Origin of the sequence: Saccharopolyspora flava (assembly GCF_900116135.1) — a bacterium.
GTDB classification, from domain to species: Bacteria; Actinomycetota; Actinomycetes; order Mycobacteriales; family Pseudonocardiaceae; genus Saccharopolyspora; species Saccharopolyspora flava.
The window spans coordinates 230,687-286,705 of sequence record NZ_FOZX01000006.1; the positions used below are offsets into that span (position 1 = coordinate 230,687).

At 69.4% G+C, this 56,019-nt stretch carries 57 protein-coding genes and 1 tRNA gene (2 of these 58 only partly in view); 38 read left to right on the forward strand and 20 right to left on the reverse strand.

The window, feature by feature from the left end; genetic code table 11:
- Window positions 1–1,599 carry the 3' portion of an acyl-CoA dehydrogenase gene (locus tag BM424_RS18955; protein ID WP_093419796.1) on the forward strand. The gene continues 243 nt to the left of window position 1, outside the view, so only the last 1,599 of its 1,842 coding nucleotides appear in the window; its start codon lies off the left edge, out of view; the stop codon is at window positions 1,597–1,599.
- Window positions 1,600–1,672: 73 nt separating this feature from the next.
- On the opposite strand, the gene BM424_RS18960 is transcribed toward BM424_RS18955, so the two are convergent.
- Window positions 1,673–2,944 carry a glycosyltransferase family 87 protein gene (locus tag BM424_RS18960; protein ID WP_342742635.1) on the reverse strand — a complete coding sequence of 424 codons (1,272 nt, stop codon included), beginning with the start codon at window positions 2,942–2,944 and terminating at the stop codon, window positions 1,673–1,675.
- An 80-nt stretch (window positions 2,945–3,024) separates the two neighbouring features.
- Window positions 3,025–3,792 (reverse strand): deoxyribonuclease IV, encoded by a 768-nt coding sequence (locus tag BM424_RS18965; RefSeq protein ID WP_093419801.1) that lies wholly within the window; start codon window positions 3,790–3,792, stop codon window positions 3,025–3,027.
- 177 nt (window positions 3,793–3,969) lie between these two features.
- Here BM424_RS18965 and BM424_RS18970 point away from each other — a divergent pair, with 177 nt between their 5' ends.
- The 8 genes from BM424_RS18970 (at window position 3,970) to BM424_RS19005 (ending at window position 11,358) form a co-directional block, all read left to right on the forward strand.
- Window positions 3,970–4,893 carry a hypothetical protein gene (locus BM424_RS18970; RefSeq protein WP_093419803.1) on the forward strand — a complete coding sequence of 308 codons (924 nt, stop codon included), beginning with the start codon at window positions 3,970–3,972 and terminating at the stop codon, window positions 4,891–4,893.
- 152 nt (window positions 4,894–5,045) lie between these two features.
- Window positions 5,046–5,396 carry a 30S ribosomal protein S6 gene (gene rpsF, locus BM424_RS18975; RefSeq protein WP_217649758.1) on the forward strand — a complete coding sequence of 117 codons (351 nt, stop codon included), beginning with the start codon at window positions 5,046–5,048 and terminating at the stop codon, window positions 5,394–5,396.
- Between the two features lie 44 nt (window positions 5,397–5,440).
- A complete protein-coding gene (locus BM424_RS18980; protein ID WP_093419806.1) occupies window positions 5,441–5,926 on the forward strand; it encodes a single-stranded DNA-binding protein in 486 nt (161 codons plus the stop codon).
- A 52-nt stretch (window positions 5,927–5,978) separates the two neighbouring features.
- On the forward strand, window positions 5,979–6,215 hold the full coding sequence (rpsR, locus tag BM424_RS18985) for a 30S ribosomal protein S18 (RefSeq protein WP_093419808.1): 237 nt from the start codon (window positions 5,979–5,981) through the stop codon (window positions 6,213–6,215).
- Between the two features lie 20 nt (window positions 6,216–6,235).
- The gene (gene rplI, locus BM424_RS18990; RefSeq protein WP_093419811.1) at window positions 6,236–6,688 is read left to right on the forward strand and encodes a 50S ribosomal protein L9; all 453 of its coding nucleotides are present in this window, start codon (window positions 6,236–6,238) and stop codon (window positions 6,686–6,688) included.
- Window positions 6,689–7,173: 485 nt separating this feature from the next.
- Window positions 7,174–10,239: a replicative DNA helicase gene (locus tag BM424_RS18995; protein WP_245775963.1), complete on the forward strand. Its 3,066-nt coding sequence runs from the start codon at window positions 7,174–7,176 to the stop codon at window positions 10,237–10,239.
- A gap of 39 nt (window positions 10,240–10,278) precedes the next feature.
- Entirely contained in the window at window positions 10,279–10,758 is a 480-nt protein-coding gene (locus tag BM424_RS19000; RefSeq protein WP_093419812.1) for a DinB family protein, read from the forward strand.
- Between the two features lie 195 nt (window positions 10,759–10,953).
- Entirely contained in the window at window positions 10,954–11,358 is a 405-nt protein-coding gene (locus tag BM424_RS19005) for a GNAT family N-acetyltransferase (protein WP_245775964.1), read from the forward strand.
- A gap of 6 nt (window positions 11,359–11,364) precedes the next feature.
- Here BM424_RS19005 and BM424_RS19010 read toward each other — a convergent pair whose 3' ends face one another.
- Together BM424_RS19010 and BM424_RS19015 are read right to left on the reverse strand one after the other, a co-directional pair.
- On the reverse strand, window positions 11,365–11,982 hold the full coding sequence (locus BM424_RS19010) for a class I SAM-dependent DNA methyltransferase (RefSeq protein ID WP_139274100.1): 618 nt from the start codon (window positions 11,980–11,982) through the stop codon (window positions 11,365–11,367).
- Between the two features lie 10 nt (window positions 11,983–11,992).
- Entirely contained in the window at window positions 11,993–12,808 is an 816-nt protein-coding gene (locus BM424_RS19015; RefSeq protein WP_093420147.1) for a methyltransferase domain-containing protein, read from the reverse strand.
- 382 nt (window positions 12,809–13,190) lie between these two features.
- Between BM424_RS19015 and BM424_RS19020 the strand changes: the two genes are divergently transcribed.
- Window positions 13,191–13,589 carry an SSI family serine proteinase inhibitor gene (locus BM424_RS19020; RefSeq protein ID WP_139274101.1) on the forward strand — a complete coding sequence of 133 codons (399 nt, stop codon included), beginning with the start codon at window positions 13,191–13,193 and terminating at the stop codon, window positions 13,587–13,589.
- Between the two features lie 230 nt (window positions 13,590–13,819).
- Here BM424_RS19020 and BM424_RS19025 read toward each other — a convergent pair whose 3' ends face one another.
- Complete coding sequence (locus BM424_RS19025; RefSeq protein WP_093419820.1) at window positions 13,820–14,476, reverse strand: class I SAM-dependent methyltransferase; 657 nt, start codon at window positions 14,474–14,476, stop codon at window positions 13,820–13,822.
- A gap of 99 nt (window positions 14,477–14,575) precedes the next feature.
- Here BM424_RS19025 and BM424_RS19030 point away from each other — a divergent pair, with 99 nt between their 5' ends.
- On the forward strand, window positions 14,576–15,031 hold the full coding sequence (locus BM424_RS19030) for a nitroreductase family deazaflavin-dependent oxidoreductase (RefSeq protein WP_093419822.1): 456 nt from the start codon (window positions 14,576–14,578) through the stop codon (window positions 15,029–15,031).
- Window positions 15,028–15,765 carry an MBL fold metallo-hydrolase gene (locus BM424_RS19035; RefSeq protein ID WP_093419825.1) on the forward strand — a complete coding sequence of 246 codons (738 nt, stop codon included), beginning with the start codon at window positions 15,028–15,030 and terminating at the stop codon, window positions 15,763–15,765. The genes BM424_RS19030 and BM424_RS19035 overlap by 4 nt, the downstream gene beginning before the upstream one ends.
- Window positions 15,766–15,772: 7 nt before the next feature.
- Here BM424_RS19035 and BM424_RS19040 read toward each other — a convergent pair whose 3' ends face one another.
- Window positions 15,773–16,246, reverse strand: a complete 474-nt coding sequence (locus BM424_RS19040; protein WP_093419827.1) for an OsmC family protein — start codon at window positions 16,244–16,246, stop codon at window positions 15,773–15,775.
- 78 nt (window positions 16,247–16,324) lie between these two features.
- Window positions 16,325–16,398 (reverse strand) — tRNA-Gly (locus tag BM424_RS19045).
- Window positions 16,399–16,488: 90 nt separating this feature from the next.
- Here BM424_RS19045 and dcd point away from each other — a divergent pair.
- Window positions 16,489–17,070, forward strand: a complete 582-nt coding sequence (dcd, locus tag BM424_RS19050; protein WP_093419830.1) for a dCTP deaminase — start codon at window positions 16,489–16,491, stop codon at window positions 17,068–17,070.
- Between the two features lie 485 nt (window positions 17,071–17,555).
- The gene (locus tag BM424_RS19055; protein WP_093419833.1) at window positions 17,556–18,959 is read left to right on the forward strand and encodes a sugar porter family MFS transporter; all 1,404 of its coding nucleotides are present in this window, start codon (window positions 17,556–17,558) and stop codon (window positions 18,957–18,959) included.
- Window positions 18,960–19,020: 61 nt separating this feature from the next.
- Here the strand turns inward: BM424_RS19055 and BM424_RS19060 are convergent, their stop codons facing one another.
- Window positions 19,021–19,230, reverse strand: a complete 210-nt coding sequence (locus tag BM424_RS19060; RefSeq protein WP_093419836.1) for a hypothetical protein — start codon at window positions 19,228–19,230, stop codon at window positions 19,021–19,023.
- 79 nt (window positions 19,231–19,309) lie between these two features.
- Between BM424_RS19060 and BM424_RS19065 the strand changes: the two genes are divergently transcribed.
- Window positions 19,310–20,155 carry a helix-turn-helix domain-containing protein gene (locus BM424_RS19065; RefSeq protein ID WP_093419839.1) on the forward strand — a complete coding sequence of 282 codons (846 nt, stop codon included), beginning with the start codon at window positions 19,310–19,312 and terminating at the stop codon, window positions 20,153–20,155.
- A 53-nt stretch (window positions 20,156–20,208) separates the two neighbouring features.
- Here BM424_RS19065 and BM424_RS19070 read toward each other — a convergent pair whose 3' ends face one another.
- On the reverse strand, window positions 20,209–22,437 hold the full coding sequence (locus tag BM424_RS19070; RefSeq protein WP_093419842.1) for a (Fe-S)-binding protein: 2,229 nt from the start codon (window positions 22,435–22,437) through the stop codon (window positions 20,209–20,211).
- A gap of 376 nt (window positions 22,438–22,813) precedes the next feature.
- Between BM424_RS19070 and BM424_RS19075 the strand changes: the two genes are divergently transcribed.
- The 7 genes from BM424_RS19075 to BM424_RS19105 all read left to right on the forward strand — a co-directional run bounded on the left by BM424_RS19075 (window position 22,814) and on the right by BM424_RS19105 (window position 28,795).
- On the forward strand, window positions 22,814–23,227 hold the full coding sequence (locus tag BM424_RS19075; RefSeq protein WP_217649759.1) for a DUF1707 SHOCT-like domain-containing protein: 414 nt from the start codon (window positions 22,814–22,816) through the stop codon (window positions 23,225–23,227).
- 79 nt (window positions 23,228–23,306) lie between these two features.
- Complete coding sequence (locus BM424_RS19080) at window positions 23,307–23,630, forward strand: DMT family transporter (RefSeq protein ID WP_093419845.1); 324 nt, start codon at window positions 23,307–23,309, stop codon at window positions 23,628–23,630.
- A 5-nt stretch (window positions 23,631–23,635) separates the two neighbouring features.
- Window positions 23,636–24,217, forward strand: a complete 582-nt coding sequence (locus tag BM424_RS19085) for a TetR/AcrR family transcriptional regulator (RefSeq protein WP_245775982.1) — start codon at window positions 23,636–23,638, stop codon at window positions 24,215–24,217.
- A gap of 307 nt (window positions 24,218–24,524) precedes the next feature.
- Window positions 24,525–26,399 carry a molecular chaperone DnaK gene (dnaK, locus tag BM424_RS19090; RefSeq protein WP_093419850.1) on the forward strand — a complete coding sequence of 625 codons (1,875 nt, stop codon included), beginning with the start codon at window positions 24,525–24,527 and terminating at the stop codon, window positions 26,397–26,399.
- A gap of 17 nt (window positions 26,400–26,416) precedes the next feature.
- Complete coding sequence (grpE, locus tag BM424_RS19095) at window positions 26,417–27,100, forward strand: nucleotide exchange factor GrpE (protein WP_093420152.1); 684 nt, start codon at window positions 26,417–26,419, stop codon at window positions 27,098–27,100.
- 25 nt (window positions 27,101–27,125) lie between these two features.
- Window positions 27,126–28,322: a molecular chaperone DnaJ gene (gene dnaJ, locus BM424_RS19100; RefSeq protein ID WP_093419854.1), complete on the forward strand. Its 1,197-nt coding sequence runs from the start codon at window positions 27,126–27,128 to the stop codon at window positions 28,320–28,322.
- A gap of 44 nt (window positions 28,323–28,366) precedes the next feature.
- Window positions 28,367–28,795 (forward strand): heat shock protein transcriptional repressor HspR, encoded by a 429-nt coding sequence (locus BM424_RS19105; RefSeq protein ID WP_175548176.1) that lies wholly within the window; start codon window positions 28,367–28,369, stop codon window positions 28,793–28,795.
- Window positions 28,796–28,939: 144 nt separating this feature from the next.
- Here BM424_RS19105 and BM424_RS19110 read toward each other — a convergent pair whose 3' ends face one another.
- Window positions 28,940–30,043, reverse strand: coding sequence for an FAD-binding oxidoreductase (locus BM424_RS19110; protein WP_093419856.1), 1,104 nt, complete (start codon window positions 30,041–30,043; stop codon window positions 28,940–28,942).
- A 306-nt stretch (window positions 30,044–30,349) separates the two neighbouring features.
- Between BM424_RS19110 and BM424_RS19115 the strand changes: the two genes are divergently transcribed.
- The 5 genes from BM424_RS19115 (at window position 30,350) to BM424_RS19135 (ending at window position 35,831) form a co-directional block, all read left to right on the forward strand.
- Window positions 30,350–31,108 (forward strand): pyridoxamine 5'-phosphate oxidase family protein, encoded by a 759-nt coding sequence (locus tag BM424_RS19115; RefSeq protein WP_425442034.1) that lies wholly within the window; start codon window positions 30,350–30,352, stop codon window positions 31,106–31,108.
- A 107-nt stretch (window positions 31,109–31,215) separates the two neighbouring features.
- On the forward strand, window positions 31,216–31,680 hold the full coding sequence (locus BM424_RS19120) for a MarR family winged helix-turn-helix transcriptional regulator (RefSeq protein ID WP_093419859.1): 465 nt from the start codon (window positions 31,216–31,218) through the stop codon (window positions 31,678–31,680).
- Window positions 31,681–31,803: 123 nt separating this feature from the next.
- Window positions 31,804–32,331, forward strand: a complete 528-nt coding sequence (locus BM424_RS19125) for a MarR family winged helix-turn-helix transcriptional regulator (RefSeq protein ID WP_093419861.1) — start codon at window positions 31,804–31,806, stop codon at window positions 32,329–32,331.
- A gap of 74 nt (window positions 32,332–32,405) precedes the next feature.
- On the forward strand, window positions 32,406–34,844 hold the full coding sequence (locus tag BM424_RS19130; protein ID WP_245775983.1) for an MFS transporter: 2,439 nt from the start codon (window positions 32,406–32,408) through the stop codon (window positions 34,842–34,844).
- A 120-nt stretch (window positions 34,845–34,964) separates the two neighbouring features.
- Complete coding sequence (locus tag BM424_RS19135) at window positions 34,965–35,831, forward strand: YceI family protein (RefSeq protein WP_093419867.1); 867 nt, start codon at window positions 34,965–34,967, stop codon at window positions 35,829–35,831.
- Between the two features lie 263 nt (window positions 35,832–36,094).
- Here BM424_RS19135 and BM424_RS19140 read toward each other — a convergent pair whose 3' ends face one another.
- Window positions 36,095–37,687, reverse strand: coding sequence for an alanine/glycine:cation symporter family protein (locus BM424_RS19140; protein WP_175548161.1), 1,593 nt, complete (start codon window positions 37,685–37,687; stop codon window positions 36,095–36,097).
- Between the two features lie 262 nt (window positions 37,688–37,949).
- Between BM424_RS19140 and clpB the strand changes: the two genes are divergently transcribed.
- A complete protein-coding gene (gene clpB / locus BM424_RS19145; RefSeq protein ID WP_093419872.1) occupies window positions 37,950–40,535 on the forward strand; it encodes an ATP-dependent chaperone ClpB in 2,586 nt (861 codons plus the stop codon).
- A 138-nt stretch (window positions 40,536–40,673) separates the two neighbouring features.
- Here the strand turns inward: clpB and BM424_RS19150 are convergent, their stop codons facing one another.
- Window positions 40,674–41,885, reverse strand: coding sequence for an MFS transporter (locus tag BM424_RS19150; protein WP_093419875.1), 1,212 nt, complete (start codon window positions 41,883–41,885; stop codon window positions 40,674–40,676).
- A gap of 88 nt (window positions 41,886–41,973) precedes the next feature.
- On the opposite strand from BM424_RS19150, the gene BM424_RS19155 reads away from it, so the two are divergent.
- The 5 genes from BM424_RS19155 (at window position 41,974) to BM424_RS19175 (ending at window position 45,616) form a co-directional block, all read left to right on the forward strand.
- Window positions 41,974–42,597 (forward strand): TetR/AcrR family transcriptional regulator, encoded by a 624-nt coding sequence (locus BM424_RS19155; protein ID WP_093419877.1) that lies wholly within the window; start codon window positions 41,974–41,976, stop codon window positions 42,595–42,597.
- Window positions 42,598–42,718: 121 nt separating this feature from the next.
- Entirely contained in the window at window positions 42,719–43,423 is a 705-nt protein-coding gene (locus BM424_RS19160) for a type III secretion system chaperone family protein (protein ID WP_217649760.1), read from the forward strand.
- A gap of 217 nt (window positions 43,424–43,640) precedes the next feature.
- Window positions 43,641–44,414: an SDR family NAD(P)-dependent oxidoreductase gene (locus BM424_RS19165; protein ID WP_093419880.1), complete on the forward strand. Its 774-nt coding sequence runs from the start codon at window positions 43,641–43,643 to the stop codon at window positions 44,412–44,414.
- A gap of 18 nt (window positions 44,415–44,432) precedes the next feature.
- A complete protein-coding gene (gene pyrE, locus BM424_RS19170) occupies window positions 44,433–44,975 on the forward strand; it encodes an orotate phosphoribosyltransferase (RefSeq protein ID WP_093419882.1) in 543 nt (180 codons plus the stop codon).
- Entirely contained in the window at window positions 44,972–45,616 is a 645-nt protein-coding gene (locus tag BM424_RS19175) for a TrmH family RNA methyltransferase (RefSeq protein WP_093419885.1), read from the forward strand. Before pyrE ends, BM424_RS19175 begins: the two co-directional genes overlap by 4 nt.
- A 134-nt stretch (window positions 45,617–45,750) precedes the next feature.
- Here the strand turns inward: BM424_RS19175 and BM424_RS19180 are convergent, their stop codons facing one another.
- The 4 genes from BM424_RS19180 to BM424_RS19195 form a co-directional block, all read right to left on the reverse strand.
- Window positions 45,751–46,422, reverse strand: coding sequence for a DedA family protein (locus tag BM424_RS19180; protein WP_093419887.1), 672 nt, complete (start codon window positions 46,420–46,422; stop codon window positions 45,751–45,753).
- Window positions 46,423–46,501: 79 nt separating this feature from the next.
- The gene (locus BM424_RS19185) at window positions 46,502–46,687 is read right to left on the reverse strand and encodes a hypothetical protein (RefSeq protein WP_093419890.1); all 186 of its coding nucleotides are present in this window, start codon (window positions 46,685–46,687) and stop codon (window positions 46,502–46,504) included.
- 56 nt (window positions 46,688–46,743) lie between these two features.
- Window positions 46,744–47,919 (reverse strand): N-acetylglucosamine-6-phosphate deacetylase, encoded by a 1,176-nt coding sequence (gene nagA / locus BM424_RS19190; protein ID WP_093419892.1) that lies wholly within the window; start codon window positions 47,917–47,919, stop codon window positions 46,744–46,746.
- Between the two features lie 122 nt (window positions 47,920–48,041).
- Window positions 48,042–48,611 (reverse strand): SigE family RNA polymerase sigma factor, encoded by a 570-nt coding sequence (locus tag BM424_RS19195; RefSeq protein ID WP_093419895.1) that lies wholly within the window; start codon window positions 48,609–48,611, stop codon window positions 48,042–48,044.
- 92 nt (window positions 48,612–48,703) lie between these two features.
- Here BM424_RS19195 and BM424_RS19200 point away from each other — a divergent pair, with 92 nt between their 5' ends.
- The 4 genes from BM424_RS19200 (at window position 48,704) to BM424_RS19215 (ending at window position 51,978) form a co-directional block, all read left to right on the forward strand.
- Window positions 48,704–48,982 (forward strand): YciI family protein, encoded by a 279-nt coding sequence (locus BM424_RS19200; protein ID WP_093420162.1) that lies wholly within the window; start codon window positions 48,704–48,706, stop codon window positions 48,980–48,982.
- A gap of 209 nt (window positions 48,983–49,191) precedes the next feature.
- Window positions 49,192–50,226, forward strand: a complete 1,035-nt coding sequence (gene fbaA, locus BM424_RS19205) for a class II fructose-bisphosphate aldolase (protein WP_093419897.1) — start codon at window positions 49,192–49,194, stop codon at window positions 50,224–50,226.
- Window positions 50,227–50,307: 81 nt separating this feature from the next.
- On the forward strand, window positions 50,308–50,718 hold the full coding sequence (locus BM424_RS19210) for a DUF3151 domain-containing protein (RefSeq protein ID WP_093419900.1): 411 nt from the start codon (window positions 50,308–50,310) through the stop codon (window positions 50,716–50,718).
- 171 nt (window positions 50,719–50,889) lie between these two features.
- The gene (locus BM424_RS19215; RefSeq protein ID WP_175548162.1) at window positions 50,890–51,978 is read left to right on the forward strand and encodes an FUSC family protein; all 1,089 of its coding nucleotides are present in this window, start codon (window positions 50,890–50,892) and stop codon (window positions 51,976–51,978) included.
- Here BM424_RS19215 and BM424_RS19220 read toward each other — a convergent pair.
- From BM424_RS19220 to BM424_RS19230, 3 genes are all read right to left on the reverse strand, one after another.
- Window positions 51,975–52,217: a hypothetical protein gene (locus tag BM424_RS19220; protein WP_093419905.1), complete on the reverse strand. Its 243-nt coding sequence runs from the start codon at window positions 52,215–52,217 to the stop codon at window positions 51,975–51,977. The two genes, BM424_RS19215 and BM424_RS19220, sit on opposite strands and share 4 nt — an antisense overlap.
- A 78-nt stretch (window positions 52,218–52,295) precedes the next feature.
- On the reverse strand, window positions 52,296–52,928 hold the full coding sequence (locus BM424_RS19225; RefSeq protein ID WP_093419907.1) for an HNH endonuclease family protein: 633 nt from the start codon (window positions 52,926–52,928) through the stop codon (window positions 52,296–52,298).
- Between the two features lie 153 nt (window positions 52,929–53,081).
- Window positions 53,082–53,720, reverse strand: coding sequence for a hypothetical protein (locus BM424_RS19230; RefSeq protein WP_093419910.1), 639 nt, complete (start codon window positions 53,718–53,720; stop codon window positions 53,082–53,084).
- Between the two features lie 166 nt (window positions 53,721–53,886).
- On the opposite strand from BM424_RS19230, the gene BM424_RS19235 reads away from it, so the two are divergent.
- Window positions 53,887–55,173, forward strand: coding sequence for an adenylosuccinate synthase (locus tag BM424_RS19235; RefSeq protein ID WP_093419912.1), 1,287 nt, complete (start codon window positions 53,887–53,889; stop codon window positions 55,171–55,173).
- 124 nt (window positions 55,174–55,297) lie between these two features.
- Here BM424_RS19235 and BM424_RS19240 read toward each other — a convergent pair whose 3' ends face one another.
- Window positions 55,298–56,019, reverse strand: the 3' end of a protein-coding gene (locus tag BM424_RS19240) for a Na+/H+ antiporter (RefSeq protein WP_093419915.1). Its footprint extends 892 nt past the window's final position; only the last 722 of its 1,614 coding nucleotides appear in the window; its start codon lies beyond the right edge, outside the window — the gene reads right to left on this strand; its stop codon occupies window positions 55,298–55,300.

The window sequence follows — 56,019 nt, forward strand, 5'->3', positions numbered from 1 at the left end:
AAGTCCTACCAGGCCGTCATGGACGGTGAGTGGTGGCGACTGGGCCTCCCGGACGAGCTGGGCGGCTACGGCATCCCGCCGACCGTCACCTGGTCGGCCGCCGAGCTGATCCTGGGCGCCAACCCGCCGATCTACATGTACATGGCCGGCCCCAACTTCGCGACGATCCTCTGGAAGAACGGCACCGAGGAGCAGAAGAAGTGGGCCGAGCTCATGATCGAGCGCGGCTGGGGCGCCACCATGGTCCTCACCGAGCCCGACGCCGGCTCCGACGTCGGCTCCGGCCGCACCAAGGCCGTCCTGCAGGAGGACGGCACCTGGCACCTCGACGGCGTGAAGCGGTTCATCACCTCCGCCGACCAGGACATGACCGAGAACATCATGCACCTGGTGCTCGCCCGCCCCGAGGGACCCGGCATCGAGAGCAAGCCCGGCACCAAGGGCCTGAGCCTGTTCCTGCTGCCGAAGTACCACTTCGACGGCGAGACCGGTGAGCCCGGCGAGCGCAACGGCGTCTACGTCACCAACGTCGAGCACAAGATGGGCATCAACGCCTCCGCCACCTGCGAGGTCACCTTCGGCCAGCACGGCACCCCCGCCAAGGGCTGGCTGCTCGGCGACGTCCACGACGGCATCGCGCAGATGTTCCAGGTCATCGAGTACGCGCGGATGATGGTCGGCACCAAGGCCATCGCCACGCTGTCCACCGGTTACCTCAACGCGCTGGACTACGCCAAGGAGCGCGTGCAGGGCGCCGACCTCACCCGCAGCACCGACAAGACCGCCCCGCGCGTCACCATCACCCACCACCCCGACGTGCGCCGCGCCCTGATGCTGCAGAAGGCCTACGCCGAAGGCCTGCGCGCCATCTACCTCTACACGGCGGACTTCCAGGACCAGATCGCCCAGGGCCAGCACGACGGCAGCGACGTCAGCCTCGCCGAGGCCGTCAACGACCTGCTGCTGCCCATCGTCAAGGGCGTCGGCTCCGAGCGGGCCTACGAGATGCTCACGCACTCGCTGCAGACCCTCGGCGGCTCCGGCTTCCTGCAGGACTACCCGATTGAGCAGTACATCCGGGACGCCAAGATCGACAGCCTCTACGAGGGCACCACCGCGATCCAGGCCCAGGACTTCTTCTTCCGCAAGATCGTCCGCAACAAGGGCCAGGCCATCGGCCACGTCGCCGCCGAGATCCAGAAGACCCTGGAGAACTCCGACGCCGACGAGCGCCTCAAGGAGGAGCGCGAGCTGCTCACCCGCGCCCTCGGCGACGTCCAGGGCCAGCTCGGCACGCTGTTCGAGTTCCTGACCTCCGCCCAGGAGGAGATCAAGAACATCTACAAGGTCGGCCAGCACGCCGTCTCGTTCCTGATGTCCGTCGGTGACCTGCTCATCGGCTGGAAGCTGCTGCAGCAGGCCGAGATCGCGCTCGCCGCCCTCGACGCCGGTGCCGGCAAGGACGAGTCGTTCTACCAGGGCAAGGTCGCGGTCGCCCGCTTCTTCGCCAAGAACGTCCTGCCCGAGCTCACCGGCCGCCGCAAGATCATCGAGGCCGCCGACAACTCCCTCATGGAGCTCGACGAGTCCGTCTTCTGATCCGGCCCCCGCAACGAGAAGGGACCCGCGACCACCCGGTCGCGGGTCCCTTCTCCTTTCCCCGACCGACGTGTCAGCCGAAACGCCGGGAACCCGCGGTCTCCACCGCGCGCGACTCGATGGTCGTGCGCGCGGCCAGGAACGCCACGAACAACCCGATCAGCAGCGCCGCCCGCCCCCAGACACCGATCATCAGCGCCTGCGCCGTGAAACCGTCGTGAATCCCGCTCGGCTCACCCGCGTTGCCCAGGTACAGCCACCGGAAGATGCCCACGCACATCGCGAAATCCGCCACCAGGTACGCCACGATCCAGCCCCAGCGCACCTGCACCAGCACGAAGAACGGCAACAACCACAACGTGTACTGCGGCGAGTGCACCTTGTGCAGCAGCAGGAACCCGCACAGCATCGCCGCCGACACCTGCACCCACGGGTACGTCCCGGTCCTCTCGTAGCGCAACCAGCCGATCCAGCACGCCAGCGCGAACGACACCAGCATCAGACCCGGCGAGACGATCCCCATCGCGTCCTGGAAACCCTCATCGCCGGTCCAGTGCCGGAAACCCCAGTACCAGATGGAATTCGTGCTCAGATCCACCTGACGCCGCGACTGGAACTCGAACGACGCCGCCCAGCCCTGAAAACCCGCCAGCGCGAACGGCACGTTCACCAGCACACCCGTCGCCGCCGCCGAACCGGCCACCCGCAACGCGCCCCGCCAGTCCCGGCCGCCCTCGGTGAACACGTACAGCATCAGCGGCAGCACGAAGATCGCCGGGTACAGCTTCAACGCGAAACCCAGCCCCAGCAGCACCGCGGCCACCGTCGACCGCCGCGCCAACGACGCCCGCCACCGGTGCATCACGAACACCGCCGCCACCGCGCTCGCCACCACCGGCAGGTCCCAGTTGTGGTCCGCGTACAGCACCAGCGGCGGCCCCAACGCCCACAGCAGCGCCCGCCACCGGCTCAACCGGCCCAGCCACCACGCCACCGCCAACCCGAACGGGGCCATCAGCAGCGCCGACGACAGCAGGAACCCCGCGTCGGTGTCCACGAAGAACGCGCCCGCCCAGATCAGCACCCCGGTCAGCACCGGGTACTCCACGACCCCGCCCCACAACGACCCGTCCGGATCGATGCCGCCGTGCACGTACGGGAACACGTGCCGATCGATGTCCCGGCCCAGCCACAGGTTCTGGATGTCCGAGTAGCAGACGTCCCGGTAGGAGCGCATCTGGTAATCCGGCCCGGACCGCCCCCACTCGTTGAACTCCGGCCCGGTGCACCGCGCCTTGTTCGCGTACCCCAACGCCAAGGTCACGGCCGTCAGCAGGCACAACACCGCCAACGCCGACACCGTCAAGCCGCGCGCGACCCTGATACCGGGCTCCTCTCACCCGGCAGCGCCGGGACCACCGACGTTCAGCTCGACTTCGACCGGAGGAACTCGATGTCGGCCGCCTGACCCTCGTCCGGGGTCTCCACCACCACCGGCGCGCCCGCCTTCGACACCACGCCCACCAGCAGCTCCGGGTCGATCAGACCCGAGCCGATGTTGGCGTGCCGGTCCCGCGACGACCCGAACTCGTCCCGCGAGTCGTTGAGGTGCACCAGATCGATCCGGCCCGTGATCGCCTTGACCCGGTCGACCACGTCCAGCAGCTCCTCGCCCGCCGCGTGCGCGTGGCAGGTGTCCAGGCAGAACCCCGCGCCGAACTCGCCCACCGCGTCCCACAACCGCGCCAGCACGTCGAACCGCCGGGCCATCGCGTTCGCGCCGCCCGCCGTGTTCTCGATCAGGATCGGCACCTCGAAACCGCCCTCGTCGGCCTGCCGCTCGAACAGCTTGCGCCAGTTCGCGATGCCCTCCGCCGGGTCGTCGTCCTTGGTGACGTGCCCGCCGTGCACGATCAGGCCCTGCGCGCCCACCTCGGCGGCGGCCTTCGCCTGCTGCGCCACCGACTTCCGCGACGGGATGCGGATCCTGTTGTTCAACGACGCCACGTTGATCACATAAGGTGCGTGGATGAAAACGGCGACGTCGCCGTCCCGCAGCCGCTCGGCCTGCGGGTGCGGCTTCGGCGCCTTCCAGCCCTGCGGGTCGGACAGGAAGAACTGCACCACCTCCGCGCCGCGCTCGGCGGCTGCGGCCAGCGGATCGTCATCGCGAACATGAGCGCCGATACGCATGGCACGCAGTCTATTCGTCCCGCGCGACCGGATCCGGGAACCGGGGCCGTCCGGAGTGTTCCACGATGTGGGACATCAACGGATTTGCCGGAATCCCGCAACCAACGGCGGTACTCACGCGTTAGGAGCTTTGAGACAGTGTCTGTCGTTCCGGAGCCGTTCGCGGGGAGGCGAGCCATGGGTACCTGGGGAAACCCCAACCCGCTGATCAAACCGAACGCGCTCCGACGCACCGTAGCCGCGGGCGCGGCCGGTGTGGCGATCTTGGCGGGAACCTGCCTCGGAGCGGGAACGGCGAGCGCCGCCGAGCCGCTGGTCGTCGACCACTCGATCGCCATCGTCTCCGGTGAACCCGGTCAGCAGATCTCCGTGCTGCCCAAGACGCTGGACTTCAAGCTCAACCAGGCCGTGCTGCTGGCGATGCCGCTGGCCTTCGGGGCCGCCAACGACGCCTCCTCGACCTTCGCCGCAGGCAGCCCCATCGAGCTGGGCGTCGCCGAGCCGGGCACCAACTCCTTCTCCGGCCGCGAGATCGCCCAGGCCGCGACCCCGCGCCTGAGCTCCCTCGGCCTGCCCGAGGACAAGCTGGAAGCCGTCCGCTTCCACTTCACGAACCTGGTCAGCCTCGGCAACTCGGTCACGGTCAACACCCCGGAGCCGGAGGAGGAGCCGCCGCCGTCCTCCGAGCAGCCGGCCCCGCCGCCGCCCGAGTCGACCCCGGCTCCGGCCCCGGCCGAGCCGCCGCCGTCGGCCCCCTCGACGAGCCCGGTGCCGACCGTGCCCAGCGCCAACGGCGCCCCGGCCGCGGTCAGCATGCTGCCGCCGAGCCTGCGCGGCGCCGCCCTGCCGTGGGCGCAGGCCCGCTACGGCTCCATCCCGAACGTCCCGGGCATGGCTCCCGACGTCGGTGACCTGGCGCGCCAGGCCCAGGAGCGGCAGCGCGTCCAGGACGAGCAGGAGGAGATCCGCGCGGCCGGGCAGGCCGAGGCGCTGCCGACCGAGGTCTCCGAGCGCGTCGCTCTGCCGGTGCTCATCGCCGCGATCTCGCTCGCGGTGGTCACCGCCGGGCTCGTCCGCGCCTGGGTCCTGCGCCGTCACTGACGCGGGCTTCCTGACCAGGGACGGGGTCCCAACACACCGAGGCGAGGCCGATGTCCTCGCTGTCGGTGCCCCTTGCTAGCCTTGACCGGTTCGTTGACGCGAACGACCCTCCTGCCACGGAAAGTCCGTGGCCGTGAGTCCACAGGAGGTGAATGGTCTTCATGCGTCACTATGAGCTCATGGTCATCCTGGACCCGAGCCTGGACGAGCGCACCGTCGCTCCGTCCCTGGAGAACTTCCTCAACGTCGTCCGCAACGACGGTGGCACCGTCGAGAAGGTCGACGTCTGGGGCCGGCGCCGGCTGTCCTTCGAGATCAAGAAGAACTCCGAGGGCATCTACGTCGTCCTGGACCTCAACGCTGAGCCGGCCACCGTCAAGGAGCTGGACCGTCAGCTGAACCTCAACGAGTCGATCCTGCGGACCAAGGTCCAGCGGAAGATCGTTGAGCCCCGCAAGGCCGCGCGTGCCGCCAAGGCCCGTGCCGCCAAGGCGACTGCCTGATCAACGCCCGTACCCGCTGACGACCAGACTGGAGTCCCCAGGTCATGGCTGGTGAAACGGTAATCACGGTGGTCGGCAACCTGACCGCCGACCCGGAGCTGCGCTTCACCCCGTCCGGTGCCGCCGTCGCGAACTTCACGATCGCGTCCACGCCCCGGACCTTCGACCGCCAGAGCGGTGAGTGGAAGGACGGCGAGGCGCTGTTCCTGCGCTGCAACATCTGGCGGCAGGCCGCGGAGAACGTGGCGGAGTCGCTGACCCGGGGCATGCGGGTGATCGCGCAGGGTCGTCTGCGCCAGCGGTCCTTCGAGACCAAGGAAGGCGAGAAGCGCACGGTCGTCGAGCTCGAGGTCGACGACATCGGGCCCGCCCTGCGCTACGCCACCGCCAAGGTCAACAAGGTCAGCCGCGGCGGCGGCGGTTTCGGTGGCGGCAGCAGCGCCCCGGCCGGTCCGCCGGCCGACGACCCGTGGGGTTCGGCCCCGCCGGCGGGGTCCGGCGGCGGCTTCAGCGACGAGCCGCCGTTCTGACGGTCGCCGCAGCTAACGCTTGAGGTAAGTTTTTCGTTCGGGAGGAAGACCCATGGCCAAGGCGCCTGTGCGCAAGCCGAAGAAGAAGGTCTGCGTGTTCTGCAAGGACAAGGCCACGCTGATCGACTACAAGGACACGACGCTGCTGCGGAAGTACATCTCCGACCGCGGCAAGATCCGTGCCCGCCGGGTGACCGGCAACTGCAGCCAGCACCAGCGCGACGTCGCCATCGCGGTGAAGAACGCGCGTGAGATGGCCCTGCTGCCCTACACCTCGACCGCTCGCTGATCTGAGAAAGGAGTCACGTCATGAAGATCATCCTCACCGCTGACGTGTCCGGCCTCGGCGAGTCCGGCGACATCGTCGAGGTCAAGGACGGTTACGCGCGGAACTACCTGCTGCCCCGCAACCTGGCCATCGTGGCCACCAAGGGTGCGCAGAAGCAGGTCGAGACGATCCGCCGCGTCCAGGAGAACCGCCGGGTGCGGAACCTGGAGCACGCCCACGAGCTCAAGCAGCAGCTGCAGAACCTGGACGCGGTCACGCTGACCGCCAAGGTCTCGCCGCAGGGCAAGCTGTTCGGCTCGATCACCAGCGGCGACGTCGTCGCCGCGGTCCGCAAGGCCGGTGGCCCGAACCTCGACAAGCGTTCGGTCTCGCTGCGCGGCCACATCAAGTCGCTGGGCAAGCACGTCGTCGACGTGCAGCTGCACCCGGACGTGACGGCCAACGTCAGCGTCCAGGTCACCGGCGAGCAGTGACCCGGTAGTACCGGATTCTTCAAGCGGCATCGTCCACTCCGGCATTCGTGTGACGGGGTGGACGATGCCGTCTCCCGGCCGTGCACCGGCGGTGACGATGATCTTCGGCTGATCACCCACCGCTGTTGAGTGCGACACGCCGATGGTGGCGACACGCCGGGAGTTTTCCACGGATTTCTTCCACAGCCTTCGTCAACGCTGTGAACTGGGGTTTTCGTTTCTTCCACGTCACTTGTCCCCAAGTTGTCCCCAGCTGCGGGGAAGGCTGTCCGGAGTTGTCCCCAGCTCGGTTCAACCTATCCACAGGTTGTCCCGAGGTTTGTCCACAACTTGAGTTGCCTGCTCTATGCGGGCGATCTAGCTTCGCGCGCGTACGCCCCTGCCTACGGACCGTCCTCGGTACCGTGGCCGGAACGCGCGCAGGAAACGGTCGCCGTGGCGAGCACGGACGACAGGCTGCTGGCCGGAGGAGGTGACGGGTTCCGGTGACGGTTCCCGACGAGCGGGAGGACGACCCGTACTTCACTGACGACGGTGGAGGTGCACCCGGCGGCGCCAGCACGTTCGAGCGCCAGCCCCCGCAGGACCTGGCGGCCGAGCAGTCGGTGCTCGGCGGCATGATGCTGAGCAAGGACGCGATCGCCGACGTCGTCGAGGCGCTGAGCCCGAACGACTTCTACCGGCCCGCGCACCAGGCGATCTACGACTGCATCCTGGACCTCTACGGCCGCGGCGAACCGGCGGACGCGATCACGGTCTCGGCGGAGCTGGAGCGACGCCAGGAGCTGACCAAGGTCGGCGGCGCCCCGTACCTGCACACCCTCATCGCCACGGTCCCCACGGCCGCCAACGCCGGCTACTACGCGGAGATCGTCTCGGAGAAGGCGATCCTGCGCCGCCTCGTGGAGGCGGGCACCCGCATCGTGCAGCTGGGCTACCACGGCTCGGAGGGCGCGGCGATCGAGGAGGTCGTGGACCGCGCCCAGGCGTCGATCTACGACGTCACCGAGCGCAAGGCCAGCGAGGACTACCACGCCCTGGAGGAGCTCCTCCAGCCCACGATGGACGAGATCGACGCGATCGCGTCCCGCGGCGGCGAGTCCCAGGGCATCCCCACCGGCTTCGCCGACCTCGACGCCCTCACCAACGGCCTCCACGCAGGCCAGATGATCATCGTCGCAGCCCGACCGGGTGTCGGTAAGGCACTGGCTCTGGACACCCCGCTGCCCACGCCGGACGGCTGGACGACGATGGGCGAGGTCCAGGTCGGCGACCACCTGATCGGAGCCGACGGCAAGCCGACCGAGGTCGTGGCCGCGACCGAGGTCATGCACGACCGCCCCTGCTACGAGATCGAGTTCTCCGACGGCACCACGGTCACCGCCGACGCCCAGCACCAGTGGCGGCTGGACGACGGAACGGTCCTCACCACCGAGGAGCTGGCGTCGATCGGTCCTGCGGTGGTGGCGCACCGCCCGGACCTGAAGTTCACCGACGTCCAGCCGGTGGAGAGCGTGCCGGTCAGGTGCGTCGAAGTGGATTCGCCGGATCACCTCTACCTGGCGACGCGGTCGATGATCCCGACGCACAACTCCACGCTGGGACTGGACTTCGCCAGGTCGGCGTCGGTGAAGCACGGGATGGCGAGCGTCATCTTCTCGCTGGAGATGGGGCGCACCGAGATCGTGATGCGCTTGCTCTCCGCCGAGGCGCGCATCCGGCTGGGCGACATGCGCGGTGGTCGCATGACCGACGACGACTGGACGCGGCTGGCCCGGCGGATGAGCGAGATCAGCGAGGCGCCGATCTTCGTGGACGACTCGCCGAACCTGACGATGATGGAGATCCGGGCCAAGGCGCGGCGGCTCAAGCAGCGCCACGACATCCAGCTCATCGTCGTCGACTACATGCAGCTGATGACCTCGGGCAAGCGCGTCGAGTCCCGTCAGCAGGAGGTCTCGGAGTTCTCCCGAAACCTCAAGCTGCTGGCCAAGGAGCTGGAAGTCCCGCTGGTCGCGATCTCGCAGCTCAACCGAGGCCCGGAACAGCGCACGGACAAGAAGCCGCAGCTCTCCGACCTGCGCGAATCGGGTTGCCTCACGGCCAACACCCGGCTGATGCGTGCTGACACCGGCGCGGAGGTGTCCTTCGGGGAACTCATGCGCACCGGTGAGCGTCCGGTCGTGTGGTCGCTGGACGAGCGGATGCGTCTGGTCGCGAAGCCCGTCACGAACGTCTTCTCCAGCGGTACGAAGGAAGTGTTCAAGGTCCGGCTCGCTTCCGGGCTGGAGGTCGAAGCGACGGCCAACCACCCGATGCTCACGCTGGACGGCTGGATGCCGCTGGGCGAGCTCGTCGAGGGCTCCCGGGTGGCGGTGCCGCGTCAGCTGCCGGAACCGCTGGAGACCAAGCCGCTCCCGGAAGCCGAGATCGTGTTGTTGGCGCACCTGATCGGTGATGGCTCGGTGGTCAAGCGCCAGCCGATTCGCTACGCCAGCGTCGACGAGGAGAACCTGGCCGCCGTCACCGAGGCTGCTGAGCACTTCGGCATCACGGCGGTTCGCGACGAGTACGCCGCCGCGAAGGTGACGACGCTCCGCCTGCCGGCCCCCTACCGGCTGACGCACGGCAAGCGGAACCCCATCGCGGCGTGGCTCGACGGGATGGGCCTGTTCGGCTTGCGCAGCCATGAGAAGTTCATCCCGAAGCAGGTCTTCGAGCTGCCGAAGGAGCAGATCGGGCTCTTCATCCGTCATCTCTGGGCGACCGACGGTTCGGTCCGCTGGGACGACGTCGCCGGGCAGGGCCGGATCTACTACGCGACGACGAGCCGTCGACTCGCTGACGACTTGAGCCGCCTGCTCCTGCGGATCGGCGTGCTGGCGCGGATCAAGCCGACGACGAAGGGCAGCTACCGCACCTGCTACCACGTGGTGATCTACGGGGTGGAGAACCAGCTCGCGTTCCTCGATGGTGCGGGCGTGCACGGTGCTCGCGGCCTGCGCGCCATCGAGGTTGCCGCGCACCTCCGCGAGATCGTGGCCAACACCAACCGCGACACGGTGCCGAAGGAGGTGTGGGGCCGGGTTCGCGAACTGCTGGCCACCCGCTCCATGACGCACCGGGACTTCGCCGAGCGGATGGACACGCAGTTCTGCGGCTCGGCGATGTGGAAGCGCGCCCCCAGCCGAACTCGCCTGGCCCGCGCCGCGACCGTGCTCGAGGACGCCGACCTGGAGATGCTCGCCACCAACGACGTCTACTGGGACGAGATCGCCGAGATCACCAGCATCGGCGAACAACCCGTCTACGACGCCACGGTCGACGGCACGCACAACTTCATCGCGGACGGCGTCGCCATGCACAACTCGCTGGAGCAGGACGCGGACATGGTCATCCTGATTCACCGGCCGGACGCGTTCGAGCGGGATGACCCGCGGATGGGTGAGGCGGACCTGATGGTCGCCAAGCACCGCGCCGGTCCCACGGCCACGATCACCGTGGCCCACCAGCTCCACTACAGCCGCTTCGTCGACATGGCCCAGGAGTAGGGCGGGCAGTCCGAACCGATGTCGTGATGGGAGAGGCCGATGGGTGCTTCCGACGTGCTGATGGACGACGAGCGCACCCAGCTCGACGCGTTCGTCGAGGACTACCGCGCCGCTGTTGAGGCGACGCTCGACGGTCTCACCGAGGAGCAGGCTCGTCGTCGGCTCGTCCCGTCGGCGACGACGTTGCTGGGGTTGCTCAAGCACGTCACGTGGATGCAGCGGGTGTGGTTCGAGGAGTGCGTCGGCGGCGCGTCCCGCCGGGAGCTGGGGCTGGTGCGGAGTCCGGACGAGTCCTTCCGGCTCTCCGATGACGACACCATCGCGTCGGTCACGGCCGCTCACCGGGAAGCCTGCGCGACGGCGCGTTCGGCGGTCGCGGACCTGCCGCTGGACACCGTCGTGACCGGCCACCGGGGTGGGCCGCGCACGCTCCACTGGGTGTACCTGCAGGTTCTCCGCGAGCTCGCCCACCACTGCGGGCACGCCGACATCCTCCGCGAGCAGCTCCTCGCCGACTGAGTCGTCGCCGCTGGTGATCAGCGATGCGGGTCTTTCACGGCGTTTTCGGGCTGAGATGCTCGGGGTATGGGTGCGTGGGTGTTTTCGCAGGGTGTTGTGCCTGGGGACGTGAGTTCCGCGCGGCGGGCGGAGTTGGTGCGGTGCTGGGTCGACGTGTCGAACGCCGGTGGGGCGGTGGGGTTTCCGTTCGCCCCGGTGGATGAGGACGAGGTCGCTGCGGCGGTCGACGCGATCGTGGGTGCGCTGGACCCGGCGACCTGTCGCGTGGTGATGGCCTCGGACGGCGAGGAGTTGGTGGGGTGGCTCGTCATCCGGCGGGACACCTTCGCGCTGATCTCGCACTGGGGGATGCTGCACCGGGTGCAGAGCCGTCCGGAGCGGCGTGGCGAGGGCGTCGGGAGTGCGTTGATGACCGAGGCGCGGCGGATCGCGCGCGACGAGATGGGCTTGGAGCAGCTGCGTCTCGCCGCGCGCGCCGGCATCGGTCTGGAGACGTTCTACGGGCGGCTCGGCTGGAAGGAGATCGGCCGGTGGCCGGGTGCGCTCCGGCTCGGTCCCGGTGACGACCGGGACGAGGTGCTCATGTTCCTCCAGCTCTGATGCCGGTCAGCCGCGGGCCAGCAGGAACGCGTGGGGTGAGCGTTCGCCTTCGGGCTGGCGGACGAGGGTGGCGTGCGGGGTGAGTCCCGCGTCGGTGAGCCGGTCGGCGACGTCCTCGGGGGTGTGGCGGAGGAAGGTCAGGTCGATGGCGCGGTCGTAGGCCTCGGTGAGGTGGAGGGTGTCGGCGCCGGTCTGGAACGCCAGCAGGATCAGGCCGCCGGGCGCCAGCGCTCGCCGGAACTCGGCGAAGACCGCGGGCAGGTCCTCGGGTGCGGTGTGGATGATCGAGTACCAGGCGACGATGCCGCCGAGCGAGGCGTCCGCGGTGTTCAGGTCGGTCATCGAGCCCTGGGTGAAGTGCACGTCGGGGAGCTGTCGGCGGGCGTGGGCGAGCATCTCGGCGGAGAGGTCGATGCCGAACACGTCGACGCCCAGGCGGTGCAGGACGGCGGTGCCGTTGCCGGTGCCGCAGCCGACGTCGGCGACGCGTCCGGAGACGAGCTCGGCGAACGCGGTGAGCATCGACCGGTCGAGGGGTTTGGAGTCGACCTCGTGGAGGGCGTGGTCGGCGTAGTCGGCGGCGATGAGGTCGTAGGAGGCCGCGGTGCGGGCGTAGTCGGTCACCCGGGACACGTTATGCGCCGGGGACGACGCTCCAGGCGCTGATCAGCGGGGGCAGCACGACGACGGCGTCGGGGTCGGCGGAGGCGCGGAGGCGTTCGGGCAGGTCGTCGAGGTCGCTGACGTCGTCGACGTCGAGTCCGAGCTGGTCGGCGACGGGTTTGAGGGAGCGCCACACGCCGACGAGGTACTGGACGACCTCGGGGTCGGTGGCGGCGCTGACGCAGCCGCCCATCGTCATCTCGGGTGCGGGGAGTCCGGCGGCGCGGAAGGTGCGGTGCAGCGAGGTGCCCATCTCGGTGTTGGCGCCGGCGGCGTGGAAGCAGTGGACGATGAGCTCGACGAGGCGTTGGAACAGCGGGGGTTCGGGGACGGTGGCGACGGCGCTGATCTCGAAGTCCTGGAAGGTCACGATGCCGCCTGGTCTGACCAGTGTGGACAGATGGCGGACGGCGGCGGCCGGGTCGGGCAGGTGCATGAGGATGAGGCGGCCGGTGACGGCGTCGAAGGGTTCCTCGGTGTCGAGCGCGAAGATGTCGCCGCGGAAGAAGGTCGCGTTGACGCCCTTGTCGGCGGCGCGTGCGGTGGCGATGTCGAGGATGGACTGCTGGGCGTCGACGCCGACGACGGATCCGGTGGGGCCGACGATGCGCGCGGCGGAGATCGAGACGTCGCCGGGTCCGCAGCCGACGTCGAGCACCCGCATGCCGGGTGCGAGTCCGGCGAGGCGCAGGGCGTGGGCGGTGTGACCTGCGTAGAGGCGTCCTTGCAGCAGGAGGCGCTGGATCTCGGGGTCGTCGTGGCCGAGCGAGTAGTTCGCCTCGTTCATGGTGCTCTCCGCAGCGTTGGAGTGCAGCAGGTCCCACACCTTAACCACGTGAACGGGCGGGATCCGCTTGAGTTGCGGGTGGTGGGGTGTCCGATTTCAATGGAAATCCGGGTCCTGATTTCCGTTGAAATCGGGACGCGAATTCTGTTGACAGCACAACGAAAACGAGAAGTCCTCAGTGGACGCGATTACTACTAGTGCGTGAAGTTCCTTGCGATGTCGCTGGTTCAGGTGACGTGAGGCTACGTCGGGTAGTGCAGTAGCGTGTGCTTCATCCGGACCGAACGTCGCGAGAAACCTTTGGCGCGCAGTGGTTTTGCCGATCGGTGCTTCTCGTCCCAGTCGGTGCAACGACATCCCGCAGCAGGAGAGTTGAGGAACGGTGTTTGCGAAACTGACTCGTCGAGTGCTCCTGGCCACCGCGCTCCTCGCCGGAACCGCCGTCATCCCCGGGGTCGCCACCGCGGCTCCGGCCCCCGACAGCACCATGCGGCTGACCGTGAAGAGCGACGTCCTCACCGCGAACAAGTTCGGTGAGCTCAAGTGCCACCCGGCCGGTGGCACGCATCAGCACGCCGCGAAGGCGTGCGAGGAGCTGGAGAAGGTCAACGGGAACTTCACCGCGATGCAGGCGAACCTGGGCAAGGTCTGCACGCTGGAGTACCAGCCGGTCACGGCCACCCTCGAGGGCAAGTGGCGCGGCAAGGAGATCAGCCACACCCAGACCTATTCGAACAGCTGCGAGCTTCAGGTCAAGACCGGCGTGGTCTTCGACCTTTGAGGGACCCGGCTCGGCGGGCTCGCGTGGGGGCCCGCCGAGCAGTGGGTCAGGTGTGGTCGCGACGTGCCCAGACGGCCAGTCCGGTGCCGAGGATGAGGAAGCCGGAGCCGCACAGAGCGACCAGTTGTGCCCATGCCATGCGATCACTCCTCAGGTCGAGTACCCGGGCACGGTAGCGCCGGGCCCGGGGCCGACCGGGAATGTTGCGCGGCGATCCGCGCAGCCGCCCGCTAACGGGTGAAGATCGCCCGCCAGGAGGGCATCTGCGGGTTCGTCGGCGGCGACAGCTGCTCGACCTCCTGCGGACGCAGACCGCCGGTGGCGAAGGCGTCGATCTCGCCGCGGGTCAGCGGCCACGGCGGCGGCCCGTCCACGTCGGCGCCCTCCTCGCGGATTCCCGCGATGACCAGTAGCTGCCCGCCCGGCGCGACCATCTCGGCGACGCGGCGGGTCGCCTCGGCGCGCAGCGACAGCGGCATCGACTGCACGGTGATCGACTCCAGCACGAGGTCGAACGCGCCGGCCCACTCGGCGGGCGGGTCCAGCAGGTCGGCCGTCACGTACTCGACGGACGACCCGGCGTGGCGTTCGCGAGCTTCGCGGATCGCGGTCGCGGAGATGTCGAACGCGGTGGTCCGGAATCCCAGCGAGGCGAGGAACTCCGCGTCCCGCCCGTACCCGCAGCCCACGACCAGCGCCGAGCGGCCGGAGCCGTCGACGCCGCGCCCCCACTCGGGCAGCAACCCGTGCGGCACCGGGAAGTCCCACGGCACCACGGCCTCGCCGCCGGACGCGGCGGCGTAGAGCGGTTCGAACCATCCCGTCGGTTCGCCGTTGGCCAAGGCCTCACCGGCGAACCGGCTCGCATCGGCATCCCTCGGATTCACGTCTCCCCCAAGATCAGGTGGTGTCGGAACCCGGACATCCTCCCAGTGCTGTCGAGCGATTTCCCGACAGCGGCGCGGCACCTGTGCTCTGCTCAGGAGATGACGGATCTGGCGGTGACACTGCTGCGCACCAGGTGGCTCGTCCGGGCGCCCATCTGGCTGTTCCGCGCTCGCCTGGGGTTCGTGTTCGGGCAGCGGCTGCTGATGCTGGAACACCTCGGCCGCAAGTCCGGGCGGCCCCGGTACGTGGTTCTGGAGGTCGTGGACCGGACGGCCACCGGCTACGTCCTGGCGGCCGGTTTCGGCGAGCGCACCCAGTGGCTGCGCAACCTCGACGCCCACCCGAACGCCCACGTCTCCATCGGCACCCGCACGCACGTCCCGGTAACCGCCCGCAGACTGCAACCCGACGAAGCGGCGCAGATCCTCCGGCGCTACGCCGCCCGGAACCCGCGGGCGTGGGCGAAGCTGCGCCCCGTCTTCGAACGCACCCTCGGAGCCCCGATCTGGGAATCCGGCACGACGTTGCCGATGGTCCTGCTGACCGAACGATGATTCGGCGAAGCGTGACGGTGCTGGGCAGTTGCGGCGCGTTCCCGGAGGCCGGGCGGGCGTGCAGCGGCTTCGCCGTGGACTGGGACGGGTTCCGGTTGGTGCTGGACCTCGGTTACGGGACGCTGCCGAGGCTGTTCGGGCACTGGCCGGACGGGCGCGTCGACGCGGTGGTGATCACGCACGAGCACCCGGACCACTGCGTCGACCTGCACGCGCTGTTCCGCGCCCGGTTCTACACCGGGGGCCCGCGGCTGCCGCTGCACTGCCCGCCCGGTGTGCTGGAGCGGCTCGGCGGCCTGGAACCGGACGTGGACCTGCGGGACGTCTTCGACGTGCACCCGCTGCCGGGAACCCACCGGGTGGGGCCGTTCGAGCTGACGGGTCTCGCGCTGCCGCACTTCGTTCCCAACGCGGGCGTCCGGCTGCGCGCCGGCGACCGGGTCCTGGCCTACACCGGCGACACCGGCCCGGACCCGGCGCTCGCCGATCTCGGCCGCGACGCCGACCTGTTCATCGTCGACGCGACCGACCGGCCTGGAAGCTCCCGAGGTCTGCTGACGGCGCGGGAAGCAGGCGCGTGGGCTCGGCGAGCCGGGGCCCGGAGGCTGATGCTCACCCACTTCTGGCCGGGCAACGACCGCAACGCGGCCCTCGCCGCAGCCCGGTCCGAGTTCGACGGGGAGACGTTCGCGGCCGAGGAAGGTCTTGTCGTTCCCGCAGACCACCGCGACTAGAAGCCGGTCAGAGGGTGTGGGCTTCGGGTTGGTGGTGGATGGGGAAGTTGACCGAGCGGGCGATGAAGCAGACCTCGTGGATCTTCGAGTGCAGGGCGTTGGCCTGGTCGATCGTGGCGGGGTCGGTGACGGTCACGCGGGGGCGGAGGGTGACCTCGGTGAGCTGGCCGCCTCCGCCGCGCTCGTCCATCGTCATGACGCCGTGGGCGTCGTCCTCGTAGTCGATGACGGTGATGCCGGCGTTCGCGCAGAGGTGGAGGTACCAGAGCATGTGGCACTGGGCGACCGTCGCGACCAGCAGCTCTTCCGGGTTCCAGCGGGACCGGTCGCCTCGGAACGCCGGGTCGGCCGAGGCCGCGATCGGTGCTTTCCCCTCGGCGAGGATCTCGTGCGAGCGGCTGAAGGTGCGGTAGTCGTCGGTGCCGGTCCCGAGGTTGCCGGTCCACTCGATCGAGACGTCGTAACCATGTGTTTCCGCCATGCCCCGACCCTAGAAACCAGGCCCGACAACGAAGGCCCAGGAGAAGCGATCACGCTTCTGACCTGGGCCTTCGTGAGTTGGAGCGGATGACGGGAATCGAACCCGCGTTCTCAGCTTGGGAAGCTGATGTTCTACCATTGAACTACATCCGCACTGGTCGTGACGGTCGTTGCCGTCCGACGGTGCGTAGATTAGCACGGTGGGCGGGCAAGATCGACATAGGCTCCCGATAGGCTGGTGTCGTGCTGCTGAGTGATCGGGACCTGCGTAAAGAGCTGGACGAGGGGCGCCTCGAACTGGATCCGTTCGATTCGTCCATGATCCAGCCGTCGAGCATCGACGTGCGGCTGGACCGCTACTTCCGGGTCTTCGACAACACCCGGTACACCCACATCGATCCGTCGAAGCAGCAGGACGAGCTGACGTCGCTGGTGGAGACTCCCGAGGGCGAGCCGTTCGTGCTGCACCCGGGCGAGTTCGTGCTCGGGTCGACGTTCGAGGCGGTGAAGCTTCCCGATGACCTGGCCAGCCGGTTGGAGGGCAAGTCGTCGCTGGGGCGGCTCGGGCTGCTGACGCACTCCACGGCCGGGTTCATCGACCCCGGGTTCAGCGGGCACATCACGCTGGAGCTGTCGAACGTGGCGAACCTGCCGATCACCCTGTGGCCGGGGATGAAGATCGGGCAGCTGTGCCTGCTGCGGCTGTCGAGCCCCGCGGACTTCCCGTACGGCTCGAAGGAGGCGGGGTCCCGCTACCAGGGGCAGCGCGGCCCGACGTCGTCGCGCGCCTACCTCAACTTCAAGGTCACCGACACCCGCCGCTGAGCGACCCCCACGTCCTGACCCCACGTCCCGGCCCCACGTCCTGCCCTCCGTCGCGGAGCGGTGGTCCCGTGAGGTGCTCGCCGCGGCAGTGGACAGTTTTAGCCATAATCACCCATGATCAAGATCCTTTTTGTCCGGATAGTTATGGCTAAAACTGTCCACTGCCAACGGACGTTGTCACCGTGACCGGCCGCTGAGGGCTGGAGCGCGAGGCGGAGGTGGGCGCCGTCGGTGATCGTGCGGGTTCGTGCGCTCGGGGGTGGTCGCGAGCGCGGTGGGAAACCGGGTGGTCACCGTTCGCATTCCCAGGGAATGTGACGTTTTGCCAGGTAAGGGCTGTTGCCTGCGGATTCTTGCGGCGTGAAGCAAATCACCCTGAATCGAGCAAGGCAAGTGCCGGTTCAGAGCTTAGTATCCCGTCCGCCCGGCGCTCTGGAACGATCCCGCAACGGGGCGGATCGGCGTGTGGGCAAGCGGGAGATTCGATGTCCGCATTGCAGTCGCGTGCCTCGGGCGGAACCGCCAAGCTCGGGCACGTGGTGATGATCGCCGGGGCTGCGGCTCTCGGCGGTTTCTTGTTCGGCTACGACACCTCCGTCATCAACGGTGGCGTCGACGCGATCCAGGAGCACTTCGGCGTCGGCTCGGCGATGACCGGTCTGACCGTGTCGTCGGCGCTGCTGGGGTCGGCCGTCGGTGCCGGCATCGCCGGTGGCCTGGCGGACCGGATCGGCCGGATCCGGGTCATGCAGGTCGCCGCCGTGCTGTTCATCATCAGCGCCATCGGCTCGGCCGTTCCCTTCGCGATCTGGGACCTGGCGATCTGGCGCGTGGTCGGCGGTGTCGCGATCGGCATCGCCTCGGTGATCGCCCCGGCCTACATCGCCGAGGTGGCGCCCGCGCAGTACCGAGGCCGGCTCGCCTCGTTGCAGCAGTTGGCGATCGTGCTCGGCATCGCGGTGTCGCAGCTGGTCAACTACGCCCTGGCCGCGTTCGCGGGCGGTAGTGCTTCCGGGATGCTGGGGCCGATCCAGGCCTGGCAGTGGATGCTGGGCGTGGCCGCGCTCCCGGCCGTGGTCTACCTGATCGTCGCTTCCTCGATCCCCGAGTCCCCGCGCTACCTGGTGTCGGCGGGCAAGGTCGACCGGGCGCGCGAGGTGCTCAACAAGATCGAGCCCGGTGACGTCGACGGCAAGATCGGCGAGATCCAGGCCGCGCTGGGCGAGACGAAGCCGAAGCTGAGCGACCTGCGCGGCAAGTTCGGCGTGCTGCCGATCGTCTGGGTCGGCATGGCGATCGCCGCGTTGCAGCAGTTCGTCGGCATCAACGTGATCTTCTACTACTCGTCGTCGCTGTGGCACTCGGTCGGCATCAACGAGGAGAGCTCGCTGCTGCTGAGCCTGTTCACGTCGATCGTGAACATCATCGGCACGTTCGTGGCGATCGCGCTGGTCGACAAGATCGGCCGCAAGCCGCTGCTGATCATCGGTTCGGTCGGCATGACGGTGTCGCTGGCCGTGACCGGCTGGGCGTTCAGCTTCGCCCAGGTCGTCGGCGAGGACGCCGTGCTGCCCGCGCAGTGGGGTGTCGTCGCGCTGATCTCGGCGAGCGCGTTCGTGCTGTTCTTCGCCGCCTCGTGGGGCGTGGTGATGTGGGTGCTGCTGGGCGAGATGTTCCCGGCCCGAATCCGCGCCGCGGCCCTGGCGCTGGGCACGGCGACGAACTGGATCGCGAACTGGCTGGTGACGGTGTCCTTCCCGAGCATGCGGGACTGGAACCTGCCGGTCACGTACTTCATCTACGCGGCGTTCGCGGCGCTGTCGGTGGTGTTCGTGGTCAAGTACCTGAAGGAGACCAACGGCCGCTCCCTGGAGGAGATGGGCAGCTGATCCCTTCAGCGATCGATCGAGGGCCGTTCCCGCGGGTGGGGAACGGCCCTCGATCGCTTTCTCAGGGAAAGTAGAGCGCCAGGCCGAAGAGGCTGCCGAAGCTCTCCGCGGCCTGCTGCGCGCTGGTGCAGACCGCGACCTGGTTCCTGCCGTCCTCCCTCCAGTGCAGGACGGCCCCGTTCTCCAGTTCCATCCCCCACAGCCGAACGTGGGCCGGATCGGGTGATCCGTCGATGTTCTTCTCGGCCAGGCCGAAGATCCTCGGTGTCATTGCGTAGAGGATCCGGGCGGGAGTCCCCCGATGGGATCACCGCAATCGGGAATCCCGGTGACGGGTTCCCGCTGCGATCATGGAATTCGTGCGCACCCGCCCCACTTTTCGGCGGCGTCGGCTCGCACGCCGGATACGGCGGTTGCGCGAGGACGCCGGGCTCACCCAGGAGCAGGCCGCCGCTGCGCTCGACATGTCGACAAGTGCCCTCAGCCGCAAGGAGACCGGCGAGGTCGCCACCTCCGTGCACGAGGTGCGCTCGATGATGGACCTCTACGACGCCTACGACCCGGGCCTGGTCGACCTCGCCAGGTCGGCGAAGGCCAAGCCCTGGTGGCACGCCTACGGCATTACCAGTCGCGGTTATTACCACCTGGAAGAAGAGGCTGTTTCGGTCCGCGAGTGGCAGTTGGCGCTGGTGCCGGGCTTGTTCCAGACGGAGGAGTACGCCCGGGCGATCTTCGTCGGTGCGGGACGAGTTGCGCCGGAGCGGATACCGGATGTGATCGCAGCGCGAATGCGGCGAAAGCAGCGCCTGCCCGAGATGTCCTACGAAGCGATCATCCATGAAGGTGCGCTGCGGTTGCCGGTCGGCGGGAGAGCCGTGATGCAACGACAGCTGCACGAGCTCTGCTCGTTCGCCGAGCTCGACACCGTGACGATCAGGGTGTTGCCGACGGAACCGGGTGTGGTGCTCGGTTTGGACGGCCCGTTCTCACTGCTGCGCTACGACGATCCGGAAGGGCCGGACGTCCTCTACGTGGAGCACATCAACGGGTCGGCCCATTTCGAAGCACCCGAAGCGGTCCAGGTGGCCACGCGGACCTTCGAGCGCTTGCGCGACGGATCTTTGAGCGCTGAGGACTCGGTGCGGCGGATTCGGGAGCTCGCGGAGGAGTGGGCGGTGTCCCTCGACGTCCGGTGAAGACGAAGAAGGGCGCCTCCCGGGTGGGAGGCGCCCTTCTTCGTGGGGATCGGTCAGCTGCCGGCGGGTTCCGGTTCGGCTGCTCCGTCCTTCTGGTCGTCGCCGCGCTTGACGGCGTTGAGCAGGAGCTGGGCGACGTCGACGACCTCGACCGACTCGTTGGCGACCTGCTCGGACTTCCGGGTCGTGACGCCGTCGGAGAGCATCACCTTGCAGAACGGGCAGCCCGTGGCGATCTTCGAGGGGGCGGTGCCCAGGGCCTCGTCGACGCGCTCCAGGTTGATCCGCTTGCCGATGCGCTCCTCCATCCACATGCGGGCACCACCGGCGCCGCAGCACATGGAGCGCTCCTCGTGGCGCGGCATCTCGCGGAAGGTCGCGCCCGCGGCGCCGACCAGGTCGCGCGGCGGCGTGTAGACCTTGTTGTGCCGTCCCAGGTAGCAGGGGTCGTGGTAGGTCACGTCCTCGGCGACCGGGGCGACCGGGGTCAGGCGCTTCTCCCGCACCAGCTTGTTCAGCAGCTGGGTGTGGTGGACGACCTCGTAGTTGCCGCCGAGCTCGGAGTACTCGTTGGCGAGGCTGTTGAAGCAGTGCGCGCAGGTCGCGACGATCTTGCGCTTGCCGGGCTCGCGGCCCTCGAAGACGCCGTTGAGGACCTCGACGTTCTGCTGGGCCATCATCTGGAAGATGAACTCGTTGCCCGCGCGACGGGCCGGGTCACCGGTGCAGGACTCCTCCGGGCCCAGCACCTTGTACTTCACGCCCGCCATGTGCAGCAGCTCGGCGACGGCCTGGGTGGTCTTCTTCGCGCGGTCCTCGAAAGCACCGGCGCAGCCGACCCAGAACAGGTACTCGTCGTCCTCGGCGAGCTCACCGTCGAAGACCGGGACCTCGAAGTCCAGGTCCTCGGTCCAGGCCAGCCGGTCCTTGGCGTTCTGGCCCCACGGGTTGCCCTTGTTCTCCAGGTTCTTGAACATCCCGCCCAGCTCGGTCGGGAAGTTCGACTCGATCATGACCTGGTAGCGGCGCATGTCGACGATGTGGTCGACGTGCTCGATGTCGACCGGGCACTGCTCGACGCAGGCACCGCAGGAGGTGCAGGACCACAGGACGTCGGGGTCGATGACGCCCATCTCCTCCGGTCCGCCGACCAGCGGGCGCTCGGCCTCGGCCAGCGCGAGGGCGTCGATCTTGGCGAGCTTCTCCTCGGCGCCGTCACCGGTGATGCCGACCTCGTCGCCGGCCATGTCCTTGCTGCCACCGGCGAGCAGGTACGGGGCCTTGGCGTAGGCGTGATCGCGCAGCTGCGTGATCATCATCTTCGGCGACAGCGGCTTGCCGGTGTTCCAAGCCGGGCACTGGGACTGGCAGCGACCGCACTCGGTGCAGGTCGTGAAGTCCAGCCAGCCCTTCCAGGAGAAGTCCTCGATCTTGCCTGCGCCGAAGACGTCGGTGTCGGGGTCGGCTTCCTCGAAGTCCAGCGGCTTGCCGCCCGACATCATCGGCTTGACCGCGCCCAGGGCGACGTCACCGTCGTCCTCGCGCTTGAAGTAGATGTTGAAGAACGCCGAGAACCGGTGCCAGGCGACACCCATGGTCATGGTGCGGGCGACGACGATCAGCCAGACGGTGGCGCTCATCAGCTTGATGAAGGCGAACACCGAGACCAGGTTCGGGCTGGCGGGCAGCAGGTACCCGATCGGGCCGGAGACGAACTCGGCCCACAGCGGCATCTCGTGCACGCCCAGCGCGGCCTTGGCGGCGCGGACACCGATGATGCCGATGCCCTCGACCAGCACGACGGCCTCGATGAAGTAGGCCCAGGCGAAGTTGGAGCCCTGGAACCGCGAGACGCGGCCCGCGCGACGCGGGTGGTTGGCCTGGCGGATGGCCATCAGCACCAGGATGCCGACGATCGTGCCGACGCCCAGGACCTCCATCAGGAAGTGGAAGATCGCCAGGTCGTCGAGGATCGGCCAGCCCCAGGTGGGGACGAAGACCTCGCCGTAGGCCTCGAACAGGGCAAGGGAGCCGAGCAGGAAGCCCCACATGACCAGCCAGTGCCAGACGCCGACGTGGCGGAACTTGTTCATCCGGGTGTGCGCGGCGAACTCCTTGACCAACGTGGCCAGACGCGCCAGAGCCGGACCGTTCCGGGTGCCGTCGGGTTGCCCGAGGCGGATGATCCGCACGAATCGGGCGATGGTCATGGCGAACATGCTCCACGCGACGACGCCGAGCGCGACTGAGATCGCGCCAAGCGTGATCTGCACAGCACCCATGCTCGTGGCCTCCTGTTTCGGGGGTTGTCCGTTTGGGGAGCGTACGCCCTGTTACCCGCTGGTAACCACGGGGGCTGGGGCGTGAATTCGGGAACAGTCGGTGATTCTGCGAGACCCTTGGTCGAAAAACTACTTGGGCGGTCGTTCAGTTTTCTGCTATTTTCGCAGTGAGGAAGACCGTCGATCGGCACCTCGCGGCGGCGGGCGTTTCGGGAGTTGTCGCTGCTGAACGCCCGGGCGCGCGGAGCTCGTCTCGCGGGTTCACCACCGGGACGGTGTCGATCAAGGCAAACTGGCGAGTAGATGTGCGATTTTCGCCACGTGCTTGATCGGGTGGACCTCGTGCTCGACCGATCCACGCCTGGGGGTGGGGGAAATGGTGAGTCCCGAAGACGGCTCCATGCGGGCTTCCGACACCGACCGCGAGCACGTCGCGCGTCGGCTGCGGATCGCGCTCGACGAGGGGCGCTTGACCGTCACCGAGTACGACGAGCGGCTGCAGCAGGCCTTCGCCGCGGCCACGCTCAGCGAGCTGAGGCAGCTGACCCGCGATCTGCCCGAGTCCCGGGCCGAGGTCGAGCTCGCCGAGCGCGAGGAGCACAGGACCAAGGTGGTCAAGGAGTGGCGGGACTGGGCGGGCGGCGCGGTCATCATGATCGCGATCTGGGGCGTGACCTCGGTCGTCTCCGGTGACCCGAAGTTCTTCTGGCCCGCCATCCCGCTCGTGATCTGGGCCGCCGTGCTCGTCGCGTCCTCGATCGAGGGTCCGGGCAAGAAGAAGCGCGACTGACCCCTGTTCCGCCGTCCCGACCCGGGCGGACCTGCGTTCATGAAGTTGGGCGATCGCCCATGATTCTGGAGGAGGGCTCGTGGCCTACCTGCTGCTGGTGCTGGCGATCTGCAGCGAAGTCGTCGGGACGGTGTCGCTGAAGCTCTCCGAGGGCTTCAGCAAGCTTGCGCCGTCGGTGGTCGTCGTGGTCGCCTACGCGGTCGCGTTCACCGCCATGAGCGCGGTGCTCAAGCTCGGGCTGCCGGTCGGGATCGTCTACGCGATCTGGGCCGGGGCCGGGGTCGCGCTGGTCGCCATCATCGGCGCGGTGTTCCTCGGCGAGTCGATCACCGCGGTGCAGCTCGGCGGCATCGCGCTCATCATCGGCGGGGTGGTGGCACTGGAACTGGGAGGCGCGCATTGACCGAGGTGACCGACGGGCGGCGGCTCAAGGGCGAGCGACGGCGCCGGGCGATCGTCGACGCGGCGCTGCGGGTCGTGGCCCGCGAGGGCGTCGGGGCGGTCAGCCACCGCAACGTCGCGCGCGAGGCCGGCGTGCCGCCCGCGTCGATCGCCTACTACTTCGACGGCATCGACGACCTGCTGGTCGCCAGCCTGCTCGACGGGTGCGAGGCCCTGGTCGAGCAGATCGCCGCCGTGCGCGCGGAGGTCACCGACAACGCCCAGTGGCCGCGCGCCATCGCCGAACTGCTCGTCCGGATGATCACCGAGCACCGCGAGCGCACCATCGGCGAGTACGAGCTCTACCTCCTGGCCGCCCGGCGTCCCGCGCTGCGCCCCGCAGCCCGCCGCTGGCTCGACCTCATCCGCGGCAACATCAACGACGGCGACGACGGTGACGACCCGGTCATCAGCGCCTTCATCGCGGGCATCGACGGCCTGCTCATCCAGGCCCTCATCGCCGACGAACCCCCCTCGGCCGACGACCTCGAACCCGTCCTCCGCTTCCTCATGCACCCCTACGACCACCTCGGCGTGCCGTCCCCCTGACACCCCCTCGATCACCCCTTCCGGCGACCCCCGGTTGAAAACCCCGGTTTTCATCGCGCGAAAACCGGGGTTTTTGACGCGATGAAAACCGGGGTTTTCAACCGCGTCGGCGTGTCGGGTGGGTCACCCGGTGGGGTGGTGGGGAACTGATCGCGCTGGTCAGGCGTTGGGCAGGCAGAAAGCTTGAGTGAGTCCCGCTCAACCCGTTTGACGTGCGTTGGAGCCGTGGGTAAAACTTGAGCTAGCAAGGCTCAAGGGCTCACAGCGGCGCTTGGGCGGACTGAACCAAGTACTGGAGGAACCACCCATGGCGCGAGCGGTCGGCATCGACCTGGGGACGACCAACTCCGTCGTTTCCGTCCTGGAGGGCGGTGAACCGACGGTGATCGCCAACTCCGAGGGCTCGCGGACCACGCCGTCCATCGTGGCCTTCGCGAAGAACGGCGAGATCCTCACCGGTCAGCCTGCGAAGAACCAGGCCGTCACCAACGTGGACCGCACCATCCGGTCGGTCAAGCGGCACATGGGCACCGACTGGAAGGTCGGCATCGACGACAAGGACTACACGCCGCAGGAGATCTCCGCGCGAGTCCTGATGAAGCTCAAGCGCGACGCCGAGGCGTACCTGGGCGAGGACGTGACCGACGCGGTCATCACCGTCCCCGCCTACTTCGAGGACGCCCAGCGCCAGGCCACCAAGGAAGCCGGTCAGATCGCCGGCCTCAACGTGCTGCGCATCGTCAACGAGCCGACCGCCGCGGCCCTGGCCTACGGCCTCGACAAGGGCGAGTCCGAGCAGACCATCCTCGTCTTCGACCTCGGTGGTGGCACCTTCGACGTCTCGCTGCTGGAGATCGGCGAGGGCGTCGTCGAGGTCCGCGCCACCTCCGGTGACAACCACCTCGGTGGTGACGACTGGGACGAGCGGATCGTCGACTGGCTGGTCGAGAAGTTCAAGTCGTCCAACGGGATCGACCTGACCAAGGACCGCATGGCCATGCAGCGGATCAAGGAAGCCGCTGAGAAGGCCAAGATCGAGCTGTCCTCCTCCTCGACGGCCAGCATCAACCTGCCGTACATCACCGTCGACTCGGACAAGAACCCGCTGTTCCTCGACGAGACGCTGTCCCGCGCCGAGTTCCAGCGGATCACCTCCGACCTGCTGGAGCGCTGCCGCAAGCCGTTCGAGGCCGTCATCCGCGACGCCGGCATCAAGCTCTCCGAGATCGACCACGTCGTGCTCGTGGGTGGTTCCACCCGCATGCCGGCCGTGTCCGACCTGGTCAAGGACCTCACCGGCGGTCGCGAGCCGAACAAGGGCGTGAACCCGGACGAGGTCGTCGCCGTCGGCGCCAGCCTGCAGGCCGGTGTGCTGCGCGGTGAGGTCAAGGACGTCCTGCTGCTCGACGTCACCCCGTTGTCCCTGGGCATCGAGACCAAGGGCGGCATCATGACCAAGCTGATCGAGCGCAACACCACGATCCCGACCAAGCGCTCCGAGACCTTCACCACCGCCGACGACAACCAGCCGTCGGTGCAGATCCAGGTCTTCCAGGGCGAGCGCGAGATCGCCGCGCACAACAAGAAGCTCGGCATGTTCGAGCTGACCGGCCTGCCGCCGGCGCCGCGCGGCGTCCCGCAGATCGAGGTCACCTTCGACATCGACGCCAACGGCATCGTGCACGTCTCCGCCAAGGACCTCGGCACCGGCAAGGAGCAGTCGATGACCATCACCGGCGGCTCCGCGCTGCCGAAGGAGGACATCGAGCGGATGGTCTCCGACGCCGAGGCCCACGCCGAGGAGGACAAGAAGCGTCGCGAGGAGGCCGAGGCCCGCAACCAGGCCGAGACGCTGGTCTACCAGACCGAGAAGGTCCTCAAGGAGAACGACGAGAAGCTGCCCGAGGAGACCAAGACCAAGGTCAAGGGCGCGATCGACGAGGTCAACGAGGCCCTGAAGGGCGAGGACGTCGACGCCATCTCCAGCGCCGTGGAGAAGCTGGCCACCGAGTCGCAGGCGCTGGGCCAGGCCCTCTACGCCGACGCCGGTGCCGCCGCCGCGGGCGACGCGGGTGCCGCCGGCGACGCCGCGGGCGAGGCCGGTGCGTCCGGTTCCTCGGCCAAGGACGACGACGTGGTGGACGCCGAGATCGTCGACGACGAGGACGAGAAGAAGAAGTGACTTCGGACAGCCCCGAGATGTCGCGCAACGAAGGCGAGCAGGAGCCGGTGGTCGTCCGGGATCGGCGTCGAATCGACCCCGAGACCGGCGAGCGCCGGACCCCTGCTCCGAACGGAGACGAGGCTCAGGTGGCCGAAAGCATGTCCGGCACCCTCGACGAGGAGCTCGGCCAGGCCGACGAGCAGGCTGAGCAGCAACCGGCCGAGGGCGGCTCCCCGGAAGGCGGCGAGTCCAGCGGCCTGCAGAAGCAGGTCGACGAGCTCACCGCGGACCTCAAGCGGGTCACCGCGGAGTACGCGAACTACCGCAAGCGGGTGGAACGCGACCGCGAGTCGGTGATCGCCGCCGCCAAGGCGTCGGTCGCGGGCGACCTGCTGACGGTGCTCGACGACCTCGAGCGGGCCGAGGCGCACGGCGACCTCAACGGCGCGTTCAAGTCGGTGGCCGACAAGCTCGTCGGCGCGCTGAACTCCGCCGGCCTGGAGTCCTTCGGGGCCGAGGGCGACGAGTTCGACCCGTCGGTGCACGAGGCCGTCCAGCACACCACCTCCTCGGAGGTGTCCGGGCCGACCGTCACCACGGTGATGCGCCGGGGCTACCGGTTCGGCGAGCGGGTGCTGCGCCCGGCGATGGTCGCGGTGACCGACTACGAGGCGGACGCGAGCTCCGCCGAGGCCGCCGAGGCCGGCGAACAAGAGTGATCGGGAGCGGAAGGAGGAGCGTCCGGTGAGTGCCAGGGAATGGCTCGACAAGGATTTCTACGCTGAGCTGGGCGTCTCCTCCGATGCTTCGTCGGACGACATCAAGAAGGCGTACCGGAAGCTGGCGCGGGAGAACCACCCCGACGCCAACCCCGGCAACGCCCAGGCCGAGACCAAGTTCAAGGCGGTCTCGGAGGCCTACGGGGTGCTGTCCGATCCCGACAAGCGCAAGCAGTACGACGAGGCCCGCCGGCTCTTCGGATCCGGCGGCTTCGGCGGCGCGGGCGGTGGTTTCGGCGGTCCGGGCGGTTTCGGCGGTCCCGGCGGTGCCGGTGGCGGCTTCGACCTCGGCGACCTCTTCGGCGGTCAGCAGGGGGCCGGTGGCCTGGGCGACCTGTTCGGCGGGTTGTTCGGCAACCGGCGTCCCGGCGGCCCCGGCGGGGGCGCGAGCACGGCCAACCGGCCGCGGCGCGGGGCCGACGTCGAGACCGAGGTGCGCATCGACTTCTACGAGGCGGTGCGCGGTGCCACGGTGCCGCTGCGGTTGTCGAGCCCGGCGACCTGCCAGACCTGCCGGGGTTCGGGCGCCAAGCCCGGCACCCGGCCGCGCGGCTGCTCCACCTGCGGTGGATCCGGCCTGGTCACCCGCAACCAGGGCGCGTTCGCGTTCAGCGAGCCGTGCCCGGACTGCCGGGGGCGGGGTCAGATCATCGACAGCCCGTGCGACGACTGCGCCGGCGAGGGCGTCAGCACCCGCAGCCGGACGCTGACCGTGCGCATCCCCCCGGGGGTGGACGACGGGCAGCGGATCCGGCTGGCCGGGCAGGGCGAGCCGGGCCGTCAGGGCGCGACCGCGGGCGATCTCTTCGTCGTCGTGCACGTCAACCCGAACAAGGTGTTCGGACGATCCGGTGATGATCTGACGATCACGGTTCCGGTCACCTTCCCGGAACTGGCGCTGGGCACTACGTTGACGGTGCCGACCCTGGACGGGAAGGTCTCGCTGAAGGTCCCCGCGGGGACCAGCAGCGGACGGACCTTCCGGGTGCGTGGCAAGGGCGTGGGCAAGAAGGCCGGTGGCAACGGGGATCTCCTGGTGACGCTGCAGGTCGCGGTGCCGTCGAAGCTCGACGACGCGGCGACGCAGGCGTTGCAGGAGTACGCCGAGGCCACGGCCGACCACGACCCGCGCAGCGAGCTGAACGAGTTGCTCGGGAGGTAGGCATGGCCGGCCGCATGACGGGTCCCGGAGGGATCGGACCGGAGATGGGTTTCGCGTTCCCGCCCGGTTCCAACGAGGACACCCCGATGTTCGTGATCTCGGTGGCGGCGCAGCTGTCCGGTCTGCACGCGCAGACGCTGCGCAGCTACGACCGGCTCGGGCTGGTCTCGCCGGGGCGCACCGCGGCCGGCGGCAGGCGCTACTCGCTGCGCGACATCGCGCTGCTGCGCGAGGTGCAGCGGCTCTCCCAGGAGGAGGGCGTCAACCTGGCGGGGATCAAGCGGATCATCGACCTGGAGAACCAGGTGGACGCGCTGCAGGCCAAGGTGCAGGAGCTCACCGAGGAGGTCGCGGCGGCCTACGCCGCGGCGGAGTCGGCGGCCGCCCAGATCCACGCCTCCTACCGCCGGGACCTCGTCCCGGTCCGCCCGGAGACCGCCCTGGTCGTCTGGAAACCCAACCGCAAGCGCTGATCTTGACGCGAAGGGCGCCTTCCCGAGTCCGGGGAGGCGCCCTTCTTCATGGCCGAGGACAGTTTTTCCTCGAATCACCCATGATCAATGTCCGTTTTGCCCGGGCAGTTCTCACTAAAACTGTCCGCGGGTGACGGACGAACCTCAGTCCAGCGTGAACGGGTCGTAGCGGATGTGGTCGAGCGTCGTGCCCGCGACCAGCATCTTCGAGACGGTGGCCCGGATCATGGCCGGGGAGCCGGAGACCAGGACGTCCCAGTCCTCCCAGGCGCCGTGGCGGGAGACGACGTCGGCGATGGTGCCGTGCTCGACCCCGTCGACGTTCGGGTCGTTCTCCAGCACGCCGGTGACCGTCAGCCACGGGTTCTGCATCGCGATCCGGCGCAGGTTGTCCAGGTCGTAGAGGTCGTCGCGGGTGCGGCCGCCGTAGAACAGGTGCACGCGCGGGTTCTCGCCGTACTGGGCGAGGTCGTCGACGATCGCGCGCAGCGGCGTGATGCCGGTGCCGCCGCCGATCATGAGGATGTCCGGGGAGTTCTCCCGCTCGACGGTGAGCCGCCCCATCGGGGAGCCGATCCGCCACTGGTCGCCGGGCCGGGCGTGCCCGACGAGCGCGCGGCTGACCCAGCCGCCTTCGACGGAGCGGACGTGGAACTCCATGACGCCGTCGTCGCTGGGCGCGTTGGCCGGCGACAGGTAGCGCCACAGCCGCGGCCGCTGCGGGACCTCGACGCTCACGTACTGGCCGGGCAGGTAGGGAACCGGGTGGTCGGTCTGGACGCGGATCACCGCGAGGTCCCAGCTCAGCCGCTCGTGGTGCAGGACCTGGCCGGTGTACCAGGCGGGGCCGTCGTCGGCGGCGGCCGCTTCGGTCATCGCCGAGGCCATGACCGTGTAGGCCTCGGCCCAGGCGCGTTCGACCTGGTCGGTCCAGGCGTCACCGGCGTAGCGCTTGATGGCGGCCAGCAGTGCGGTGCCGACGGCTTCGTAGTGCTGCGTGACGACGCCGAACTTGCGGTGGTCGCGGCCGAGCTGCTGCAGGAACGGCAGCAGCTCGTCGGGCTTGTCGACCATCTGGATGACGTGCACGAGCGCCCTCAGCAGGCGGCTGCGCTGCACCTCCATGTTGGCGGCGAACAGCTCGCGGGTTTGCGGCGCGATGCTGAACAAGGTGCCGTAGAAGAACTTCGCCACCTCGTCGGAGTGTGGTTCGACGACCGCGAAGCTCTCGCGGATGAGTCGGACCATCTTGCTCACGCCGGAGTTCGACGGCTCGTTGTTCGGGGGCGGACCGGGGCTCAGTACGGCGTTCGTCATCGTTTCGGGCGCAGTCTTCTCCACGTTGGCGGCAGTCACCTGGGGCGGGCGCAACCGCTACCTGCAAACGTCCCCCGACATCAGGGGCGACCCTAACCGCTGATCGCAAGGACGTCTGCCTTGATGGCACTTTTGAGTGCTTTTTAACTACCTCGCGTAGATAATCCATCAATCGGTCGGGGGAAAGCTAGTAGGCAGCCTGTTACCGAAGGGGGCGACGTGACACTGTGGCCCGCTGTGACCCCCGATCACATCAACCCGGTCGGCGTGGCGCCCGACGCCATGCTCGACCTCGAGTTATCCGACAACCGAACGACCCCCGTCCCGACCTCCGCGCTGGAGGAATCCCAGGTCAGCGACCCGTTCCGGCAGGAATCCCCGACTCTGCCGGGCTCGGCGGGCGAGCACCTCCTGCAGCGCGCCTACGGCTCCGAGAAGCGGGCCCGCCGCTTCTACGACGACCAGGTGCTGGACCGCCTCAACGCCGAGATGAAGGAGTTCATCGGGCGTATGGAGCTGGCCTTCGTGGCCACCTCCGACGCCCGCGGCGAGTGCGACTCCAGCCTCCGGGCCGGTCCGCCCGGCTTCATCGAGGTCCTCGACGACCAGCACGTCTGCTACCCGGAGTACCGGGGCAACGGCGTGATGGCCAGCCTCGGCAACATCAGCGAGAACCCGCACGTGGGCATCCTGCTGGTGGACTTCGTCACCGACCTGATCGGCCTGCACGTCAACGGCAAGGCCCGGATCGTCGAGGACGCCGATCTGCGCGCCATCTACCCGGCGCTGCCCTCGGAGTTCGACCGCGGCCGCACGCCCGAGCGGTGGGTGGTGGTGCAGGTCGAGGAGGCCTACATCCACTGCCGCAAGCACATCCCCCGGATGATGCCGGTGCTGCGCGAGCGCACCTGGGGCACCGACGACGTCAAGCGCAAGGGCGGCGACTACTTCGGCGCCAAGGGCATGCCCCGGCCGTGGCACGTGGTGACCGCCTGACGTCCGCGGTGACGAGTTCCGGCCTGCTGCGCCGCGGCTCGGCCGTGCTTCCTAGAGTGGGGCGTCCCTAGAGTGGGGCGAAACGGTCGCGGGACGCGGGGAGCGAAGTGAGCGAGCAGGACGACGAGTTCGTTGAGGACCCCGTGCGCCGGGAAGCCGCCGAGGAGGTCGAGCGCGAACTCGTGATGATGTTCCGCAACGCGCGGAACCTCTCGACCCACGTCGCCGCGCTGGTCCACCCGGACCTGGACCCCGCCTCGTACACGCTGCTGCTGATGGTGGCCAACGAGGGGCCCCTGCGCGGCATGGACCTGGCCGGCCGCACCGGGCTGGACAAGTCGACGGTGTCCCGGCAGATCGCCACGCTCGTCGACCTCGGCCTGCTGGAGCGCGCTCCCGACCCCGATGACGGGCGCGCTCGCCGCATCCAGCTCTCCGACCTGGGTTCCGAGCGGTTGGAGCGGGTGCGCGCCGAGCGGCGCAAGCACCTGCACGGCCAGTTCTCCAGCTGGACCACCCAGGACCTGGAGGACCTCGCCCGCCTGCTGGGCAAGCTGAACGAGACCAGCTGAATCGTTCGCGATCAGGCAAAACGGCCAAAAACGGCCGGTGTCGCGGCTCACCCTCATTTCAGTTGCGTGCTGCAACCAAGTGGTCGTATTGTTGCCTTTAGCAACTAATAAGGATGGGCTCACATGGGACCGACACCCGAGACCTGTGGTGAGCTGCTCCGCCCACTCCGCGCCTTGATGGGCCTCAAGCAAGTCGCGCTGCAACGGGGATTGCAGCTCTCCGACCAGGTTCCCTACGCGGCGGCCGGACTGCTCACCGAGCTCGTGCACCGAGGCGAAAGCCGGGTATCCGACCTCGCCCACCACCGCATCGTCGATGCGTCCGTGGTGAGCCGGCAGGTGAACCAGCTCGAACAGGCGGAACTGATCACCCGCCGCCCCGACCCCGCCGACAGGCGGGTGTCGCTGCTCCGCGCCACCGACGACGGTGAGCAGGTCGTGGCCGACCTCGAGCGCAAGAAGCAGGAATGGATCAGCGAGGCGCTGGTCGGCTGGGACGACGGCAAGGTCCGCGAACTGGCCCGGTTGCTCGGCGACGCGATGTCCGACATCCGCCGCTACACGATCGACGACGGTGACGCGCCCGAGAACGGGCACACGATTGACCAGGGGGACCTCTCGGCCCCCCGGATGAGGGAAGGAACTCGATGACCAGCTCGACGGAGACGGCGCCCAGGGTGTCGACTCAACCGAGCGCGCCGCACGAGTCGGCTCAGGAACCGGCGATGTCGCACCGCCAGATCCTGGAGGCCATGTCCGGCCTGATGTTGGCGCTGTTGGTCGCCATCCTCAGCTCGACCATCGTGTCGAACGCGCTGCCGAGGATCATCGCCGACCTGCACGGGACTCAGGGGCAGTACACCTGGGTCGTCACGGCGATGCTGCTGACCTCCACCGCCTCCACCCCGCTGTGGGGCAAGCTCTCCGACCTGTTCAGCAAGAAGCTGCTGTACCAGATCGCCATCACCATCTTCACCGTCGGCTCCGTGGCCGGTGGTTTCGCGCAGTCGATGGAGACCCTGATCGGGTTCCGCGCCCTGCAGGGCATCGGCATGGGCGGTCTGCAGGCGCTGATCCAGGTCGTCATCGCGGCGATGGTCTCGCCGCGCGAACGCGGCCGCTACAGCGGCTACATCGGTGCCACCTTCGCGGTGGCCACCGTCAGCGGCCCGCTGGTCGGCGGCGTCATCGTCGACACCCCGTGGCTGGGCTGGCGCTGGTGCTTCTGGGTCACCGTGCCGATCGCGGTCATCGCCTTCATCGTGCTGGGCCGGGTCCTGAAGCTGCCGGTCGTCAAGCGCCAGATCAAGATCGACTGGTTCGGCGCGCTGTTCCTGGTCGGCGGCGTCTCGCTGCTGCTGATCTGGGTCTCGTTGGCCGGCAAGAACTTCGACTGGCTCTCGCCGGAGACCGGCTACTTCGTCGGCGGCGGCCTCCTCGCGCTGATCATCGCCGTGATCATCGAGGCCAAGCACAGCGAACCGATCGTGCCGCTGCGGATGTTCCGCAACCCCACGGTCACGCTGGCCACCATCGGCACCGTCGCGGTCGGCACCGCGATGTTCGGCGGCGCGGTGTTCCTGGGCCAGTACTTCCAGATCGCGCGCAGCTTCAGCCCGACCGTCGCGGGTCTGATGACGCTGCCGATGGTCGGCGGGCTGTTCATCTCCTCCACCGTCAGCGGCCAGATCATCTCCCGGGTCACCGGCAAGATCAAACCGTTCCTGATCGTCGGCTCGATCGTGATGATGATTGCGATGGGGCTACTGAGCACCGTCGATCACGAAACGAACCTGGTGCTGGTGGGTGTCTTCCTCTTCCTGATGGGAAGCGGAGTCGGCATGCTCATGCAGAACCTGGTGCTGGCCGTGCAGAACGCCACCAGCGCCAAGGACATGGGTTCGACGACCTCCGTCGTCACCTTCTTCCGCACCCTGGGAGGTTCGGCTGGCGTGTCGGTGCTCGGCGCGGTCCTGGCCACCCGCGTGCAGGACTACATCATGGAAGGCCTGGCGAAGATCCCCGGCGCGGCCCAGGCCGCGTCCTCCGGCGGCGGCACCGGATCGCTGGACGTGGGACACCTGCCCGGGCCCATCCAGACCATCGTCCGCGCGGCCTACGGGGATGCCATCGGCGACATCTTCCTCATCTCGGCCTGCATCTCCGTGGTCACGTTCCTCGCGGTGCTGTTCATCCGCGAGAAGCCGCTGCGGACGACGATCGAAAGCAATGAGGAAAGGGAGACGGCTTCAGTGTCGGCACACGACGAGGGCCTCGAGGACGGCAGGACCAACGGTGCGCAGGTGAACCCCGAGCGGGCCAACCCGTGGACCGAGCCGTCGATCCCGTCCTTCGCCTCCAACGGCGCGGCGCTGACCGGCCGGTTCGCCGAGGGCCACGAGCTCCAGCAGCGGGCCGTGCACGGCGTCGTCCACGACTCGATCGGCACCCCGGTCTCCGGCGTGGTCCTGACGCTCACCGACGCCAACGGGCGCCAGGTGGAGCGGGCCCGCACCGACAACGACGGGCGGTTCCACTTCGACGTCGGCAACGACGGCACCTACGTGCTGATCGCCTCCGGCGGCAGCTACCAGCCGACCGCGTCGATGGTCGTGGTCTCCGACCGCCCGGTCCGGCACGACGTGCAGCTGCTCGGGGCCGGTGAGCTCAGCGGTCTGGTGCACGTCGGCGGCGCCGGCGTCCCGGGCGCGATGGTGGTGCTCACCGACGTGCGCGGCGAGGTCGTGGCCACCAACGCCACCGACGGCGACGGCGAGTACGGCTTCTCCGACCTGGTCGGCGGCTCGTACGCGCTGACCGTCACCGCCGACGGCTACCGCCCGGTCGCGCACCCGATCGTGGTCACCGACGGGGAACGGGTGCGGCTCGACGTCGCCCTGCAGACCGGGGCGCAGCTGCACGGCGTGATCCGCTCGGCCAACCTCGGGGTGCCGGTGCCGGACGCGCGGGTGACGCTGCTCGACGGCTCGGGCGCGGTGGTCGCCGCGGGCACCACCGACATCGACGGCAACTACCACTTCACCGACCTGCCCGACGGTGAGTACACGGTCATCGCCAGCGGGTACCCGCCGGTGGCCAGCTCGCTGCGGCTGACGGGCCAGGAGTCGTCGCACGACGTCGACCTGGGCTACCCGGAAGCCTGACGGTCGCACCCGCACCACCCGTAGATCACGGTCGCGCTGCGGCGGGCGGGTTCGGCTGGACGCCGGGCCCGCCCGCACAGCAAGATCATGATCGAGCTTCTGCGAAGGAGTGTTTTCACCATGGATCTCGGCCAACCGCAGGCCGCGTCGGGCAACGGTCAGACCGGTGCCGCCCGGGGTACCGGAGCGGTCACCGCGTCGGTGCTCGGCAGCGACGGCTGGCCGGTGCCGGAGGCGGTGCTGACCCTCATCGACTCCAGCGGCGCGCAGGTCGCCCGCGCTCAGGGCGACGGCAAGGGCTCGCTGCTGGCCTCCGGGCTCGCCGCGGGCGCCTACACCGCGATCATCACCGCGATCGGCCACGAGCCGGTCGCCCGCACCACCCTCGTGCACGAGGGCGCCACCGCCAACCTCGGCGACGTCGAGGTCCGCCGCGTCGGCGGCGCCGACCTGCCCGCGCCCGGGCTGTGGCGGATCGACCCCGTGCACTCCTCCATCCAGGTCACCGCCAAGCACCTGGGCCTGAGTAGCATCCACGGCCGGTTCAACGAGTTCTCCGGCGAGGTGCGCATCGGCACCCCGATCGAGCAGTCGCTGGTGGAGGCCCGGATCAAGGCCGACACCATCGACACCGGCAACACGATGCGCGACGACCACCTGCGCACCGAGGACTTCCTCAACGTCGCCGAGCACCCGGAGATCGCGTTCCGCTCCACCGGGCTGCGCCCGCGCGGCGGCGACAAGTGGGACCTGCAGGGCGAGCTCACCATGCTCGGCGTGACCAAGCCGGTGCTGCTCGACACCCGCTTCGACGGCGTCGGCCCCGACCAGTGGGGCGGCACCCGCGCCTCGGCCTCGGCGGTCGCGCAGCTGCGCCGCGACGACTTCGCGGTCCGCTTCAGCCAGTCGCTGGCCTCGGGCATCGCCGCGGTCGGCATGACCCTGCGGGTGCAGATCGACATCCAGGCGGTCCTGGAAGAGGGGTAGAGACCAGGAGCGGTCCGCTGTGGCTGGCTCGACCGCTCCGCACAAGAAGAAGCCGTGCGCACGTCGGGGGTGCGCACGGCTTCTTCGCGTCCGAGGACGGATTCCGGCGGTAGTCGGGTCCCGGATTACTCCGGTATTCGGGGACCCGACTACCGCCGGAATCCGTCGGCCGGTTACGGCGGCAATCCGGGTTCCGGTGCCTGTGGGAGGGAGTGCGGCCGTGGTCGGGGGTCCGATCGCGGCCGCACTCCGTCAGGTCGTCGTCAGGCGTCGGCCTTCTTGTCGATCTTGCTGACCTCGCCCGAGCGGATCTTCGCCTTGTACTCGGACAGCTCCTTCTTGACCACCGGGATCATGATGTACAGGCCGATGATGTTGAACAGGGCCAGCAGGAACAGCACCGCGTCGGTGAAGTCCATGACGCTGCTCAGGCTCAGCACCGAACCGACGATCACGAACAGGCAGAACACCAGGTTGTAGATGTTGCGGCTCACCGAGGTGTTGCCGAACAGGAACAGCCACGCCCGCTGGCCGTAGTAGCCCCAGGTGATGATCGTGGAGACGGCGAAGAGCACGACCGCCACGGTCAGCACGTACGGGAACCAGGGCAGGACCTCGGCGAACGCCTGCGAGGTGACGGTGACGCCGTCCGGCTCGTCACCGCCGGCCAGGACCGTCCGCTGCCCCTCGATCCACAGCTGCGGCTGCGCGATGACGATGGTCAGCGCGGTCATGGTGCAGATGATGACGGTGTCGATGAACGGCTCCAGCAGTGCCACCAGGCCCTCGGTCGCGGGGTACTGGGTGCGGACCGCGGAGTGCGCGATCGGCGCCGAGCCCAGACCGGCCTCGTTGGAGAACGCGGCCCGCTGGAAACCGACGATGAGCACGCCGATGAGACCGCCGAAGCCGGCCTCCGGGGTGAACGCGCCCTTGACGATGGTGACGACGGCGTCCGGCACCTCGGTGATGTTGACGCCGATGACCGTCAGCGACGCCAGGATGTAGATGATCGCCATCGCCGGGACGAGCTTGCTCGTCACCGCGCCGATGGACTTGATGCCGCCGACCACGACCGCGCCGACGATGATCGCCAGGATGATGCCGAAGATCAGCGCGGCGCCGTCGGTGCCCAGCAGGCCCGAGTCACCGCCGGTGACGTCGCGCAGCTGCGCGAAGGTCTGGTTGGCCTGGAACATGTTGCCGCCGCCGACGCCGAACAGCAGGATCATGATCGCGGCCAGCACGGCCAGGGTCTTGCCCAGGCCGCGGCCGAAGGCGTTCGGGATCCGCTCGGCGATGCCCTTGCGCAGGTAGTGCATCGGGCCGCCGTGCACGTTGCCGTTGGCGTCGATCTCCCGGTACTTCACGCCCAGGGTGCACTCGACGAACTTGGTGGCCATGCCGAGCAGGCCGCACAGGATCATCCAGAACGTGGCACCCGCGCCGCCGACGGTGACCGCCACACCGACACCGGCGATGTTGCCGAGCCCGACGGTTCCCGAGACGGCCGAGGCCAGCGCTTGGAAGTGGTTGATCTCGCCCGGTTCGTCGGAGCTGGTGTACTTGCCCCGGACCAGGTCGATCGCGAGCTTGAAGTTCCGGATCTGCACGAAGCCGAAGACCAGGGTGAACACCGTCGCGGCGATCACCAGCCAGGCCACGATCCACGGGAAGGTCACACCGAAGACGGTGAGCTCACCGAACACGAACCCGGAGAAGGCATCCGAGATCGGCGTGAAGACGTTGTTGATGGTGTCTTCGATGCCGGCGAGTGGACCGGCGTCGGCCGCCAGGACGAGTTCGCCGTCCGGCGGCGCCGTCGCCATGGAGGCGGTCCCCAAGGAGTAGGTCATGGCGCAATAGCAAAGCGCGCGACATCAGTGAACACAAGCACTGTGCGTAACAATCTGCAGAAGGTTGGTCCGATTGGTCAGACCTATTGTTTACACGCTGTGAAAAAAGAAAATTAGTGTGAAACTGGACTTGAGCGGAACACGCTCAACTTTTGTTACGTTGGACGTGTGTGGTCTGTGCCGGGCATCCGGGATGACCAGGAGGTATCCCGGCACGAGGGCGATACCCGGCACGGCGAGCGAAACCGGCACGAGGTGGGAAATGGACGCGTTCAACCCGACGACGAAGACCCAGCAGGCGATCTCCTCCGCGGTGCAGGCCGCCACCGTGGCGGGCAATCCGGACGTCGGCCCGGCGCACCTGCTCGGCGCGCTGCTCGCTCAGGGGGACGGCCTCACCGCACCGCTGCTCACCGCCGTCGGCGCCGAGGTCGCCGACGTGCGCCGCGAGCTCGAATCGCTGATGAACTCGCTGCCGGCGGCCACCGGCAGCACCGTCGGCGCGCCGCAGCTGTCCGGTGAGGCGGTCAAGGCCCTCACCAGCGCGCAGCGGCTGGCCACCGAGATGGGTGACGAGTACGTCTCCACCGAGCACCTGCTGGTCGGCCTGGCCGCCGAGGGCGGTCGCGTGGCCGACCTGCTGCGCAGGCACGGCGGCACCCCCGACGCGCTGCGCGAGGCCTTCGCCAAGGTGCGCGGATCCGCGCGGGTGACCAGCCCCGACCCCGAGGGCACCTACCAGGCGCTGGAGAAGTACGGCCAGGACCTCACCGAGCGCGCGCGGGCGGGCGAGCTCGACCCGGTCATCGGCCGCGACGCCGAGATCCGCCGCGTCGTGCAGGTGCTGTCCCGGCGGACCAAGAACAACCCGGTGCTCATCGGTGAGCCCGGCGTCGGCAAGACCGCCATCGTCGAAGGCCTCGCCCAGCGCATCGTCGCCGGTGACGTGCCCGAATCGCTGCGCGGCAAGCGGGTCGTCGCGCTCGACCTCGGCTCGATGGTGGCCGGGGCGAAGTACCGCGGCGAGTTCGAGGAGCGGCTCAAGGCCGTGCTCAAGGAGATCACCGACTCCGCCGGTCAGGTGATCACCTTCATCGACGAGCTGCACACCATCGTCGGAGCCGGGGCCTCCGGCGAGGGGGCGATGGACGCGGGCAACATGATCAAGCCGATGCTGGCGCGCGGCGAGCTGCGCATGGTCGGCGCCACCACGCTCGACGAGTACCGCGAGCACATCGAGACCGACGCGGCGCTGGAACGCCGCTTCCAGCAGGTGCTGGTCGGCGAGCCGAGCCCGGAGGACGCGGTGGCGATCCTGCGCGGGCTCAAGGAGCGCTACGAGGTCCACCACGGCGTCCGCATCACCGACGGCGCGCTGGTCGCCGCCGCGACGCTGTCCGACCGCTACATCACCGCCCGGTTCCTGCCGGACAAGGCCATCGACCTGGTCGACGAGGCCGCCTCCCGGCTGCGCATGGAGATCGACTCGCGTCCGGTGGAGATCGACGAGGTCGAGCGCGCCGTCCGGCGGCTGGAGATCGAGGAGATGGCGCTGGCCAAGGAGTCCGACCCGGCCTCGGTCGAGCGGCTCGCCGCGCTGCGCGCCGAACTCGCCGACAAGCGCGAGAAGCTCTCCGAGCTGACCGCCCGCTGGCAGCAGGAGAAGGAGTCCATCGACAAGGTCCGCGACCTCAAGACCCAGCTGGAGCAGGTGCGCGGCGAGTCCGAGCGCGCCGAGCGCGACGGCGACCTCGGCAAGGCCGCCGAACTCCGCTACGGCCGGATCCCCGCCCTGGAGAAGGAGCTGGAGACGGCCACCCGGGCGCAGAGCGAGCGCAAGGCGATGCTGCAGGAGGAGGTCACCGCCGACGACGTCGCGAGCGTGGTCAGCGCCTGGACCGGCATCCCCGCCGGACGCCTGATGGAGGGCGAGACCGCGAAGCTGCTGCGCATGGAGGAGGCGCTCGGCGCCCAGGTCGTCGGTCAGGACGAGGCCGTGCGCGCGGTGTCCGACGCCGTCCGCCGGACCCGCGCGGGCGTGGCCGACCCCGACCGGCCGACCGGCTCGTTCCTGTTCCTGGGCCCGACCGGCGTCGGCAAGACCGAGCTGGCCAAGGCGCTGGCCGGGTTCCTGTTCGACGACGAGCGGTCGATGATCCGCATCGACATGAGCGAGTACTCCGAGAAGCACTCGGTTTCCCGGCTCGTCGGCGCGCCGCCCGGCTACGTCGGTCACGACCAGGGTGGTCAGCTCACCGAGTCGGTGCGGCGCCGGCCCTACTCGGTGGTGCTGTTCGACGAGGTCGAGAAGGCGCACTCGGACGTCTTCGACGTGCTGCTGCAGGTCCTCGACGACGGGCGGCTCACCGACGGGCAGGGCCGCACGGTCGACTTCCGCAACACCATCCTGGTGCTGACCTCCAACCTGGGCTCGCAGGCCATCGCCGACCCGAACCTGGACGAGCGGGACCGGGACGAGGCCGTGATGTCGGTGGTGCGCGGGCACTTCAAGCCCGAGTTCCTCAACCGGCTCGACGACGTCGTGGTGTTCCACCAGCTCAACACCGAGGAGCTGACGTCCATCGTGGACATCCAGGTGGACCGGCTGGCCGCGCGCCTGGCGCAGCGGCGGCTCACCCTCGACGTGCAGCCCGCAGCCCGGGACTGGTTGGCGCTCAACGGTTTCGACCCGGTCTACGGCGCCCGTCCGCTGCGCCGCCTGGTGCAGACGGCCATCGGCGACCAGCTCGCCCGCAAGCTCCTCGCGGGCGACATCCGCGAGGGCGACAAGGTCCGCATCGACGTCACCGACGACACCGAATCCCTCACGGTGACCCCGCAGAACTGACCACCCCGACGAAACCCCGTCTCCGCAACGGGCTTTCGTCCCACACTCCCGAAACAACCCCATCGTGTGGGTGGTGGGGGAAGTTTTCATGAAAACTTCCCCACCCACCACGGGACGAGCGGGACGGACGGAACGGGGTCAGGGGCGGGGGCGGAGGGTGGAGAGGGCCGCGAGGGCGGCGAAGAGGGCTGCTGCCGCGGTGAAGGTGAGGGTGGCCGTGCGCAGGTCCGTGACCGTGCTCAGGTAGCCGAGGGCGACGCTGGGGACGGTGGCCGAGAGGTACGCGACGATGTAGATCATTGCCGAGGTGCCCGCGCGCTGGTGCGGGGCCGCGAGGCCGGTGAGCATCCGGAACGCGCCCATGAACATCAGGCCCCAGCCCACCCCGAGCAGCGCCGCCGCCAGGAAGAACACGTCGACGTCACCGGCGACCTCGGCCGCCGCCACCCCGGCCAGGGACGCGATCATCAGGCCCGCGCCGACGCGCACCGCGCGGGTCGCCGCCCAGCGGGACAGCAGCAGCTGGGTGAGCCCGCCGAGCCCGGTCAGCACCGCCACCGGCAGGCCGCTGATCAGGCTCGGGTAGCTGTGCACCATGCCCTTGACCACCGACGGGGCCAGCGACATGAACATGCCGCCGACGGTCCACGAGGCCAGCACCATCGTCGACATCAGCGCGAACCGGGCGCCCTGCCCGGCGGGCACGACCGGCCGCCGGGGACGCAGCGCCTCCCGCAGCGGGCTGGTCCGGGCGACCGGCTCCGGCATCGCCAGCACGACCGGGATCGCCACCGCGAAACCGGCCGCCAGCAGCAGGAACGTGGTCAGCGTCGGGCCGGGCAGGAACTGCGCCAGCACCCCGGCCAGCAGCGAACCGCCCGCCATGCCCAGCGCCGCGGCGACCCCGTTCACCAGCGATCCCTGACTGGAGCCGGGCCGCTGGAAGTCCAGCAGCGCACCGCTGATCGCGCTGGTCGCGGCCCCGGTGGCCAGCCCCTGCAGGACGCGGCCGGCGAACAGCCAGCCGACGCCGGGGGCCAGCGCGAGCACCAGCACTGCGGTGATCTCCAGCACCAGCGCGCCCACCAGCACCGGACGCCGTCCGACGTGGTCCGACAGCGAGCCGCACAGCAGCAGCGCGACCAGGATCGCCACCGAGTAGGAGGCGAACACCTCGGTCAGCACGGTGTTGGTGAAACCCCAGCGCTGCTGGTAGATCGAGTACATCGGGGACGGGGCGGTGGAGGCCATCAGGAACAGGGCGTAGATGCCGCCGATGAACCAGAACGAGCCGGAACGCGACAGGCCGCGTGCGGGCTGGACGCGGGGCCGGACCAGTTCGGTGGTCATGGTCTTCCTCTGCGAGTCGACGTGCGGGTCCGGTCAGCGACAACCTCTTAGCGGAACGAACCATTCCGCGCGGGCGTAGGCTGTGCGCATGACCACAGCAGCGACGACCGGGCACGACGACGCGGTGATCCGCGCCGCGCGGGAGGTCTTCGCCGAGCAGGGCATGGCGGCCCCGATGGCGGAGGTCGCCAAGCGCGCCGGCGTCGGCGTGGCCAGCGTCTACCGCCGGTACCCGAGCAAGGCCGAGCTCGTCGAGCAGGTCCGCATCGCCGCGTTCCGGCTGGTCATCGCGGAGGCGCAGGCCGCGCGCGCCGAGGAGTCCGATCCGTGGCGGGCGCTGAGCCGCTTCATGCACCGCTGCCTGCGCGAGGGCTCCGGCATCGGCACGGTGCTGCCGCCGCTGGAGAAGCACCACGCGTTCTCGGCGGAGTTCCGCATCCTGCAGCAGCAGGTGGCCGAGGTGATCGAGGCGCTCGTCGAGGACGCCAAGCTGGCCGGTGAGCTGCGCGCCGACATCGACTGGACCGACGTCCTGCTGCTGTTCAAGCACCTCAACCCGGCCCTGCCGACCGGCGAGCACCGCCGCGCGGAGCTGCGCGCCCGCTACCTCGGCCTGGTCCTGGAGGGCATGCGCTCGGAGGGCTCGGCGCTGCGCGGTCCGGCGCCCGACACCGCCGAGTGGCGCGCCCTCTGCGACAACCTCGAGGCCTGACCCGCCCGACAGGCCCGGCGTTCCGGCGTTTTCGCACGTCAAGATCAGTCGATCGAGGGGATCGGATTCGGATGCCCAGGTGATCTTCGAGAACGGCGATGTTCGGACTACCCTGCCCCGTGTGGGCATACCTGCGTGGCTCTGGTTCCTCGTCGCCGTCGTCGCGATCGTCGCCGGCGTCGCGCTGCTGATCTCCGACCGATCGCAGCGCACCTCCAACAACCGGGAGCGGCGTCGCTGGGCGGCGCTGCGCGGTTGGCAGTTCGCCGAGGCGGACCGCGTGCTGCCGACCCGGTGGGAGCGCGGCGTGCTGGCGCAGTACGGCGCGACGACCGCGGTCGACGTGGTGGCGGGCTCGACGTTCACCGCCGACGGACGCCGTCAGGTCTACGTGCTGGACCTGGAGGCCGGGGGCAAGAACGTCGCCGTGCTGGTGGGCATCCGCTGCCGCCGCACCGCCCCGGCCACCATCGAGCTGTGGCTGCCGGACGTGCCGGTGCCGCAGGACTCGGGGCTGGACCTGCTGGGCCCGGTCGGCTCGCGCTACGCCTTCGTCAACGAGGTCGCCGCGGCCCGCCCGCTGGTCACCGAGGACCTGGTGGACGCCACCGAGGAGATCGGCCAGGACGTCACGGTGGTGTGGCTGGAGAACGACTGGGTGCTGGCCGCCATGCACCCGGCCGACGCCGATCCGGCGCGCCTGGAGCGGCTGCTGCGCGACCTCGGCGACCTCGCCGACCTGGTCGACCCGTTCGACAGCGACCCCAACACCGCCCAGGCCGAGGCCGAAGAAGAGGCCGAGGAACCCTCGGAACACCTCCAGTAGGTCGAGCGGCGCAGCCGCTCTCTCTTTCACCACCCGAGCAACCTGCACCGCCGCGGGTTCTGAGGTGGTTCTCCTGTGAGGACGCGTCGGCGTGGTGTATTGGCATACATGAGTCGGCGCGCCCGGAGCAGGAGGACCGCCTCAGGTTCCGCTACCGGCACCGCTCCGCAAGGCGACCACAGCATCCGCTCCATTCCGAGACCGGTAGGTTCGGGATATGCCTACCGCACTCGTCACCGGTGCCACTGCGGGTATCGGCCGCGCTTACGCTCGTCGGCTGGCCGCCGAAGGTCACGACATGGTCCTGGTCGCGCGCGACACGGCTCGGTTGGAGGAGCTCGCCGACCGGTTGCGGACCCGGCACAACGTGCGGGTCGAGGTGCTCACCGCCGACCTCGCCGACGCCGCGCAGCGGGCGACGGTCGCCGAGCGCGTGGCCGACACCGCCCAGCCGGTCGACGTGCTGGTCAACAACGCCGGCTTCGGCACCGGCGGCGCGTTCTGGGACCTGCCCGAGGAGGTGCTGCGCGAGCAGCTCGACGTCAACGTCGCGGCGGTCCTGGAGCTCACCCGCGCGGCGGTGCGCGGGATGCGCGAGCGCGGGCGCGGTGACGTGATCAACGTGGCCAGCGTCGCCGGGTTCTTCACCGTCTCCGGTTCCACCTACGCGGCCACCAAGGCCTACGTGATCGCCTTCTCCGAGGGGCTGGCGACGTCGCTGGCGGGCACCGGCGTGCGCGTCATGGCGCTGTGCCCCGGCTTCACCCAGACCGAGTTCCACCAGCGCGCGGGCCTGGAGATGAGCAAGCTGCCGCGCGCGTTCTGGCTGCAGGCCGACCAGGTCGTGCACGAGTCGCTGGCGGACCTGCGCGCGGGCAAGGCGGTGTCCATCCCGGGCGCCCAGTACAAGGCGCTGGTCGCCGTCGGCCGGCTCATCCCGAAGAAGCTGCAGCGCATGGTGGTCACCCGCACCGTTCCCGGCCGGACCTGAGAACTATCCTCAGACCTCGTGGTGAACGAGAAGCAGCGCTCCGAACTGGCCCGTCTGGTCACCGATCTCGCGGTGGTGCACGGCAAGGTCACGTTGTCCTCCGGCAAGGAGGCCGACTACTACGTGGACCTGCGCCGGGCGACCCTGCAGCACCAGGCGGCTCCGCTGATCGGGAGTCTGCTGCGGCAGATCACCGCTGACTGGGACTACACCGCCGTCGGCGGTCTCACCCTGGGCGCGGACCCGGTCGCGGCGGCCATGATGCACGCCGACGGTCCTGCGCTGGACAGCTTCGTGGTGCGCAAGGCCGCGAAGGCGCACGGCATGCAGCGGCAGATCGAGGGCCCGGACGTCACCGGCAAGCGGGTGCTCGCGGTGGAGGACACCTCGACGACCGGCGGCAGCGTGCTCACCGCGGTCGAGGCGTTGCGCGAGGCCGGGGCCGAGGTCGTCGGCGTGGCCACCGTGGTCGACCGGGACACCGGTGCGCGGGAGGCCATCGAGGAAGCGGGCCTGCCCTACCGCACGCTGCTGGGGCTGGCCGATCTCGGGCTGGCGTGAGCGAGGACGTCGGGCCCACCGAGTGGGGCACCAGCGTCGGCGTCGGCCCGTGGGAGGGGCCGTGGCCCGCGGACGAGCGCTACGACCCGGAGCTGCTGGAGAACGGTGATCGGCGCAACGTCGTCGATCACTACCGGTACTGGCGGCGGGAGGCGATCGTCGCCGATCTCGATCTGCGGCGGCACGACTTCCACGTGGCCATCGAGAACTTCCAGCACGACCACAACATCGGGACCGTGGTGCGCACGGCGAACGCGTTCCTGGCGCGGGCGGTGCACATCGTGGGCCGTCGCCGGTGGAACCGGCGCGGCGCGATGGTGACCGACCGGTACCAGCACGTCCACCACCACCCGGACGTGGAGTCGCTGACGTCGTGGGCGCGCGACGAGGACCTCGCGGTGGTGGCGGTGGACAACACGCCGGGCGCGATCCCGGTGGAGCGCGCGGAGCTGCCGCGCCGCTGCGTCCTGCTGTTCGGCCAGGAGGGGCCGGGGTTGCACGAGGAGTCCCGGCGCGAGGCGGATCTGGTGGTCTCCATCGCGCAGTTCGGCTCGACCCGCTCCATCAACGCCGGCGTCGCCGCGGGCATCGTCATGCACGCCTGGGTGCAGCAGCACGCCGATCTCACCCGGGCCTGGTGAGGCAGGGGACGGTTTTAGCCATTACTGTCCGGGCAAAACGGACTTTGATCATGGATGAATATGGCTAAAACTGTCCCCGCGCAAGCGAAGAGCCGGAACCCGAGCGGGCTCCGGCTCTTCGGTGAAGGACTGCGTCAGGCCGCTTCGCGGGCCTTCTCGCGGCGGCCCTTGATGTACTCGATGATGATCGGCACGATCGAGATCACGACGATGACGATGGCCATCGCCTCGATGTTGTCCCGGATCCACGGCACGTTGCCCAGGAAGAACCCGAGCAGCGTCATGCTCAGGGTCCAGGCGACACCGCCGATGGCCGAGTAGCTGAAGAACTTCTTCTGGTCCATCTGACCGATGCCGGCGACCGCGGTGATGAACGTGCGGACGATCGGCACGAAGCGCGCCAGGATGATCGCGCGAGCGCCGTACTTCTCGAAGAACGCGTGCGTCTTGTCGACGTGCTCGCGCTTGAACAGCTTCGAGTCGGGCTTGTTGAACATGGCCGGACCGACCTTGCGGCCGATCCAGTACCCGGTCACGTTGCCGATGAAGGCGCACGCCGCGAGCAGCACGCAGGTCAGCCAGATCGGCGTGCCGATCGCGCCGATGGCCACGAACATGCCGGTCACGAACAGCAGCGAGTCACCGGGCAGGAAGAAGCCGATGAGCAGACCGCATTCGGCGAAGATGATCAGGCAGACGCCGATCAGCGCGAACGGGCCCAGACCAGAGACGATGTTCTCCGGATTCAGCCAATCCGGAAGCAGAGCGAGCGCGGGCTGTGCCGCGGCGGCGAATTCGGACGTCACGCTTGCCAACGGTACCGTGACGCCGCGCTGTCCGGATTCCGGGCGAGCGCCCCGGTATCAACGCAGCGCACACCCCTGATCACACGATGGGGTACACGACTGTGACGCTCGCCGCGAGCAGTCCGGCGAGGAGTCCCAAAACGATCACGAAGAGCAGCAGGCCGCCCGGTCCGAGACGCCGGTTGCGCTGCGGTGGGCCGGGCCGTCCGCTCGCCCGCGCCCGCAGCGCGGCGGACAGCGCGTCCTCGGTGTCCCGGCCCGTCATGCCCCGACCTTAACCAGCCGGTCGGCCGGAACGGGGTGAATCAGCGAAAGACCAGGTCAGCGCGGTTCGGCGAGCCACTGGCCGTGCCGCATGACGCCCTGGACCACCAGGTCGTCGTCGAGCACGACCAGGTCGGCGGCCGCGCCCGGCCGGATCTCGCCCACCTCGGTCAGGCCGAGCCGCCGCGCCGGGTTCGTCGAGGTGGCCGCGACCGCGGCGGGCACCGACAGCCCGCAGTCGCGCACCAGGTTGCGGAACGCGGCGTCCATCGTGAGCGTGCTGCCGGCCAGCGACCCGTCCGCGAGCCGCGGCTCGCCGTCGACCACGGTCACCGGCAGCGCCCCCAGCTCGTAGGTGCCGTCGCCCGCGCCGGTGGCGCTGATGGCGTCGGTGACCAGGATCGTCCGGTCCCGGCCGGCGTGGGTGGCCGCGACCCGGGCGATCGTCGGGTGCAGGTGCACCAGGTCGCAGATCAGCTCGACGTCGACCCGCTCGTCGTCCAGCAGCGCCCCGACCGGACCCGGCTCGCGGTGGTGCAGCGGGCGCATGCCGTTGAACAGGTGCGTGGCCACGGTCGCTCCCGCGTCCACGGCGGCCAGGACCTGCTCGGCGACGGCGTCGGTGTGCCCGACGGCCGCGATCGCGCCGCCGTCGACCAGCTGCCGCACCGCCTCCTGGGAACCGGGCAGCTCCGGCGCGAGGGTGACCATCCGGACCGCGCCGCGCCCGGCGTCGAGCAGCTGCCGCACGTCGTCGCGCTCCGGTGCCTTCAGCGCCTCGGGCGCGTGCGCGCCGCAGCGGGCGTGCGACAGGAACGGGCCCTCCAGGTGCACCCCGGCCAGCAGCCCGTCGGCGGTGAGCTCGGTGAGCGCGCCGATCTGCTTGACCAGCTCGGGGATCGGCGCGGACACCAGGCTGGCCAGCATCGTCGTGGTGCCGTGCGCGCGGTGGTGGTGCACCGCGGTCCGCGTCTCCTCCGGTTCGAGGGAGGTGAACGAGCCGCCGCCCCCGCCGTGGCAGTGGATGTCGACGAAGCCGGGGACCAGCCAGTTCCCGGACAGCTCGATCGCCGGTCCGCGCGGGACGGTCCGATCGCCCATGGCGCCGTCCCCCACGGCGCCATCTCCCACGGCGGCGATGGTGCCTCCCGACACCCGCACCCAGCCGGGTCGTGCGACTCCGCCCGGGGTGACGACCCGCGCGCCGGTGAGGATCTGTTCGGCTGTGTTCACGCTTCCGATCCTCCGCCAAACGCGAGCAGTGGTCTACACCAAAATCGGTGGTGTCCGGCTCACTCCGCCGGATGCGGGAAGCCGATGCCTGAATTGTCCGGCACGGCTCGTGCGGCGGGACGTCAGCCGTCGATGTGCTTCTGCAGCGCCTCCAGCGCCCGGCTCGCCGTCGACTTCACCGTGCCCTTGGAGACCCCCGTGGCCTCGGCGATCTCCGCCTCCGACAGGTTGCCGTAGTAGCGCAGCACCAGCACCTCGCGCTGCCGGCGCGGCAGCTTGCTCAGCGCGTCCACCACGGCCTGGTGCTCGGCGGTGAGCATCGCCAGCGACTCGGCCGAGCGCGCGTTGGCCTGGTGCGGCGGCTGGTACTCGCGGGCCGTCTTGCGGCGGCGCAGCATCGACCGGGACCCGTTGACCACCGCGGTGCGCAGGTAGCCGACCGCGGCGTTGGCGTCGCGCAGGTTCGCCCAGTTCCGGTAGAGCCCGGTGAACGCCTCCTGCACCACGTCCTCGGCGCTGCTGATGTCGTCGACCAGCAGGATCGCCAGGCGGACCATGCGCATCCGCTGCTGCTTGTAGATGTCCTCCAGGGAGAGCGGCTGCTGCGTCTCGCGGTGGACGCCGTCGAGCTTGCGCAACGTGCCGAACGTCTTCTCGACGCTCCGCTCTATCCCTTCCGAATCACCGCCCATGATCTAGGAACTTACCGGGCGAGGATGGGTTCGCGGGGCGGGTTCGGGATAGCGTCATCGCGATCGTTGAATTCGCCGCGATGGAGGACGACATGGCGAGGTTCGTTGTCGAGCTGGTCTACGGCCCGGACGAGGAGAAGCGGTTGGCGGTCCGGCCGGAGCACCGCGAGTACTCGCGAGGCCTGGCCGACAAGGGCGTGCTGCTGGCGGGCGGCCCCTACACCGACGGCGAGGGCGCGCAGCTCATCTACGAGGTCGCCGACGAGGCGGAGCTCAACGAGGTCCTGGCCGCCGACCCGTACACCACGGCGGGCGTGATCGCCTCGACCACCATCCGGCAGTGGGAGGTCGTCACCGGCTCTTGGGTGTAGGCGGCGGGCGCCCCGGCGTGTGACTATGTGCACAGGATCGTTTTCTGAATCCTTGCACCAACTTTTCAAAACAACACCGCTGGGGCACTGTGACGCGCGAAAGAGTGGTACCTGCCCCGACGCGCCGCTTCCGGCGCTCGTGGGTTCTTAGGATGCTGCGCGATTCTCGCGTCACTTCACGACCGAACTCCACCTGAGGAGGATGACCGATGCCCATCGCGACCCCCGAGGTCTACACGGAGATGCTGGACCGGGCGAAGACCGGTGAATTCGCCTATCCAGCGATCAACGTGACCTCGTCGGAGACGCTCAACGCGGCGCTGCGCGGGTTCGCCGAGGCCGAGAGCGACGGCATCATCCAGGTGTCGACCGGTGGTGCCGAGTTCGCCTCCGGCACCAAGGTCAAGGACATGGTCACCGGCGCCACGGCGCTCGCCGAGTACGCGCACGTCGTCGCGGCGAAGTACCCGGTGAACATCGCGCTGCACACCGACCACTGCCCGAAGGACAAGCTCGACGGCTACGTCAAGCCGCTGATCCAGATCAGCCAGGAGCGCGTCGACCGCGGCGAGAACCCGCTGTTCCAGTCCCACATGTGGGACGGCTCGGCGATCGACCTCGAGGAGAACCTGCAGATCGCGCAGGAGCTGCTGGAGCTGTCGGCCAAGGCCAAGATCGTCCTGGAGCTGGAGGTCGGTGTCGTCGGCGGCGAGGAGGACGGCGTCGCCAACGACATCAACGAGAAGCTCTACACCGCGCCCGGCGACTACATCAAGACCGTCGAGGCGCTGGGCACCGGCGAGAAGGGCCGCTACCTGCTGGCCGCGACGTTCGGCAACGTGCACGGCGTGTACAAGCCGGGCAACGTCAAGCTGCGCCCGGAGATCCTCAAGCAGGGTCAGGACGTCGTGTCCGAGAAGCTGGGCCTGGCCGCCGGGTCGAAGCCGTTCGACCTGGTCTTCCACGGTGGTTCCGGTTCGCTGCTGGAGGAGATCCACGAGGCGGTCTCCTACGGCGTGATCAAGATGAACATCGACACCGACACCCAGTACGCCTTCACCCGGCCCATCGCCGACCACATGATGAAGAACTACGACGGTGTGCTGAAGATCGACGGCGAGGTCGGCAACAAGAAGACCTACGACCCGCGCAGCTACCTCAAGGCCGCCGAGCAGTCCATGGCCGCCCGCGTCGCCCAGGGCTGCGAGGTCCTCAAGAGCGCCGGCCGCATGATCGCCGGCTGACGTCTCGACGTCCCCGATGGCCCGTCCGCCCGCTGGGTGGACGGGCCGTCGTCGTCCCGGTGGTGGTGCGAGGATGGGGGCATGACGAGGAATCTGTTGGAGCCGCCGGAGACGCTGCTGCCGGAGAACCCCGAGGCGCAGGGCGCCCTCGACGCCGGAACCGACCCCGCCGAGGTCGCCGCGCAGCACCCGGCGTTCAGCGCCGCCTGGGCCGCGCTCGCCGAGAACGCCCTGAGCGCCGGCGAGAACATCGCCGCCTACGCCTACGCCCGCACCGGTTACCACCGCGGCCTGGACGCCCTGCGCCGCGCGGGCTGGAAGGGCTTCGGCCCGGTGCCGTGGCGCCACGAGCCCAACCGCGGCGTCCTCCGCTCGGTCGCGGCCCTGGCCAAGGCGGCCCGCGCCATCGGCGAGACCGATGAGTTCGACCGCTGCCGCCAGCTCCTCGAGGACAGCGACCCCGCCTCCCTCGAAGCCAACGACCTGGCCTGACGTCCCCTACCGGACAACCCACCCCGGTCAAAAACCCCGGTTTTCGTCGGGTCGAATACCGCAGTTTTTGACCGGTCGAATCCTGCGGTTTTCGACCCGGCGAATACCGCAGGATTTGACCGGGGTCGGGTCTGGTGAGTGCCCTGGTGTTCGGGGGCGGAGGATGTGTTCGTGGGGCGTGTGCGTGAGGAGTTGAGCCGGCGGCTCCGGCGGTTGTTGCGAACCGGGGTGCCGATCGTGCAGTGCGCGGTCGCGGCCGGAGTGGCGTGGTTCCTGGCGCGCGACCTCGTCGGGCACGCCGCGCCGTTCTTCGCGCCCATCGCCGCGGTGATCTCGCTGGGCGTGTCGCTGGGGCAGCGGATGCGGCGGGCGCTGGAGCTCGTCGTGGGCGTGAGCATCGGCATCGGGGTCGGCGACGTGCTGATCTCGGTGATCGGCTCCGGGCCCTGGCAGATCGCGCTGGTCGTGGCGCTGGCGATGTCCACGGCGGTGCTGCTGGACAGCGGCGGCGTGATCGTCCTGCAGGCCGCGTCGTCGTCGGTGCTGGTCGCGACGCTGCTGCCGCCCGCCACCTCGGGTGGCCTGACGCGGATGCTCGACGCCGTCGTCGGCGGGCTCGTGGGTTTCGCCGTCGCCGCGCTGCTGCCCGCCAACCCGCTGTCGGTGGCGCACCGCAACGGGCGCGTGGTGCTCGGCGAGCTGGCCGACGCGCTGCGCGGGGTCGCCAGCGCCGTCGCGCACCGGGACGTGTCGATGGCCGCCGACGTGCTCGCCCGGGCCCGCAAGAGCCACAAGTCCGTCGAGGAGCTCCGCAGCGCGTTGGAGGCCGGGGCCGAGATCGCCCGGTTCGCGCCGATCCGCTGGCGCAGGCGCGGTGACCTCGAGCGCTACGAAACCGCGGCCACACCCGTCGACCGCGCCCTGCGCAACACCCGCGTCCTGGCCCGCCGCGCGCTGGCCGCGCTGCGCGACGGAGAACCCGTACCGCGCCCGCTGCCGGGAATGCTCGAAGAGCTCGCCGGCACCGTGGTGCTGCTGCGCGACGAGCTGGCCAGCGGCAAGGACCCGCTGCAGGCCAGGGAAGCCGCCCGCTCGGTCGCGAGGAAGTCCACGGTGGAACTGCTGGGCGAGGGCGACTTCTCGATGCAGGTCGTGGTCCTGCAGGTCCGCTCCATCGCGGTCGACCTGCTCCAGGCCTCCGGCCTCACCCGAAGCGAAGCCTCAGCGGCTCTACCGCCTCTGCACCCGGAGGAGGACTAGGGCCGGTTCAGCACCGCTGCGAGGCAGTCGTGCAGCGGCTGGTGATCTCGCTGGTCGTGCAGGTGGCAGTCGGCGGCGGAGAGGCGGTACCACTCCTCCGCGCCGTCGTAGCGGATCCACACCGTCACGGCCCCGTCCTCGCAGGCCGTCGCCAGTTCCAGGTCGCCGGTGATCACGCCGACCTCGTCGGTCATCACCCCGCCCGGAGGCGCGGTCACCGTCGTGCGCAACTCAGCCATGCGCGCAGTATGCCTCTCCGACAACGGGAAACGGGCACCTCCACGCCCGGGAGGTGCCCGTTTCTCCGGTGAATCCGATCAGCAGCCGTCCAGGGCGGTCTGCAGCGCGCCCTTCTCGGCTTCGGTGACGGTCAGCTGGTACTTGTGCTTGCTGCCGATCCACATCGAGGCGTAGGTGCAGTGGTAGTCGGTCGACGGCGGCATCCAGGCGTCCGGGGTCTGGTCGCCCTTCTCCTGGTTGACGTTGTCGGTGACCGCGATGAGCTGCGGTCCCTCCAGGTCGTTGGCGAAGGCCTGGCGCTGCTCCTGCGTCCACTGCGCCGCGCCGGAACGCCACGCGGCGGCCAGCGGCACCACGTGGTCGATGTCCAGGTCGGACGGCTGGGTCCAGGTCTCGCCGTCGTAGGGGCTCAGCCAGCTGCCCGAGGTCGGGTAGCAGTCGGAGCCGACCTCGACGTCGTCACCGTCGCGCTTGAGCACCGACTCGCGGGTGCTGCAGCCGTCGGATCCCTCGTTCCAGTGCGGGAACTTGTCCCGGTCGTAGCCGTCCATCGAGCCCTCGGGCGCGACGGTCAGCTCGCCGAGCTGGGTCTGGGCGGTGGCCGGGTCCGGGATGCCGGGCGGCTCGGCGCCGGCCGGCACCGCGAGCCCGAGCCCGATCAGTCCGGCCAGCGGCAGCGCGGCGAGGGTGGTGCGCAACGAACGTGTCATGGCTTCCTCCGCGGTGGGCGTGCATCGCCTGCTCGGGGATGACGATTGCCCACGTGGGTGGACGATTCAATGCCGCGGAGTGACCGAGAGGTGACATGGCGTGAAGTCGCCACCGATCGAGCGAAGGAAATGTGAATTCCACACACCCGGTGATCAGCGAGCCAGGTTCAGGTCCTCGGTGTGCCGGTACCAGACCCACTTCTCCATCGGCCGCGGATGATCGGTGCCGTCGTGCCGCACGGTCGCCGGGCGGAACGAGGCCTGGAACGCGCGGCCGCGCGCCACCTGCTCCTTGCGGCGCAGCAGTCCGCGCCGGACGACGGTGACCCGCAGGCCGTCCATCGGGGGATCGATCGTGTGGTTCAGCGGATCGGCCGTCGGGTCCGGCAGCGGTTCGGCGTCCGGGTCCGGCGAGACCACGAGGCTCTGCGCGGGCCCGTTGAGGACCTGCTCGTCGTCGCAGTAGGCCTGTCCGGTGATCGGCGCGATCGCGCCCTCGCCCAGCAGGATCCCGCCCGAGTCGTCCCGGATCAGCGGTACCGGGCGCGCGGTGGCGGTCAGCGCCCGCTCGACGTCGCCGACGGTCAGCCCCCACAGCCGCGCCACCGGCGAGTCGGCGACCGGGACGTATCCCACGGTCAGCCCGGTCAGCCGCTCCTTGCGCAGCAGCCGCAGCACCACCGCCGCCAGATCCATGTCCGTGCCGCGCACCACCACTCGATCGGTGGCTTCTGCCAGCAGCGGATCGACCTCGTTGCGGCCCGGCGCGGCCGAAACCTCGTGCCATCGCACACCGTCACCGGACGGATGCGCTGCGCCACCTGCGTTTCCGCAGGACAATGCGGTGGTACTCACGATTCGCTCCTGGTTTACCCTGATCGACCGGCATACCCCGTGGTGGGAGCGGGCGAAGCGTGCGGTCACGCTGGCGACCACCCAGTCCAGGTTGGAGTTTCACATGCCGGCGATCGTGCTGATCGGCGCCCAGTGGGGCGACGAAGGCAAGGGTAAGGCGACCGACCTGCTCGGCGAGCAGGCGCAGTGGGTCGTGCGTTACCAGGGCGGCAACAACGCGGGACACACCGTCGTGCTCCCGGACGGGCAGGACTTCGCGCTGCACCTCATCCCGTCGGGGATCCTCACCCCCGGCGTGACGAACGTGATCGGCAACGGCGTCGTCGTCGACCCGGGAGTCCTGCTGGAGGAGCTCGCCGGGCTGGAGGAGCGCGGCGTCGACACCTCGCGGCTGCTGCTGTCCGCCGACGCGCACCTGATCATGCCGTACCACGTGGCCATCGACCGCGTCACCGAGCGGTACCTGGGCAAGAAGCAGATCGGCACCACCGGCCGCGGCATCGGCCCCTGCTACCAGGACAAGATCGCCCGGGTCGGCGTGCGGATGCAGGACCTGCTCGACGAGAAGATCCTGCGCCAGAAGGTCGAGGCCGCCCTCGACATCAAGAACCAGATCCTGGTCAAGGTCTACAACCGGCGGGCGATCGACGCCGAGGAGGTCGTCGACACGGTGCTGGAGCAGGCGGAGAAGTTCGCCGGCCGCATCGCCGACACCAAGCTGAAGATCAACCAGGCGCTGGAGCGCGGCGAGACGGTGCTGCTGGAGGGCTCGCAGGGCACCCTGCTCGACGTCGACCACGGCACCTACCCGTTCGTGACCTCGTCGAACCCGACCTCCGGCGGTGCTTCGGCCGGGTCCGGCGTCGGCCCGACCAAGATCAGCGCTGTGATCGGCATCCTCAAGGCCTACACCACGCGCGTCGGCGCGGGCCCGTTCCCGACCGAGCTGACCGACGAGGCCGGCGAGAACCTGCGCAAGCAGGGCGGCGAGTTCGGCGTCACCACCGGCCGCTCGCGGCGCACCGGCTGGTTCGACGCGGTGATCGCCCGCTACGCGACCCGCGTCAACGGCATCACCGACTACTTCCTGACCAAGCTCGACGTGCTCTCCGGCCTGGAGACCATCCCGATCTGCGTCGCCTACGACGTTGACGGCGAGCGGGTCGAGGACATGCCGATGACCCAGACCGGCGTGCACCACGCGGTTCCGGTGTACGAGGAGATGCCGGGCTGGTGGGAGGACCTCAGCGACTGCCGCACCTTCGAGGACCTGCCGGCCAACGCCCGCGCCTACATCGAGCGCATCGAGGAGCTCTCCGGGGCCCGCGTCTCGGCGATCGGCGTCGGCCCCGGCCGCGACCAGACCATCGTGCGTCACACCATGGCCTGACCCTTTCGGTGGTGGGGAAGTTTTCATGAAAACTTCCCCACCACCCACGGGACGTCGGATCCCTCGGTTCTCGACGGAGGGAGGGAAGTTTTCATGAAAACTGCGCCCTCTCGGGAACCGAGCGTCAGCGGTTCCGCCAGGAGCTCTCGACCGCCGCTTCCTGAAGGTCGAGCTCGCGGAGGACGCGGCGCAGCACCTCGTCGTCGAGGTTGCCCGCGTCGCGTTCGTCCGCGATCGCCGAGCGCTGCACGTCGATGATCGTGCGGCGCAGCTCGGAGAACGTCCGGGTGGAGGTGTCGGCGCGCTCCGCCGGGGTGCGCCCGACCTGCTCGGCGGCGGCCATGCCCTGGTGCTCGACCATGTCGCGGACGCGGGCGACCATCCGGTTCAGCGCGGAGCGCTCGCACCGAGCCTCGGCGGGCGTGAGGTCGTCCAGGTAGGCCAGGGCCGCGTTCGTGGCGATCCTGCGGGCCTCGGCCTCGGCCTGGTCGTCGAGCCGCTCCTCCTCCGGATCGGTGACACCCAGTCCGCGGATCAGCGGGGGCAGCGTGGTGCCCTGCAGCAGGATCGTCCCGACCACGACCACCGCCGCGACGAACTGGATCACCTCGCGGCCGGGCAGCGGGGCGCCGCTGTCGGTGGTGAACGGGATCGCGCCCGCCGCCGCCAGCGTCACCACGCCGCGCATCCCCGCCCAGGACAGCACCGCGGTCCGCCGCCACCGGCCACCGCGCCTGCGGCCGCTCATGATCAGGTGCGACACGCCGGGCAGGTAGTTCGAGGCGAACATCCACAGCACCCGGAACGCCATCGCCGCGGCCAGGATCAGCAGCGTCGCGACCACGA

Excerpts from the sequence above, each read along its gene's own strand:
- BM424_RS18965 (WP_093419801.1), bottom strand. The coding sequence starts at position 3,792 with ATGCGTATCGGCGCTCATGTTCGCGATGACGATCCGCTGGCCGCAGCC.
- BM424_RS18970 (WP_093419803.1), top strand. The coding sequence starts at position 3,970 with ATGGGTACCTGGGGAAACCCCAACCCGCTGATCAAACCGAACGCGCTC.
- rpsF (WP_217649758.1), top strand. The coding sequence starts at position 5,046 with ATGGTCTTCATGCGTCACTATGAGCTCATGGTCATCCTGGACCCGAGC.
- BM424_RS18980 (WP_093419806.1), top strand. The coding sequence starts at position 5,441 with ATGGCTGGTGAAACGGTAATCACGGTGGTCGGCAACCTGACCGCCGAC.
- rpsR (WP_093419808.1), top strand. The coding sequence starts at position 5,979 with ATGGCCAAGGCGCCTGTGCGCAAGCCGAAGAAGAAGGTCTGCGTGTTC.
- rplI (WP_093419811.1), top strand. The coding sequence starts at position 6,236 with ATGAAGATCATCCTCACCGCTGACGTGTCCGGCCTCGGCGAGTCCGGC.
- BM424_RS19000 (WP_093419812.1), top strand. The coding sequence starts at position 10,279 with ATGGGTGCTTCCGACGTGCTGATGGACGACGAGCGCACCCAGCTCGAC.
- BM424_RS19015 (WP_093420147.1), bottom strand. The coding sequence starts at position 12,808 with ATGAACGAGGCGAACTACTCGCTCGGCCACGACGACCCCGAGATCCAG.
- BM424_RS19030 (WP_093419822.1), top strand. The coding sequence starts at position 14,576 with ATGACGGATCTGGCGGTGACACTGCTGCGCACCAGGTGGCTCGTCCGG.
- BM424_RS19035 (WP_093419825.1), top strand. The coding sequence starts at position 15,028 with ATGATTCGGCGAAGCGTGACGGTGCTGGGCAGTTGCGGCGCGTTCCCG.
- BM424_RS19040 (WP_093419827.1), bottom strand. The coding sequence starts at position 16,246 with ATGGCGGAAACACATGGTTACGACGTCTCGATCGAGTGGACCGGCAAC.
- BM424_RS19055 (WP_093419833.1), top strand. The coding sequence starts at position 17,556 with ATGTCCGCATTGCAGTCGCGTGCCTCGGGCGGAACCGCCAAGCTCGGG.
- BM424_RS19060 (WP_093419836.1), bottom strand. The coding sequence starts at position 19,230 with ATGACACCGAGGATCTTCGGCCTGGCCGAGAAGAACATCGACGGATCA.
- BM424_RS19065 (WP_093419839.1), top strand. The coding sequence starts at position 19,310 with ATGGAATTCGTGCGCACCCGCCCCACTTTTCGGCGGCGTCGGCTCGCA.
- BM424_RS19070 (WP_093419842.1), bottom strand. The coding sequence starts at position 22,437 with ATGGGTGCTGTGCAGATCACGCTTGGCGCGATCTCAGTCGCGCTCGGC.
- BM424_RS19075 (WP_217649759.1), top strand. The coding sequence starts at position 22,814 with ATGGTGAGTCCCGAAGACGGCTCCATGCGGGCTTCCGACACCGACCGC.
- dnaK (WP_093419850.1), top strand. The coding sequence starts at position 24,525 with ATGGCGCGAGCGGTCGGCATCGACCTGGGGACGACCAACTCCGTCGTT.
- grpE (WP_093420152.1), top strand. The coding sequence starts at position 26,417 with ATGTCGCGCAACGAAGGCGAGCAGGAGCCGGTGGTCGTCCGGGATCGG.
- BM424_RS19105 (WP_175548176.1), top strand. The coding sequence starts at position 28,367 with ATGGGTTTCGCGTTCCCGCCCGGTTCCAACGAGGACACCCCGATGTTC.
- BM424_RS19110 (WP_093419856.1), bottom strand. The coding sequence starts at position 30,043 with ATGGTCCGACTCATCCGCGAGAGCTTCGCGGTCGTCGAACCACACTCC.
- BM424_RS19125 (WP_093419861.1), top strand. The coding sequence starts at position 31,804 with ATGGGACCGACACCCGAGACCTGTGGTGAGCTGCTCCGCCCACTCCGC.
- BM424_RS19130 (WP_245775983.1), top strand. The coding sequence starts at position 32,406 with ATGTCGCACCGCCAGATCCTGGAGGCCATGTCCGGCCTGATGTTGGCG.
- BM424_RS19135 (WP_093419867.1), top strand. The coding sequence starts at position 34,965 with ATGGATCTCGGCCAACCGCAGGCCGCGTCGGGCAACGGTCAGACCGGT.
- BM424_RS19140 (WP_175548161.1), bottom strand. The coding sequence starts at position 37,687 with ATGACCTACTCCTTGGGGACCGCCTCCATGGCGACGGCGCCGCCGGAC.
- clpB (WP_093419872.1), top strand. The coding sequence starts at position 37,950 with ATGGACGCGTTCAACCCGACGACGAAGACCCAGCAGGCGATCTCCTCC.
- BM424_RS19150 (WP_093419875.1), bottom strand. The coding sequence starts at position 41,885 with ATGACCACCGAACTGGTCCGGCCCCGCGTCCAGCCCGCACGCGGCCTG.
- BM424_RS19155 (WP_093419877.1), top strand. The coding sequence starts at position 41,974 with ATGACCACAGCAGCGACGACCGGGCACGACGACGCGGTGATCCGCGCC.
- BM424_RS19165 (WP_093419880.1), top strand. The coding sequence starts at position 43,641 with ATGCCTACCGCACTCGTCACCGGTGCCACTGCGGGTATCGGCCGCGCT.
- BM424_RS19185 (WP_093419890.1), bottom strand. The coding sequence starts at position 46,687 with ATGACGGGCCGGGACACCGAGGACGCGCTGTCCGCCGCGCTGCGGGCG.
- BM424_RS19195 (WP_093419895.1), bottom strand. The coding sequence starts at position 48,611 with ATGGGCGGTGATTCGGAAGGGATAGAGCGGAGCGTCGAGAAGACGTTC.
- BM424_RS19200 (WP_093420162.1), top strand. The coding sequence starts at position 48,704 with ATGGCGAGGTTCGTTGTCGAGCTGGTCTACGGCCCGGACGAGGAGAAG.
- fbaA (WP_093419897.1), top strand. The coding sequence starts at position 49,192 with ATGCCCATCGCGACCCCCGAGGTCTACACGGAGATGCTGGACCGGGCG.
- BM424_RS19210 (WP_093419900.1), top strand. The coding sequence starts at position 50,308 with ATGACGAGGAATCTGTTGGAGCCGCCGGAGACGCTGCTGCCGGAGAAC.
- BM424_RS19220 (WP_093419905.1), bottom strand. The coding sequence starts at position 52,217 with ATGGCTGAGTTGCGCACGACGGTGACCGCGCCTCCGGGCGGGGTGATG.
- BM424_RS19225 (WP_093419907.1), bottom strand. The coding sequence starts at position 52,928 with ATGACACGTTCGTTGCGCACCACCCTCGCCGCGCTGCCGCTGGCCGGA.
- BM424_RS19235 (WP_093419912.1), top strand. The coding sequence starts at position 53,887 with ATGCCGGCGATCGTGCTGATCGGCGCCCAGTGGGGCGACGAAGGCAAG.